The organism is Burkholderia sp. AU45274 (genome assembly GCF_030482505.1).
Taxonomy (GTDB): Bacteria; Pseudomonadota; Gammaproteobacteria; order Burkholderiales; family Burkholderiaceae; genus Burkholderia.
Genome location: NZ_JAUJQE010000016.1, coordinates 57672 through 103804, shown reverse-complemented (window position 1 = coordinate 103804; position 46133 = coordinate 57672). Strand labels below are relative to the sequence as shown.

General features: G+C 66.8%; 38 protein-coding genes and 1 pseudogene (1 of these 39 only partly in view). 21 read left to right on the top strand and 18 right to left on the bottom strand.

The window, feature by feature from the left end; all coding sequences use genetic code 11:
* Both QZM35_RS34790 and QZM35_RS34785 read right to left on the bottom strand, forming a co-directional pair.
* On the bottom strand, positions 1–623 hold a 623-nt coding region (locus tag QZM35_RS34790; protein WP_301777617.1), incomplete at its 3' end, for an ABC transporter ATP-binding protein.
* Between the two features lie 11 nt (positions 624–634).
* Positions 635–1759: a polyamine ABC transporter substrate-binding protein gene (locus QZM35_RS34785; protein WP_301777616.1), complete on the bottom strand. Its 1125-nt coding sequence runs from the start codon at positions 1757–1759 to the stop codon at positions 635–637.
* 242 nt (positions 1760–2001) lie between these two features.
* Here QZM35_RS34785 and QZM35_RS34780 point away from each other — a divergent pair, with 242 nt between their 5' ends.
* The 3 genes from QZM35_RS34780 (at position 2002) to QZM35_RS34770 (ending at position 4925) form a co-directional block, all read left to right on the top strand.
* Positions 2002–2835 (top strand): LuxR C-terminal-related transcriptional regulator, encoded by an 834-nt coding sequence (locus QZM35_RS34780; RefSeq protein WP_089429999.1) that lies wholly within the window; start codon positions 2002–2004, stop codon positions 2833–2835.
* Positions 2836–2987: 152 nt separating this feature from the next.
* Positions 2988–4160, top strand: a complete 1173-nt coding sequence (locus QZM35_RS34775; protein WP_301777615.1) for a porin — start codon at positions 2988–2990, stop codon at positions 4158–4160.
* Between the two features lie 120 nt (positions 4161–4280).
* A complete protein-coding gene (locus tag QZM35_RS34770) occupies positions 4281–4925 on the top strand; it encodes a glutathione S-transferase family protein (RefSeq protein ID WP_301777614.1) in 645 nt (214 codons plus the stop codon).
* Between the two features lie 39 nt (positions 4926–4964).
* Here the strand turns inward: QZM35_RS34770 and QZM35_RS34765 are convergent, their stop codons facing one another.
* The 4 genes from QZM35_RS34765 to QZM35_RS34750 form a co-directional block, all read right to left on the bottom strand.
* Entirely contained in the window at positions 4965–5477 is a 513-nt protein-coding gene (locus tag QZM35_RS34765; protein WP_301777613.1) for a hypothetical protein, read from the bottom strand.
* A 214-nt stretch (positions 5478–5691) separates the two neighbouring features.
* Positions 5692–6147, bottom strand: coding sequence for a sodium:proline symporter (locus QZM35_RS34760; protein WP_301777612.1), 456 nt, complete (start codon positions 6145–6147; stop codon positions 5692–5694).
* A gap of 118 nt (positions 6148–6265) precedes the next feature.
* Entirely contained in the window at positions 6266–6934 is a 669-nt protein-coding gene (locus QZM35_RS34755; protein WP_089430004.1) for a nitroreductase, read from the bottom strand.
* A 184-nt stretch (positions 6935–7118) separates the two neighbouring features.
* Positions 7119–8105: a LysR substrate-binding domain-containing protein gene (locus QZM35_RS34750; protein WP_301777611.1), complete on the bottom strand. Its 987-nt coding sequence runs from the start codon at positions 8103–8105 to the stop codon at positions 7119–7121.
* A 57-nt stretch (positions 8106–8162) separates the two neighbouring features.
* Between QZM35_RS34750 and QZM35_RS34745 the strand changes: the two genes are divergently transcribed.
* The 3 genes from QZM35_RS34745 to QZM35_RS34735 all read left to right on the top strand — a co-directional run bounded on the left by QZM35_RS34745 (position 8163) and on the right by QZM35_RS34735 (position 11247).
* Positions 8163–9062, top strand: coding sequence for a DMT family transporter (locus tag QZM35_RS34745; protein WP_089430006.1), 900 nt, complete (start codon positions 8163–8165; stop codon positions 9060–9062).
* Positions 9063–9702: 640 nt separating this feature from the next.
* A complete protein-coding gene (locus tag QZM35_RS34740; protein ID WP_301777610.1) occupies positions 9703–10857 on the top strand; it encodes a branched-chain amino acid ABC transporter substrate-binding protein in 1155 nt (384 codons plus the stop codon).
* An 87-nt stretch (positions 10858–10944) separates the two neighbouring features.
* Complete coding sequence (locus tag QZM35_RS34735; RefSeq protein WP_089430008.1) at positions 10945–11247, top strand: DNA-binding protein; 303 nt, start codon at positions 10945–10947, stop codon at positions 11245–11247.
* Between the two features lie 94 nt (positions 11248–11341).
* Here the strand turns inward: QZM35_RS34735 and QZM35_RS34730 are convergent, their stop codons facing one another.
* Positions 11342–14401 (bottom strand): FAD-binding and (Fe-S)-binding domain-containing protein, encoded by a 3060-nt coding sequence (locus QZM35_RS34730; RefSeq protein ID WP_301777609.1) that lies wholly within the window; start codon positions 14399–14401, stop codon positions 11342–11344.
* Positions 14402–14553: 152 nt separating this feature from the next.
* Between QZM35_RS34730 and QZM35_RS34725 the strand changes: the two genes are divergently transcribed.
* Complete coding sequence (locus tag QZM35_RS34725) at positions 14554–15450, top strand: LysR substrate-binding domain-containing protein (protein WP_089430010.1); 897 nt, start codon at positions 14554–14556, stop codon at positions 15448–15450.
* 22 nt (positions 15451–15472) lie between these two features.
* Here QZM35_RS34725 and QZM35_RS34720 read toward each other — a convergent pair whose 3' ends face one another.
* Complete coding sequence (locus QZM35_RS34720) at positions 15473–16324, bottom strand: LysR substrate-binding domain-containing protein (RefSeq protein WP_039364498.1); 852 nt, start codon at positions 16322–16324, stop codon at positions 15473–15475.
* Positions 16325–16434: 110 nt separating this feature from the next.
* On the opposite strand from QZM35_RS34720, the gene QZM35_RS34715 reads away from it, so the two are divergent.
* Positions 16435–17082 carry a LysE family translocator gene (locus QZM35_RS34715; protein WP_089430011.1) on the top strand — a complete coding sequence of 216 codons (648 nt, stop codon included), beginning with the start codon at positions 16435–16437 and terminating at the stop codon, positions 17080–17082.
* Positions 17083–17179: 97 nt separating this feature from the next.
* Here QZM35_RS34715 and QZM35_RS34710 read toward each other — a convergent pair whose 3' ends face one another.
* The 4 genes from QZM35_RS34710 to msuE all read right to left on the bottom strand — a co-directional run bounded on the left by QZM35_RS34710 (position 17180) and on the right by msuE (position 21856).
* Positions 17180–18628, bottom strand: a complete 1449-nt coding sequence (locus QZM35_RS34710; protein WP_301777608.1) for an APC family permease — start codon at positions 18626–18628, stop codon at positions 17180–17182.
* Positions 18629–18745: 117 nt separating this feature from the next.
* Positions 18746–19981, bottom strand: coding sequence for an SfnB family sulfur acquisition oxidoreductase (locus QZM35_RS34705; RefSeq protein ID WP_089430158.1), 1236 nt, complete (start codon positions 19979–19981; stop codon positions 18746–18748).
* Between the two features lie 174 nt (positions 19982–20155).
* Entirely contained in the window at positions 20156–21259 is a 1104-nt protein-coding gene (gene sfnG / locus QZM35_RS34700) for a dimethylsulfone monooxygenase SfnG (RefSeq protein ID WP_089430013.1), read from the bottom strand.
* Positions 21260–21295: 36 nt separating this feature from the next.
* Positions 21296–21856 (bottom strand): FMN reductase, encoded by a 561-nt coding sequence (gene msuE, locus QZM35_RS34695; RefSeq protein ID WP_069250299.1) that lies wholly within the window; start codon positions 21854–21856, stop codon positions 21296–21298.
* Between the two features lie 263 nt (positions 21857–22119).
* Between msuE and QZM35_RS34690 the strand changes: the two genes are divergently transcribed.
* The 5 genes and pseudogenes from QZM35_RS34690 to QZM35_RS34670 form a co-directional block, all read left to right on the top strand.
* A complete protein-coding gene (locus QZM35_RS34690; protein WP_301777607.1) occupies positions 22120–22431 on the top strand; it encodes a hypothetical protein in 312 nt (103 codons plus the stop codon).
* Positions 22432–22466: 35 nt separating this feature from the next.
* A complete protein-coding gene (locus tag QZM35_RS34685; protein WP_254600313.1) occupies positions 22467–23699 on the top strand; it encodes an acyl-CoA dehydrogenase family protein in 1233 nt (410 codons plus the stop codon).
* A complete protein-coding gene (locus QZM35_RS34680; RefSeq protein WP_301777606.1) occupies positions 23696–24796 on the top strand; it encodes a sigma-54-dependent Fis family transcriptional regulator in 1101 nt (366 codons plus the stop codon). Before QZM35_RS34685 ends, QZM35_RS34680 begins: the two co-directional genes overlap by 4 nt.
* Positions 24797–25391: 595 nt before the next feature.
* Positions 25392–29039, top strand: coding sequence for a DEAD/DEAH box helicase (locus QZM35_RS34675; protein WP_301777605.1), 3648 nt, complete (start codon positions 25392–25394; stop codon positions 29037–29039).
* A 108-nt stretch (positions 29040–29147) separates the two neighbouring features.
* A pseudogene (locus tag QZM35_RS34670) lies at positions 29148–29333 on the top strand (helix-turn-helix domain-containing protein); the annotation flags it as partial.
* Between the two features lie 250 nt (positions 29334–29583).
* On the opposite strand, the gene QZM35_RS34665 reads toward QZM35_RS34670, so the two are convergent.
* Together QZM35_RS34665 and QZM35_RS34660 are read right to left on the bottom strand one after the other, a co-directional pair.
* A complete protein-coding gene (locus tag QZM35_RS34665) occupies positions 29584–31830 on the bottom strand; it encodes a dockerin (protein ID WP_301777604.1) in 2247 nt (748 codons plus the stop codon).
* 146 nt (positions 31831–31976) lie between these two features.
* Positions 31977–34250 (bottom strand): LamG-like jellyroll fold domain-containing protein, encoded by a 2274-nt coding sequence (locus tag QZM35_RS34660; RefSeq protein WP_301777603.1) that lies wholly within the window; start codon positions 34248–34250, stop codon positions 31977–31979.
* Positions 34251–34872: 622 nt separating this feature from the next.
* On the opposite strand from QZM35_RS34660, the gene QZM35_RS34655 reads away from it, so the two are divergent.
* Positions 34873–36573 (top strand): dihydroxyacetone kinase family protein, encoded by a 1701-nt coding sequence (locus tag QZM35_RS34655; RefSeq protein WP_301777602.1) that lies wholly within the window; start codon positions 34873–34875, stop codon positions 36571–36573.
* Between the two features lie 133 nt (positions 36574–36706).
* On the opposite strand, the gene QZM35_RS34650 is transcribed toward QZM35_RS34655, so the two are convergent.
* The 3 genes from QZM35_RS34650 to QZM35_RS34640 all read right to left on the bottom strand — a co-directional run bounded on the left by QZM35_RS34650 (position 36707) and on the right by QZM35_RS34640 (position 38535).
* Complete coding sequence (locus tag QZM35_RS34650) at positions 36707–37168, bottom strand: hypothetical protein (RefSeq protein WP_143329944.1); 462 nt, start codon at positions 37166–37168, stop codon at positions 36707–36709.
* Positions 37169–37226: 58 nt separating this feature from the next.
* Positions 37227–37514, bottom strand: coding sequence for a DUF1330 domain-containing protein (locus tag QZM35_RS34645; RefSeq protein WP_039369252.1), 288 nt, complete (start codon positions 37512–37514; stop codon positions 37227–37229).
* Between the two features lie 211 nt (positions 37515–37725).
* Complete coding sequence (locus QZM35_RS34640) at positions 37726–38535, bottom strand: MaoC family dehydratase N-terminal domain-containing protein (protein WP_301777619.1); 810 nt, start codon at positions 38533–38535, stop codon at positions 37726–37728.
* Between the two features lie 364 nt (positions 38536–38899).
* Here QZM35_RS34640 and QZM35_RS34635 point away from each other — a divergent pair, with 364 nt between their 5' ends.
* The 7 genes from QZM35_RS34635 (at position 38900) to QZM35_RS34605 (ending at position 45517) form a co-directional block, all read left to right on the top strand.
* Complete coding sequence (locus tag QZM35_RS34635; RefSeq protein ID WP_089430021.1) at positions 38900–39379, top strand: MarR family winged helix-turn-helix transcriptional regulator; 480 nt, start codon at positions 38900–38902, stop codon at positions 39377–39379.
* Positions 39376–41508 carry an FUSC family protein gene (locus tag QZM35_RS34630; RefSeq protein ID WP_089430022.1) on the top strand — a complete coding sequence of 711 codons (2133 nt, stop codon included), beginning with the start codon at positions 39376–39378 and terminating at the stop codon, positions 41506–41508. Before QZM35_RS34635 ends, QZM35_RS34630 begins: the two co-directional genes overlap by 4 nt.
* A gap of 34 nt (positions 41509–41542) precedes the next feature.
* Positions 41543–41755 (top strand): DUF1656 domain-containing protein, encoded by a 213-nt coding sequence (locus QZM35_RS34625; protein ID WP_011350409.1) that lies wholly within the window; start codon positions 41543–41545, stop codon positions 41753–41755.
* A 1-nt stretch (position 41756) separates the two neighbouring features.
* Positions 41757–42731 (top strand): HlyD family secretion protein, encoded by a 975-nt coding sequence (locus QZM35_RS34620; RefSeq protein ID WP_089430023.1) that lies wholly within the window; start codon positions 41757–41759, stop codon positions 42729–42731.
* Complete coding sequence (locus tag QZM35_RS34615) at positions 42728–44227, top strand: efflux transporter outer membrane subunit (protein ID WP_089430024.1); 1500 nt, start codon at positions 42728–42730, stop codon at positions 44225–44227. Before QZM35_RS34620 ends, QZM35_RS34615 begins: the two co-directional genes overlap by 4 nt.
* Positions 44228–44416: 189 nt before the next feature.
* A complete protein-coding gene (locus QZM35_RS34610) occupies positions 44417–44842 on the top strand; it encodes a molybdopterin-binding protein (protein WP_089430025.1) in 426 nt (141 codons plus the stop codon).
* A gap of 84 nt (positions 44843–44926) precedes the next feature.
* Positions 44927–45517, top strand: a complete 591-nt coding sequence (locus QZM35_RS34605; protein WP_301777601.1) for a nitrogen fixation protein NifQ — start codon at positions 44927–44929, stop codon at positions 45515–45517.
* 108 nt (positions 45518–45625) lie between these two features.
* Here the strand turns inward: QZM35_RS34605 and QZM35_RS34600 are convergent, their stop codons facing one another.
* Positions 45626–46133, bottom strand: partial view of a DMT family transporter gene (locus QZM35_RS34600; protein WP_301777600.1) — the end only. Its footprint extends 554 nt past the window's final position; the window shows 508 of its 1062 coding nt (coding positions 555–1062); its start codon lies off the right edge, out of view; the stop codon is at positions 45626–45628.

Here is a 46133-nt window from a genome sequence, read left to right as displayed (position 1 = left end):
GCCTCTTCCTGGTCGTGCGTGACCATCACGCAGGTCACGTCGACCTTCTCGATGATGTTCACGAGTTCGAGCTGGGTTTTCTGGCGGATCTTCTTGTCGAGCGCGGACATCGGCTCGTCGAGCAGCAAGAGCTTCGGGCGCTTGACGAGCGAGCGGGCCAGCGCGACGCGCTGCTGCTGGCCGCCGGAGAGCTGGTGCGGCTTGCGCTGCGCGTACTTGCTCATCTGCACGAGCGCAAGCGCATCGGTCACGCGCGCCTTGATCTCGTGCTTCGGCGTGCCTTCCTGCTTCAGGCCGAACGCGACGTTCGATTCGACCGTCATGTGCGGGAACAGCGCGTACGACTGGAACATCATGTTCACCGGGCGGCGGTACGGCGGCAGCGACGCGAGGTCCTCGCCGTCGACGAAGATCTTGCCGGAGGTGGCCGTCTCGAGCCCGGCGAGCATGCGCAGCAACGTCGACTTGCCGCAGCCCGAGCTGCCGAGCAGCGCGAACAGCTCGTTCTTCGCGATCGTCAGGTTCACGTTGTCGACGGCGGTGCTGTCGCCGAACTTCTTCACGACGTTTTCGATGCGCACGAAGGCGTCCGCAACCGATGGGGCAGGGAACGTATGGATCATCGTCGTCTCCCTCAACCGCCCGACTTCAGCTGCAGCCACAGACGGTTCTGCATCCGCGCGATGTCGGCGCTGCGCGGCATCGCGAGCGACGCCTTCGCGATCGTCGCGTCGGACAGGTAAATGCCCGGGTCCTGCACGATCGCCGGTGTCACGAACGGGCGCGCGGCCTTGTTGGCGCTCGGGTAGTAGATCTCGTTCGTGATCGCCGCGTTGGTCTTCGGGTCCTCGATGTAGTTGATCCACTTCAGCGCGGCTTCCGGATGCGGCGCATCCTTCGGGATCGCCATCACGTCGAACCACAGCAGGCCGCCTTCTTTCGGATTCACATAGCGGATCTCGTACGAGCGCTTGGCGTCCAGCGTGCGCCGCCGCGCGATACCGACGTCGCCCGACCAGCCGAGCACGACGCACACGTCGTTGTTCGCGAGGTCGTCCGCATAGCCGGCCGAGCTGAACTGCGTGACGTACGGGCGGATCTTCTTCAGCACATCGTAGGCCGCCTGGTAGTCGGCCGGGTTCTTGCTCTCCGGGTCCTTTCCCATGTACTGCAGCGCCGCCGCGAACGCGGCGTCCGGCGCGTCGAGCAGCGAGATGCCGCAGCCCTTCAGCTTCGCCGCGTTCGCCGGGTCGAACAGCAGCGCCCAGCTGTCAGTCGGTGCGTTGTCGCCGAGCCGCTTCCTGACCGCCTCGACGTTGTAGCCGATCCCCGTCGTGCCCCATGCCCACGGCACGCCGTACTGGTTGCCCGGGTCGGCCTTCGCGACCATCTTCATCAGCAACGGGTCGAGGTTCGCGAGATTCGGCAGCTTCGACTTGTCGAGCTTCTGGTACACGCCGGCCTGGATCTGCTGCGCGAGATAGTTCGACGTCGGCACCACGATGTCGTAGCCCGAGCTGCCCGCAAGCAGCTTGGTCTGCAGCGTATCGTCGCTGTCGTAGCTGTCGTAGCGCACCTTGATGCCCGACTGCTTCTCGAAGACGGGGACCGTGTCCTTCGCGACGTACTCCGACCAGTTGTACACGTTCAGGTGGGTGTCGTCGGCATGGGCGCACAGGCTGGCCGCGACGGCCAGCGCCGCCGACGTGACGTGCGCGGCGCGCAACGTCGCCGGTTGACGACGGATACGGATACGCATGGGGATTCTCCTTGTGATGGGGATCGGCCGTTGCGCCCGGTCCGGGTCCGGACTCGCGTCAACGCCGTCGAGCGGTGTTCAGCACAAGGGTCAATGTAGAGATCACGGCCGGCAGCGTCAGTCCCGAAAACCGGGACAAACGGCGACGTCGATTTCCCCCGTTTGGGTAGATTCCCGCGTAGGCAGTCGAAAATATTCGTGATACCTGTAGCGCCACTTGAAAATCTTCGATACACGACGCCATGAGCGCTGCGCTGCCCGCCCCCGATCTCCCGCTGAGCCACGTCGCGTTCGTGACCGAAACGCTGGGCGACATCGCGCAAGCTGTCGGCACGCCGCAGTTCATGCGCGCCGTCTACGACACGCTCGTGCGCTACGTCGATTTCGACGCCGTGCATCTCGACTACGAGCGCAGTGCGTCTTCCGGCCGGCGCAGCGTCGGCTGGATCGGCAGCTTCGGCCGCGAGCCCGAGCTGGTCGCGCAGGTGATGCGCCACTACTACCGCAGCTACGCGAGCGACGATGCAACGTACGCGGCGATCGAAACCGAAAACGACGTGCAGTTGCTGCAGGTGTCCGCGCAGCGTGTGGCGAGCGAGCTGCGGCATCTGTTCTTCGATGCCGGCGACATTCACGACGAATGCGTGATCGCGGGCGTGACGGGCGGCACGCGCTACTCGATCTCGATCGCGCGATCGCGGCGGCTGCCGCCGTTTTTGCTGAAGGAGCTGAGCCTGCTGAAGCAGCTTTCGCAGGTCGTGCTGCCGCTGGCGTCCGCGCACAAGCGCCTGCTCGGCGCGATCTCCGCCGACGACGCACCGCGTGACGAACTCGATCTCGACCTCGTCGCGCAATGGCTGCCCGAATGGCAGGAACGGTTGACCGCGCGCGAGATGCACGTGTGCACGTCGTTCATCCAGGGCATGACGTCGGCGGCCATCGCGCAATCGATGGGGCTCAAGACCTCCACCGTCGACACCTACGCGAAGCGCGCCTTCGCGAAGCTCGGCGTCGATTCGCGCCGGCAACTGATGACGCTCGTTCTGAGAAACGCGTCGCGGCGGCACGACGCATAGCATCCCCGCGTGCCGGCCGCCGGCAGGTTGCGCGCGCACCCATCTCCGCGCCACCTCATAACGATCCGACAATTTATTGGTTCCCTCGACGATGCGCCGTCCGTATCGTTCACCGATTCGTCAGACCAATCGACCAACGGGGGAATCCAACAATGAAACAGATCCGTTCATTCGCACTGCTCGCACTGCCGGCCGCGCTCTTTGCCGCCGGCGCTCACGCGCAAAGCAGCGTCACGCTGTACGGTATCGCCGATGCGGGCATCGCGTACGTGCACAACGCGCAGAACGCGAACGGCAGCAACGCGTCGAGCCTCGTCAAGTTCAGCAGCGGCAACCTGTCGGGCAGCCGCTGGGGGCTGCGCGGCACCGAGGATCTCGGCGGCGGCCTGGCCGCGCTGTTCCAGCTCGAGAACGGCTTCAACATCGGCACGGGCGCGCTCGGCCAGGGCTCGCGCGAATTCGGCCGCAAGGCCGTCGTCGGCCTCGCGAGCAGCACGTACGGCACCGTCACGCTCGGCCGCCAGTACGATCCGGTCGTCGATCTCGTGCAGGGCCTCACGCAGGACAACTACTTCGGCGGCGTGTTCGCGACGCCGGGCGACCTCGACAACTACGACAACAGCCTGCGCGTCAGCAACTCGGTGAAATACACGAGCCCGCTGATCTCGGGCTTCCAGTTCGAAGGCCTGTACGGCTTCGGCGGCGTGGCGGGCGCCACCGGCAGCGGCCGCACGTACAGCTTCGGCGCAAGCTACGCGAACGGCCCGCTGTCGCTCGGCGCCGGCTTCTTCTATGCGAACGGCGGCTCCACCGTCGCGAACGGCGTGCGCACGTGGTCGAGCAGCTCGGACACGCTGTTCAACACCGTGATCAACCAGGGCTTCTCGAGCGCGAAGTCGATCCAGATCGTGCGCGTGGCCGGCCAGTACGTGGCCGGGCCCGCCACCTTCGGCCTCGCGTATTCGAACACGCAGTACGGCGCGGACACGCTGTCGGCGTTCACCCAGAACGCGAAGTTCAACAACGGCTCGGCGTTCTTCAACTGGCAGTTCTCGCCGGCGCTGCGCGCGGGCGTTGGCTACAACTACACGTCGCTGACGGGGCCGAGTTCCGCGCACTACAACCAGGTCAACCTCGGCGCGGACTACGCGCTGTCGAAACGCACCGACCTGTATGCACTGTTCGGCTACCAGAAGGCGAGCGGCAACACGCTCAACGCGAACGGCGCGGTCGTGAAGGCCGCCGCGTCGGTCGGCTCGTACGGCGTGAACTCCGGCACCGATACCCAGGAACTCGCGATCGTCGGGATTCGCCACAAGTTCTGATCGCGTCGCCGCACGGCAACGACGACGACCTCGACGACAGCCGGCAGGCGCGCACCGCGGTGCGCGCCTGTGGCGTTTACACTGTCGCGATCCCGTTCCGCACGACACAAGGAGGCCGGCATGCTGACCGTATGGGGACGCCGCAATGCATTCAACGTCCAGAAGGTGATGTGGCTCGTCGACGAGCTCGCGCTTGCGCATCGGCACGTGCCGGCCGGCGGGCAGTTCAGCGTACTCGACACGCCCGCGTTTCTCGCAATGAACCCGCACGGACGCATACCCGTGATCGACGATGGCGGCACGTTCGTCTGGGAATCGCACAGCATCCTGCGCTACCTCGCCGCGCGTTACGGACGCCCCGGCTTCTGGCACGACGACCCCGCCGAACAGTCGCGCGCCGACCGCTGGATGGACTGGTCGCAAACCACGTTGCAGCCGACGTTCCTGAACGGCGTGTTCCGGGGCTACTTCCGGACGCCGCCCGAACAGCGCGACACGGTGCGCGTCGAGCAAAGCATCGCGCAGTGCGCGCAGCACTTCCAGGCGCTCGACGCGGCGCTGGCCGCGCAGCCGTTTCTCGCGGGCGACACGCTCACGCTCGCCGACATCGCGGCCGGCACGCACCTGTATCGCTACTTCGAACTCGACATCGCACGACCGGACATCCCGCACGTGCAAGCGTGGTACGAGCGGCTGAAAGCGCGGCCCGCGTATCGCACGCACGTGATGATTCCGTTCGACGACCTGCGCGGGCGGCTCGATTAGCAGGGGTACGGCGGCAGCGAGTCCGGCCGCAAACACCGCCTAATGTCGCCGCATTCCACCGAATCCGCTCACCCCGCCGAACTGATGCATGCCGCCGAATCCGTGGCCGACGGTGCCGGCCGGAAACGCACCGTGGTGAAAACCGGCACCGATCGGCACGCCGACGCGGTGATGGTCCACCCCGTTGAAGTGGACGACGTGATCGAAGTGGTGGAAATGATGGAAGCGGTGGAAGCGATCGATGAACACGAAGCCCACACCTGCGCCGATGAAAAGCGGCGGCCCCCAGTACCCCAGGTCCGCATACGGATAGTCCGCTGCCGGATACCATAAAACACTACCATCGGCGCTCTGCACGAACTGCCATGTGCCATCGTCCTGCAGGCACGCACGCCCGACGATTTGCTGCTCGGTGCCGTCGATGTTCGCTCGCGCGACGACCGCCCGGCAGTTCGTCGTCTCGTCCGCCAGATCGTCGTACGTTTGCGCAAAGACCGCCGCGGAACAGCCGAGACAGACGATACCTATCCCGTATCGAAACCAGTTGCACATGATCGGCTCCTGCCTGATTGCCCCCGACCACTCGATCGCAGGGGCGGCTGACGGCGCCCGGCAGATCGGATTGCTCGCGCACGATTCATCATGCGGTGCTCACGCGCCGCCGCATCGTGCAGGGTCTCCTGCCGGCTAAACGATGCAGCGCGCGGGCTTATTCCAGGGGTCTGGTGCGAATGATCGACGCGGGAACCGTCGATTGGCGCCCGGCCTAGCGCCTGGCGCAGCGGTAGGCCGCCGCTGCCGTGATCCCGAATACCAGATGGGCCACGAGTGTGATCGCGCCACGAACCGGAATGAACCACGGGAAGATCGCGGTGAACGCGTACAGGTTGACGCCGTACAGAATGAGGCCGAACCCACCGCCCACGAAGAGCGAGGCCGCGAGCGACAGGTTGCGAATCGCCTTCGCCAGCACGGCCGCATAGACCAGCGACAGCACCATATGCACGAGGGTCGCCACCGCCATGACGAGCGGATCGAAGCCGGCGGACGCGCCGAGCACGCCGCGCCCCATCACGATGGCTGCCGTGAGGCGTGTGTCGCGCAGCAGGTTCCCGATCGCGTCGTCGCCGACGATCGGCCAGAGCAGCAGCTCGATGACGGTCGAACCGACCGCCGCACCGAACGCTGCCCAGAGAACCGGGACGACACTGGCTCGTTTCAATTGACGCTCCCGTCGCAACCGGCCGATGCATCGAAGCGACTTGCACCCCACCCGCTCCGGCGCCGGCCGCACAGCGCGTGCCGGTGAACCGGAACCCGAACCGGGCAGCCACGCAAAATTACGACGCTCCTTCGCAATCCGACCAGTAAGCGAAAGGATCGCGATGTTTCGGATAGTTCTCGTCCAGCCATTTCAGCAACGTCGCCCGCGCGTTGTCCATGTCGGCTTTCAGCGACGAGGTCGTCAGTTCGTGCACTTCGATGGACTTTTCGCGATCGATCACGAAGCAGTTCCAGTCGGGACCGTCGAGATCCGGATCGTCGGACGCCTTCGACGACTTGCCCCAGCCCAATCCCTTGCGTGCGTCGATGTAGTACCGCGGATGCACTTTCAGATACGACATTTCGCCGCCCTGCAGGCTGCTCTCCGCGCGCAGCACGTCGTGTCCGTCGACGATTTGCGTGACTTCCGGCAGCCGGCGCGCTCGCCAACCGACGGGCAGCGTCGCGATGGCCTTGACGCTGTCGTACATCCCCCACTCCAGCCCCCATGCTTCGGCCATGCGCTTCATGAACGCGTTCGCATTCGGATAGCCGCGCAACTGGATCCGGGTCGACAGCGTGACCTCGATACCGCCGCGGCCGCCCGTGCCGGCGGATGCATCGTCCGCGCTCGCCTCGAACGGATTGCCAGGACGCGACGCGCGCGTCGCATCCGTGGGCGCCATGCCCGAAAACAGCTGGTCGAGCGCGGCACGCGCTTTCGACGACTTGTCCGGCTTGTTCATTGTTGACCTCGCTTGCATCCGCACGGATGCATCCCTTTTCGAATCTCGTTCATCTCTCCACCTCATCGTTTTTCGCGGTCGCATTGTCGTCGATCCGGCGGCCCGAGCCTAGTGCCGCGTATCGCACAACGCTTTTTCGCTGCCACAGCTACCGTGGCGGGCCGACACGATACCCTAGCCAGGGCTAGCCGCCTGCCCCCACCGCCGCCCGCATCCGCTCCATCAACGCCAGCACCTCAGGCCGATTCTCCCCCTTCGCATGCACGAAGTAATACCTGAGCACCGAATCGACTTCGTGCGGGCTCACGCGCACGAGTTCGCTGCGCTTGAGATAGGCGTCGGCGAGCGGTACCCGCGCCAGCGCCACGCCGAGCCCGGCCTCGGCGGCGGCCAGCACGAGGTTGTAATCCTCGAAACGGCGATCCTGCGCGCGCGGCTTGAACGGCACGCCCAATGCATCGAACCACGTGCGCCAGCCGGTCACGTCGGAATCGTGCAGCAACGGCATGTCGAGCAACGCGGCATCGCCGCGCCGGCGGCGCGCCTTCGACAGTTGCGCGGCAAGCCGCGGATGCGCGACCGGATAGAGCCGTTCCGGCATGAACGCACGGGTGTCGAGCTGACGCCAGTTGCCGCGCCCGTACCGGATCGACAGGTCTGCTTCGCCGCCGGCGATATCCACGTTGCGCAGATCGATGCCGAGTTCGATCCGCAATGCGGGCGCCTCGCTCTCGAGTGCATGCTGGCGCTCGAGCAGCCAGAGCTGCGCGAAGGCCGGCACCACGCTCATCCTGACCAGCCGCGGCGTACGCGGCGAGCGCCACTGATCGGCCGCACTGTCGATGATCGCGAACGCCTGCTCGATCCGGCCGACGAAGCGCTGGCCGTCCGGCGTCAGGCGCACGCCGCGCGCATGACGTTCGAACAACCGCAGGCCGAGCCAGTTTTCGACAGCGGCCACCCGCCGGCTGATCGCGCCGTGCGTCACGCCGGAGACATCCGCCGCGGCCAGGAACGAACCCTCGCGCGCGACCGTGCACACCGTCTCGAGACTCGCGAGCGGCGGCCGCGAACCCGGCGCCGGCGCTGCGGCGGGCGACGACGCCGGCGCGCGCTTCGAGCGGGTTGAAGCGCCGGCCGGCCGCCGGCTCGAGCTGTGAATCATCGTCATATCTGCGTGCTGATCTGTGCGCTAGCTTAACATCTTGCCACGCCGCATCATGGTCGCATGAACACGCTCTCCACCCCGTCGTCGCGCACTGCGCGGCAGCCGCTGATCGCGGCCGGCGCGGTCGCCTTCACGATCGTCTCGTGGGCGTCCGCTTTCCCGTTCATCCGGATCGGCCTGCATGGCCTGACGCCGCTGCAGCTCGCGGCGGCGCGCTTCGCCACCGCAGCCGTGCTGATCGTCGCGTGGCTCGCGGTGCGGCGGCCGCGCGTGCCGACCCGCGGCGACGCGCTACGCTTCCTGTTGTGCGGCTTTCTCGGCATCGCGCTCTACAACGCGCTGCTCAATACCGGCGAGCAAACCGTCTCGGCCGGCGCGGCGAGCTTCATCGTGAACACGCTGCCGATCTTCACGGCGCTGCTGGCCGCCGTGTTTCTCGGCGAGCGCTTCAATCGCTGGGGCTGGCTCGGCTCGCTGGTCAGCCTCGCCGGTATCGCGGTGATCGCACGCGGGCAGCCGGGCGGCCTCGTCCTCGGTGCGGGCAGCACGCTGATTCTCGGCGCGGCCCTGTGTTCGGCCAGCTACTTCGTGCTGCAGCGGCGGCTGATTCCGGTGTACGGCGCGCTGGCCTGCACCGCGTACACGCTGCTGGCCGGCGCGCTGCTGCTCACGCCGTGGCTGCCGGGCGCGCTCGTGGCGCTGGGCAGCGGGTCGCGCGACACCGCGCTGGCCGTGCTGATGCTCGGCATCTTCCCCGCCGCGCTGGGTTACGCGACCTGGACCTTTGCACTCGGCTACTTCGGCGCGGCGCGCGCCGCCAACTTCCTCTACCTGACGCCGGCGGTCGCGACGGTCCTGTCGATGGCGCTGACCGGCGAGCGACCCGGCATCGAGACGGTGTGCGGCGGCTTGCTGGCGATTGCCGGCGTGATCTTCGTGGCGTTGCGCGGACGTTCGTAGGATCGCAGCCGAAGCGGGCCGGCTCGATCGGCCAGGCGATCCGCAAGCGAGCCGGTCGGGGCGAACCCCGGAATTTGCAAAGCTGAATGCGTGGTGCAGGCTGTCGCCCCGCGCCAGTTCACCGATGCTGCCGGGCTCGACCGTTAGTTGCATTAAAACGAGGGTATCGATCGCGATGAAGCATGGCCCCGCAACCGGATGCGCAATCGAAATCGTCCAAACTGTGCAGACAAATCGACCGAACAGTTCCGGATTGACCGTGCGTCAGTGTCCATGGCTTCGTCCCGGCCGCCGGCCGAATAATGGATGCGGCCGTAAGGCCGTCGACAGCGAATTGCAGCCCGTGGCCTGCCGCGGTGCACGATTTCCGGCATCCGGCGCCTTCGAATGTCGGGCGCCGGCCGTGCTGAGAACGCCCCGCTACGCGATTCGCTGCAGCGCGCAAAATCGGCTTCATATATATTCATACGAATTGCACCGTTTCAGGGCCCCGATTCGCCCGCTCACCCGGGCGGCACGTCGCGGGGAGGACGCGATGCAGTGAAGCCCATGATGGGTATGGAGACTCGTCCGATCGCCCCGACCTCGCCGTCGGCCGGTCGAGACGCCAATAGAAAGACATTCAATTCGGAGATGGCAGATGGAACGAAGCACTGTCGGCATGCGCTGCAAACCCCTGATCACCGTCGCACTGGCTGCCGCCGCATTCGCGGCCGCGTCGACCGCGATGGCCGACCAGGTCGTCAAGATCGGCAGCGTCGAACCGACGACGGGCGGCATCTCGCACCTCGGCAAGGACAACGAGAACGGTGCGCGCCTCGCGGTCGAGGAAATCAATGCGAAGGGCCTCACGATCGGCGGCAAGAAGATCACGCTGCAACTCGATGCACAGGATGACGCGGCCGACCCGCGCCAGGCCACCCAGGTCGCGCAGAAGCTCGTCGACGACAGGGTCGTCGCCGTCATCGGCCACCTGAACTCGGGCACGTCGATCCCGGCGTCGAAGATCTACAGCGACGCGGGCATCGTGCAGATCTCGCCGTCGGCCACGAACCCGACCTACACGCAGCAAGGCTTCAAGACGACCTACCGCGTCGTCGCGACCGACGCGCAGCAAGGCCCGGCGCTCGCGAGCTACGCGCAGTCGAAGGGCGTGAAGAGCGTCGCGGTGATCGACGATTCGACCGCGTACGGCCAGGGCCTCGCGAACGAGTTCGAGAAGAAGGCGAAGGCGCTCGGCCTGAAGGTGCTGTCGCACGACGCGACCAACGACAAGGCGGTCGACTTCCGCGCGATCCTGACGAAGGTCAAGGGCGAGAACCCGGACGCGATCATGTACGGCGGCATGGACGCCACCGGCGGCCCGCTCGCGAAGCAGGCGAAGCAGCTCGGCCTGCGCGCGAAGATCCTGTCCGGCGACGGCGTGTGCACCGACTCGCTGGCCGAGCTGGCCGGCCCGGCGGCCGACAACGTGCTGTGCTCGCAGGCCGGCGCTGCGCTCGAGAAGATGCCGGGCGGCGCGGACTTCCTCGCGAAGTACCAGAAGCGCTTCAACCAGGGCATCAAGTTCGATGCGCCGTTCGCGTATGACGCGGTCTACATCGCGGTCGACGCGATGAAGCGCGCGAACTCGACCGACCCGGCGAAGATCCTCGCGGCGATGCCGGCGACGAAGTACGAAGGCGTGATCGGCACGACGACGTTCGATTCGAAGGGCGACCTGACGCACGGGATCATCTCGATCTACGGCTACAAGAGCGGCAAGAAGACCTTCCTCGACCAGGTGAAGATGTAACCCGCCGCGGCGCCGGTGCGACGGGAACGCCACCCGTCGGCGCCGGCGCCGCGCGGGCCGAATTCTGATTCACGGAGACGAAGCATCATGTGCGCAATGGCGTATGCGGAATTTCAACAGGAGTTGAAGAAGGCACAGCTGACGGCGCGCGAGTTCGCCCGCCTGATCCGGATGAACGAAAGCTCGATCACGAACTATTCGAGCAAGGGCACGGTTCCTTCCCACCTCGCGGTCATCGCGAAACTGATCGGCACGATGGCGGCGCACGAGATCGATTTCCGGCGCGTGATCCGGCAGATGCGGATCGAGCCGAAACGGCCGCGCGGCGGCGGTGCGTTTCCTGCGGTGGAAAAACCACGTTCCAGAAAAACGGCGAAAGCCGACGCCTGAGCACAGGCATGCGTCGACGACGGCACGGGGCTTGCCGCTCGACGCTGAATCGAATGTCATCTCACGGGCAACGCGACACGCGACGCCCGCCCCATCACCCCACCGCCCGCATGTGATCGAGCAGCGCCTGCAACGGATGGCGCACCTGCTTCGACGACATCCGCTTCACCTGGCTGCGGCACGAATAGCCGGTCGCCAGCGCCTCGCCTTCGTCCTCCGGCCCGTCCACGTGTGACGCCCACGACTGCGCATAGATCGTCTTCGACGTCGCGAGATTGCGCGCCTCGTGCCCGTAGGTACCCGACATCCCGCAGCACCCGGTCGACTCGACCTTCAACCGCAGCCCGTACCGCGCGAATACCTGGGCCCATTGCTTGCCGCTGTCGGGCGCATTGGTCTTCTCGGTGCAGTGCGGCAGTAACCGGTACGACGTGGGCACGCCGCCGACACCGTCGCCAGTACCAGCCTCCGGCAACGCCTGCAGCAACCACTCCTGCGGTAGCGCAACTTTCGGCACATCGGTGAGCCCCGTCACCTTCAGGTACTCCTGCCGATACGTGAGCGTCATCGCCGGATCGAGGCCGACCAGCGCGACACCCGAGCGCGCCAGCGCGGCCAGCTGCGTCGCATTGCGAATCGCCGCCTGCTCGAACGCGCGCAGGAAGCCCTGCACGTGCAGCGCCTTGCCGTTCGGCGCGAGCGGCGCGAGCCACACCTGGAAGCCCATGCGCGCCGCCAGCTCGATCAGCGTCGCCAGTTGCTCGGTATCGAAATAGCGCGTGAAGGTGTCCTGCACGATGACGACGCTGCGTGCGCGCTGCGCATCGCTCAGTGCGGCAAGCGCCTGCGGATCGGCCGGCTTCACGCGCCATTGACGGATCACGGCCGCGAGATCGAAGCGGCTCAGCAGCGGGCTGTCGACCATGCCGACGTGCCGCTCCAGCACCGTGCGCACCCATCCCGAGCGCATCAGCCCGTTGTACAGCGCGGGCACCCGCGCCATCCACGGCATCGTGAATTCGAGCGAACCGATCAGGTAGTCGCGCAGCGGCCGCAGGTAGCGCTGGTGATACAGCTCGAGAAAACGCGAGCGAAACTCCGGCACGTTCACCTTCACCGGGCACTGCCCCGCGCACGACTTGCACGCGAGGCATCCGGCCATCGCGTCGTACACCTGGTGCGAGAAATCGGCTTCGCCGTTGCGCGCCGCGCGGCTGTTGCGCCAGCGCGTGGCAAGGCCGCCCAGGAACGGCTGCCGCGCACGCGCCGCCGCGACGACGTCGACGCCGGCCTGCCCTTGCAGGCGCAACCATTCGCGCATCAGCGACGCCCGCCCCTTCGGCGATTGCACGCGTTCGCGCGTCGCCTTCCACGACGGGCACATCGCGTCGTCCGGATCGAAGTTGTAGCACGCGCCATTGCCGTTGCAGTGCATCGCGGTGCCGTAGCTCTGCCACACGCGCTCGTCGATCTGCCGGTCGTGGTCGCCGCGCGTCGGCACTTCGTCGATCTTCAGCAGCCGCATCGTGTTTTCCGGCGGCGTCGCGATCTTGCCCGGGTTGAACTGGTTGTGCGGATCGAACGCGGCCTTCAGTTGCTGCAGCGACGGATACAGCTCGCCGAAGAATGCCGGCGCATATTCGGAGCGCACGCCCTTGCCGTGCTCGCCCCACAACAGGCCGCCGTGGCGCTGCGTGAGCTCGGCCACCGCATCCGATACGGGCCGTACCAGCGCCGCCTGCTTCGGGTCCTTCATGTCGAGCGCCGGCCGCACGTGCAGCACACCGGCATCGACGTGCCCGAACATCCCGTATTGCAGCCCGTGGCCGTCGAGCAGCGCGCGGAATTCGGCGATGTACGCGGCGAGGTTCTCGGGCGGCACCGCAGTGTCCTCGACGAACGGCTGCGGGCGCGCCTCGCCCTGCACGTTGCCGAGCAGGCCCACCGCGCGCTTGCGCATCGCATACACGCGCTTCACCGCGTCGTCGCCGGCCGCGAGCGTGTGCCCCAGGCGCTCCACGCTCGCATCGGTGCGCAGATGGTCGACGAACGCGCGCACGCGTGCATCGACGTCCTCCGCATCGTCGCCGCTGAATTCGATCAGGTTGATGCCGAGCGTCGGCCGGGCGTCGTCCTGCGGGAAATACTCGGCCACGCTGCTCCACACGAAGTCCTTCATCGCCAGCATCAGCACCTTCGAGTCGACCGTCTCGATCGACAGCGGCTGGTGCGCGAGCAGCGCACGGGCATCGCGCAACGCGTCCATGAAGCCCGCATAGCGCACGTTGACCAGCACCGAGTACTTCGGGATCGGCAGCACGTTGAGCTTCGCCTCGACGACGAAGCCGAGCGAGCCTTCCGCGCCGCACAGCACGCTGTTCAGGTTGAAGCGGCCGTCCGGTTCGCGCAGGTGCGCGAGGTCGTAGCCGGTCAGGCAGCGGTTGAGCTTCGGAAACTTCGCTTCGATCAGCGCCGCCTTGTCGTCGCTGATGCGCCGCGCGGTGCGGTAGACCTTGCCGATGCGGTCCTCGCGCGCGCAGCGGCGCTCGAGCTCGTCGTCCGCGAGTGCTTCGCTGTGCAGCTGCTCTCCGCCCATCAGCACGAAATCGAGCTCGAGCACGTGGTCGCGCGTCTTGCCGTACGTGCAGCTGCCCTGCCCGCTCGCGTCGGTGTTGATCATTCCGCCGACGGTCGCGCGGTTCGACGTCGACAGTTCCGGCGCGAAGAACAGCCCGTGCGGCTTCAGCGCCGCGTTGAGCTGATCCTTGACGACGCCCGCCTGCACGCGCACCCAGCGCTGCTCGACGTCGATTTCGAGGATCCGGTTCATGTTGCGCGACAGGTCGACGACCACGCCGTCGGTCAGCGACTGCCCGTTGGTGCCCGTGCCGCCGCCGCGCGCGGCCACCGCGACGTCGCGATGCGCGGGCTCGGCGAGCAGCCGTGCCAGCAGCCGGACGTCGTCCGCATGCGCGGGGCAGATCACCGCTTGCGGCAGGCGCTGGTAGATCGAGTTGTCGGTGGCCTGCACCGTCCGGTTCGCATGGTCCGCGCGGATTTCCCCGGCGAATCCGGCGGCCTGCAGCGCGGCGAGAAAATCACGGTACGCATGCGCGGGCGGGCTGGTGGGACGGGGCAACGAGGCGATCGACATGGGTAAAGGCGGCAGTGTGGGTGGAACCGGCCGGCTCGCGCGGCTGAAACATGATTTTTTAGCAAGTTTCCACGCGACCGGGAATTCCAGTATCTTTGGATACTTCGCGAGAAACAAACGAATTCTGCTCCGGCGAATATTGCATAAAACTCATGAATTACCGTCGCCTCACCCCGTCGATGTCGCTGCTGCTGGTATTCGAGGCCGCCGCGCGGCATGAAAGCTACACGCGCGCGGCCGAGGAGCTGTCGCTGAGCCAGAGCGCGATCAGCCGGCAGGTCCAGACGCTCGAGGATCAACTCGGCGTGCCGCTGTTCCGGCGCGAGGGCCGCTCGGTCAAGCTGACCGAAGTCGGGCGCCGCTACTTCACCGAGCTGAGCGGTGCGCTGGGGCGCATCCGCGGCGCGACGCTGCAGGCGATGTCCCACCAGGCGGGCGCCGGTACGCTGCGGCTCGCGACGCTGCCCACATTCGGCTCGAAATGGCTGCTGCCGCACCTGCACGATTTCTACGCCGCGCATCCGGGCGTGACCGTGCACCTCCATTCGCGGATCGGCGCCATCGATTTCCTCAACGACGACCTCGACGCGGCCATCACCGTCGGCGCGGGCGACTGGCCGGGCCTGCACGCGCACCGGCTGTACAACGAGTTCCTGATCGCGATCGCGCCGCCGGACACGGGCAGCGCGAGCCGCCGCAAGGCCGACGCACGCACGCCGGCGTGGGCCGCGAAGCAGACGCTGCTCGGCGTGACGAGCAACCAGCAGGCGTGGGCGGAATGGTTTTCGCACTATCGGCTCGACCATCGGCAGATGCGCGTCGGCCCGAGCTTCGAGCTCACGTCGCACCTGATCCAGGCGGTGCGGGCCGGGATGGGGATCGGGCTCGTGCCGAAAGTGCTGGTGGAAGACGAGCTGAGCCGCCACGAGCTCGTGTCGATCGGCGACGCGATCACCAGCCAGCGCAGCTACTACCTCGTCTACCCGCCGGGGAACGAGACGCTACCGTCACTCGTCGCGTTCCGCGAATGGCTGCTGAAGTCGTGCTGAAATGCGGCCGGCGTCGGGCCGCTCAGGTGCGCCATTCGCCGAGAATCTGCTCGGCCAGGTAGTCGCACGGCGGGCGCGCGGACTGTGCGCTGCGCGCGAGCACGACCTCCATTTCACCGAGCGGCGGCAGCCCGTGGCTTTCCGACAGCTGCACGAGATGATCGGGAATGCAGCAGCGCGCCAGCGGCGCGACCGCGAGCCCGGCCTCCACCATGCTGAGCAGGCCGAGGTGGCTCGGGCTCTCGTACGACATCCGGTACGGGATCTTCCGCCGGTTCAGCGCCTTGACCGCGTGATCGCGCGCCATGCTGCCGCCGTGCGTGAAAAAAGCCACCGGCAGCGGCCGCTCTTCCCACACATTGCGCTTCGGCGACCCGACCCAGACGAGCGGCTCGAGCCGGATCAGCTCGCCGGTCACCCCCTTGATCCGCGTGAGGCACGCGAGGTCGACCGTGTTGTCCTTCAGCATCGGCACGAGCGCGCTGCTCGGCTGGCCGATCACGCGTATTTCCACGCGCGGATGCATCGCGGCGAACTTGCCGAGCACCTGCGGCAGCAGCGACGAAATGTAATCGTCGGGCACGCCGATCGTCACGCGGCCGCGGACCTCCGGGCGCACGACCGACGCCCAGGCCTCGTCGCGCATCGCCAGCATCCGGCGGCCGTATTCGGCGAGCATCGTGCCGTCGTCGGTCGGCGTCACGTTGCGCGTGTCGCGGATGAAGAGCGGCTTGCCGAGCGCGTCTTCCAGCGCCTTGATCTGCATGCTCACCGCCGACGGCGACCGGTGCACGGCCTGCGCGCCCTGCGCGAACGATCCGGATTCCGCCACGGCCACCACCATCGCGAGCACATCGAGGTCGAGCTTTTTCATCATCTTCAGAAAAACTGATTAATCGATTCAGTTTATCCCGTTTTACTGTTCTCCTCCACGATCGGACAATGCATCCCGTCAGCCCTTACTCGTTGCAGGAATCATCAGACATGCATACGTCCGGATCGCTCTACGGATTTCTCGTCATCGGCGGCATGCTCGCGGTCACGCCCGGGCCGAACATGGTCTACGTGATGTCGCGCTCGATCGCGCAGGGACGCACCGCGGGGCTCATCTCGCTCGGCGGCGTGATGATCGGCTACCTGTTCTACATGTTCGGTGCGGCGTTCGGGATCACGACGCTGTTCATGAGCGTGCCCTACGCGGGCAGTGTTCTGGCCGTGGTCGGTGCGGCGTACCTGTTGTATCTCGCGTGGCAGGCCGTCAGGCCCGGCGGCCGCTCGCCGTTCGAGGTGCGTGCATTGCCGAGCGAGCGCCCGCTTCGTTTGCTGGCGATGGGCGCGACGACCAGCGTGCTGAACCCGAAGCTCGCGATGCTGTTCATTTCGCTGCTGCCGCAGTTCATCGACTACCGGAACGGCAGCGTGCTCGGGCAATCGCTGTTCCTCGGTTCGTTGCTGATCACCGCGTTCGCTTGCGCGAACGGGCTGGTGGCGATCTGTTCGAGCCGCATCGCGACGTTCCTGCACGGGCGCCCGACCCTGCTGCTCGCGCAGCGCTGGGCGATGGGGCTCATTCTCGGCGGGCTCGGCGTGCAGATGGTGGTCGATGCGTCAAGGATGGCGGGCATGGCGTGACGGCCGCGAGCGAACCGCTGAACTGAAACGGAAGGGGCCGGTGGGCAACATTGCCCACCGGCCGTCATGCAGGAAACCCTTCGTCGGCGCAACCCGGTCACTTCGTCAGCAGCTCCGCCTCCAGCTCGCGCAACCGTTCCGGAAACCGGACGCGCAGCACCAGGAACCACCCGAGCCCGATCGCCAGCAATGCGACGAACACATAAGGCAGCCACGCATAGACGCCCGCCGGCACCGGATACACGCTGCCGGCCAGCGGAATCGCGAGCAGCACGACCGCCACGACGCTGATCACCACATGCCGCGCACGCAGCCGGCGCTGCCGGCGCAGATAAAGCGGCGCGCCGATCGCCACCAGCACGTACGCAAGCAGCCAGCCGTACGTCGCGATCGAACTGAGATAGCCATACGAATCGAGCAGCGCGGTGCCGCGTGCGGTGAACACCAGCGCGGTCACCAGCGCCAGCACCGCGATCAGCGCCACCGCGACGTGCGGCGTCGCATTCCGCTCGTGCGCGTGGCCCGTCGATGCATGCAGCACGCCCTGCCGCCCGAACGTATAGACGATCCGCGCCGCCGCATTGATCGACGAGAAGAATGCCGCGAAGAAGCTCAACGCCACGCCCGCGTCGATCAGCACACCGACCCAGCCGGCCCCGAGCCGATGCGCGAGCACCGCGAGCGGGCCGTCGACCTGATCGAGCGGCGGCGTCTGCCCGTGGAACGCACTCACCATCCCGTATGCGCCGATCACGAACAGGATCGCCGGCCCGACGACGCTGATCAGCACCGCGCGCGGAATCGCGCGGAACGGGTCACGCGCTTCTGCGCCGAGCACGGTCGCGCTCTCGAACCCCGTGAAGCTGAAGAACGCGAGTACCATCCCGAGCTGCAACTGCGTCGGCTTCACGCCTTCCAGCGTCAGTTGCGCGCGATCGACCGGATGCCCGCCGAACGCGATCGTCCCGACCACGACGACGGCGATCAGCAGCAGCGTCGCGAGTTCGACGAACAGCGTGAAGCGCGTGGACAGCCGGATGTCGCGAAACGCGATGTACCACGCGGCGAACGCGGTGACGACCGTGAGCCCGAGCACCGCGCCGAGCGGCGTCGCACTGCCGAGCAGTCCCGTCTCGCGGCCCAGCACCAGAAACGTGTTGATCGTCCCCTGCAGGATGCCCGCGGCAGCCACCGCATAGGCGATCAGCAGCGACCAGCCGCAGATCGCGCCCCAGACCGGCCCGATGCCGGCCGACACGTACGCGTATAGCGCCCCCGGCGACGCCGAATCGCGCGCGAACACCGAGATGCTCCACGACGCGAACAGCAGCGCAACGATCGCGAACAGGTAGGCCAGCCACGTGCCGTTGCCGGCCGTCGCGAAGACGGCGGGGATCAGCACGCCGATCCCGCCCGACACGCCGACGAGGCCGATCGACTGCGCGATCAGCTCGGGCAGGCTCAGATAGTTGCGCCGCAGGCCGCCTGCCGGCGGCACGGTATTGTGCGCAGGCAATGCCTGTGCGGTGCTTGCTGGATGACTCATCGATTTACCTCGTCAGGAATGAAGCAAGGCCGCCTACGCGGCGGTGCTGGCTGCCAATGCGGCCACCGGGTTTCCTCGCCCATGTTTCGTCGCGGGAAATACGCCGGCACGACCCGGCTAGTTCCAGGAATGGCGCGCGGGCTTCACGCCGTTGAGGTAGTAGTTGCCGATCGCGTGATACTTCCAGCGCACCGGGTCGTGCAGCGTATGCACGCGCGCGTTGCGCCAGTGGCGGTCGAAGTTGTATTTCGCGAGCGTCGACTTGCTGCCGCCGAGTTCGAACAGCTTGCTCGCCGCGAGCAGCGACACCTCGGTCGTCGCGATCTTCGCCTCGCCCACCGCGATCGCGGCCTGCGCGACCGTTTCCTCGCTCGGCTCGCGTTTCGCCGCGTCGACGAAGCGCCCCGAGCGAGCGAGCAGCGCTTCGGCCGCGTGCACGCGGTACGCGATGTCGCCGATCTGCGCGACCGTCAGCGGATCCTCGCTCGCGCGTTCGACGCCGCTGTCGATCCACGGGCGCGCATGCTGCTGCACAAACGCGATCGTGTCCTGCAGCGCGGCGCGCGCAATGCCGAGGTCGATCGCGGCGGTCGTGATCTGCGCGAACGGGCCCGCGAAGGTCGGGCGGTCGTACGAACGCTGCGTGTGGAAAATTTCGAACGGGCTCACGCGCACGTTCTCGACGATCACCGTGCCGCTCGCGGTCGTGCGCTGCCCGAAGCCGCTCCAGTCGTCCACGACGGTCAGCCCGGGCGCACCCTGCTTCACGAACGCGAGCACGGCCTGCTCCGACTCGTCGAGCGCGAGCACCGGAATCCAGTGCGCGAATAGCGTGCCGGTCGAATAGAACTTGCGGCCGTTCAGCACGAACGCGTCGCCGTCGCGGCGCACACGCGTCTGGATGTCGAGCACGTTCTTGCCGCCCGCTTCCGAGAACGCGTTCCCATAGCGCGTGCCCTTCAGCACGAGATCGAAGAAGAAGCGCTTCTGCGCATCGCTGCCTTCGAGGCGGATGTCCTCGATCAGGCAATAGTGGTTCTGCGGGATCTGGCCGAGCGACGGGTCGGCCTGCGAAACGATCGCGATCACTTCCGCGAGCGTCACGTTCGACACCTCCGCGCCACCGTATTCGCGCGGCACGGTGATGCCCCACAAACCACTCGACGAGAACAGCTCGATCTCGTCGAACGGCAGCTTGCGCTCGCGGTCGCGCAACGCGGCGTGCTCGGCCAGCCGTGCCGCGACCCGGTGCGCGACGTCGAGTGCCTCGGCATCCGAGCCGATGACGGGAACGGGAGCGTGTGGGGTGCCCGCTTGCGGTTGCACGTTTTCTTCGATGAATTCCGTAGACATGTAGATTCCGGTAAAGCGCATGAACCGGCCGGCGGTGCCGCGAAGCCTCCGCCAGCCTCCTGTTTCGATATCCGAAACGTTGAACCTGGATGACCCGCAAGAGCGGCCGACGTCACCCGTTCGATCGGCCCGCGCACGGCATGCGTGAACGCGCGCCGCGCACCGGCCTCCGCGTCACGCGGCAACCGCCTGCTGCTGCGCCTCGAGTTCGCGCACGAGCGGCAGCACGCGTTGGCCGAAGTACTCGACTTCCTCGATGAAATGCAGGAACCCCGCGAGCACCAGATCGACGCCGATCGCCTTCAGCGCGACGATGCGTTCGGCGATCTGCCGCGGCGTGCCGATCAGGTTCGTCCGGAAGCCGTCGTTGTACTGCACGAGATCCTCGAACGTCGACTTCGCCCAGTTGCCCTCGCCTTCGGGCGATGCCTTGCCGGCCTGCTTCACCGCATCGCCGAACGCATGCACGGCCTCGACGTGCGCGTGCCGGATGATGTCGTCGAGCACGGCCTTCGCCTCTTCCTCGGTATCGCGCGCGATCACGAACGCGTTGACGCCGATCCGCACGCGATGATTGTTCGCGGCCGCCTTCGCGCGGATATCGTCGATCTGCGTCTTCAGGTTCTCCGGCGTATTGCCGTTCGTGAAGTACCAGTCCGACACGCTCGCCGCGTTGTCGCGCGCCGCCCGCGAGCTGCCGCCCTGGAAAATCTCCGGGTGCGGCTTCTGCACCGGCTTCGGGCTCAGCGTGTAGTCGTTGAAGCGGTAGAAGTCGCCCTTGAACGTGAAGTTGTCCTGCGTCCAGATGCCCTTCAGCGCCTGGATGAATTCCTTCGAGCGCCGATAGCGTTCGTCGTGCTCGAGCCACGGCTCGCCGATCGCGGTGAATTCGCCCTTGAACCAGCCGCTCACGACGTTGATCGCGATGCGCCCGTTCGAGATGTGGTCGATCGTCGCGAGCTGCTTCGCGACCACGGCCGGATGCCACGGCCCCGGCAGGATCGCGGCGAGCACCTTGAGCTTCGTCGTCGCATGCAGCAGCGCCTGGCTGAACGACACCGACTCGTGCTGGTATTCGGCGCCGTAGCCGGCCGTGAAGCGGATCTGGCTCAGCGCGTAGTCGAAGCCGGCCGCCTCGGCCGTGCGCGCGAGCTGCTGGTTGTATTCGAGGCTCCAGTCGGTGCGCTGCTCGATCGTGCTGACGACGAGGCCGCCGCTGACGTTCGGCACCCAGTAGGCGAACTTGACGCCGTCGGCGGAAGGGTCGGGATGGCTCATGAGTGTGTCCTGGTCGGAAGGGAAAACGCAGGCGGCCTACGCGGCCGCAACGGAAAGCGCATGCGGGCGCAATTGCGGCACCGCGCGATCGACGGCGAGCGCGATACGCGCGCGCAGCGCCGGGTTCGTGATCTGGTACTGGTCGAAATCGCTTTCGGACGCATACACGCCGATCGGCAGCGTGCGGGCCTGGAAGAAGCTGAACAGCGGACGGAGCTGATGGTCGATCACGAGCGCATGACGCTCGCTGCCGCCGGTGGCCGCGAGCAGCACGGGCACGTCGATCAGCGCTTCGTGATGCACGAGGTCGAACAGGTGCTTGAAGAGGCCCGTGTACGACGCGCGATACACGGGGCTCGCGACGACGAGCGCATCGGCCGTCTCGATCGCGCGGATCTGCGCGTCGAGGTCGGCCGGCACCTGCGCGCGCGTCAGCGCGCCGGCCAGCCGGCCACCGATCTCGCCGAGTTCGATCAGCCGTGTTTCGATCGGCAGCGCGGCGCCGAGCGCCGCGACGATCGCGTCGGTCAGCGCCAGCGTGCGCGACGGCCGCTGCAGGCCGCCCGATATCGCGACCACGTTGATTGCATTGCTCATCGGTTGCATTCCCATTGTCGAGTCGGGTGCCGACGCACCCGTCACGTCTTGGGTCAGCAAGGAGCGTGCCATTTCGATGATCGAGCGGGAAAACGATCGTCTGCATGACGAAATGCATCGCGATCGACCGCCAGTCGCGGCGCCACCGTTGTTCGCGCACGTCGATAAGCGTGCCAGCCATGGCGTCACAACCATATTCCGCAGTGCGATGAACTCGGGGAAACAACGTTGCTGATGTACTGCTGCGTGATCAGCAGCGCGGCGTGCGGCAGGCAGGTTTTTCCGCTTCGACACGGATTCCGGCAGGCGCACGGCATCCATCGGCCGGCATGGGCGCCCGCTTTCCGCGTTCACGCGCCGGCGCGACGCCTCGCATGCAGCAGCGCCGGCATGGCTGCTGCATCGTCGCTTTGCGTGCCGCCGATCGCCGTGCGGCGCGACCTTGCCGCGCGCGACTGCGTCCAGCGCAGCAATCCCGCATTGGTTATCAGAAATCGATGTTTCCCGCGTTGCGCGAAACGTTGAACACTCTGCTGATCACGCAGCACCCGGCCAGCAACGCCCGCGCGGCCTGACCGCTTTCGTGCGGCAACCCGACACATTCATCGCCATGACACCCATTTCCGTATCGCCCCGCGCGGAAGGCCTGCGCGTCGTCGCGCCGCCCCGCGACGAACCGACGCCCCCTGACGCGCTGCAAATCGCCGAGCGCCTGGCAGCCGGCTTTGCACGCACCGCGGCCGAGCGCGACCTCCAGGGCGGCACGCCAAAGGCCGAGCGCGATCAGTTGCGCGACAGCGGCCTGCTCGCGCTGAGCATCCCGTCCGCCTATGGCGGCCTCGGCGCGAGCTGGCGCACGACGCTCGACGTCGTCCGCGTGCTCGCGGCCGCCGACAGTTCGCTCGCGCACGTGTTCGGCTTCCACCACTTGATGCTCGCGACCGTGCGGCTGTTCGGCGCACCCGCGCAGTGGGAATCGTGGTTCGAGCGCACCGCGCGCCAGCAGTGGTTCTGGGGCAATGCGCTGAATCCGCTCGACGCGCGCACGGTCAGCCGCTCGCGCGGCGCATGGCATGAATTCAGCGGCCAGAAGAGTTTTTGCTCGGGAGCGCTCGATTCACAGATGCTGATCGCGTCCGCGCACGATGCGCAGACGCGCGCATTCCTGATCGCGGCCGTGCCGACGCAGCGCAGCGGCATCTCGATCGCCGACGACTGGAACAACATCGGCCAGCGCCAGACCGACAGCGGCACGGTCACGTTCGAGAAGGTGCGCGTCGAGGATCACGAACTGCTGACGGACCCCGGCCCGCTGTCGACGCCGTTCGCGTGCCTGCGCCCGCTCGTCGCGCAGCTCGTGCTGACGAACGTGTATCTCGGCATCGCCGAAGCCGCGTTCAACGACGCGCGGCACTACACGCTGCACGAGGCGCGGCCGTGGCCCGGCGCGCAGGTCGCGAGCACCGGCGACGATCCGTACATCCTCGGCCAGTACGGCGAATTCTGGGTCGGGCTCGAAGCCGCGCGCGTACTCGCCGACCGCGCGGCGGACCGGCTCGACGCCGCATGGTCGCGCGATGCGGCGCTCACCCAGGCGGAGCGCGGCCAGGTCGCGCTCGCCACGGCCGCCGCGAAGGTGTCGGCCGCGCGCACCGGGCTCGATCTCTGTACGCGGATGTTCGACGTCGCCGGCGCCCGCGCGACGCACGGCGCGCTGCGGCTCGACCGGCACTGGCGCAACCTGCGCACCCACACGCTCCACGACCCGCTCGCGTACAAGATTCGCGAGATCGGCGAATGGGCGCTCAAGCGAACCTATCCGACGCCGGGCTTCTACTCGTGAACCACACCCCTACCGATGCGTGGCCCGACGCCGCGCCCGTCCTCACGCTGCCCGACCGCCCCGCGCTCGCGACATCCATTCGTGCCCGCGCGCAGGTGTTCGTCGATCCGCGCTCGGTCGCGCTGCTCGACCGGATTCGCCTGGTCGCGCCGAGCGATGCGAACGTGCTGATCGTCGGCGAGACCGGCACCGGCAAGGAACTGATCGCGCGCCACGTGCATGGCCTCAGCCGCCGCTGCAGCGGGCCGTTCATCGCGGTGAACTGCGGCGCATTCTCCGAGACGCTCGTCGAGAGCGAACTGTTCGGTCACGAGAAAGGCGCGTTTACCGGCGCGTTCAGCGCGAAGCCCGGCTGGTTCGAAGCCGCGAACGGCGGCACGCTGTTTCTCGACGAGATAGGCGACCTGCCGCTGTCGATGCAGGTCAAGCTGCTGCGCGTGCTGCAGGAGCGCGAGGTCGTGCGGCTCGGTTCGCGCACCGGCGTGCCGATCAACGTGCGCGTGGTCGCCGCGACCAATGTGGATCTGCAGCAGGCCGTCGCGAACGGGCAGTTTCGCGGCGACCTGTTCTACCGGCTCAACGTCGTGCAACTCGCGGTGCCGACGCTGCGCGAGCGTCCGGGCGACATCCTGCCGCTCGCGCGCCACTTCTTCGACGACTACCGCAGCCGCCTCGGCTACGGGCCGCGCAGCATCGACCCGCGCGCGGAGCGCCGGCTCGAGGCACACAGCTGGCCGGGCAACATCCGCGAACTCGAGAACGTGATCCATCACGCGTTGCTCGTGAGTCGGAACGACTCGCTGCAGGAGGCCGACCTGCATATCGCGTCGCCGGGTGTGTCGCAGGCCGCCTCGAGTACGTCAGCGCCGGAATCCGACCCGGCCGCCGGTGCACAAGCCGCACTCGAACGCGCGCTGCGCGAGCTGTTCGACGAGGATCACGGCAACCTGTTCGAACGCATCGAGGACACCGTGATGCGCGTCGCGTTCGAATTCAGTCACCGCAACCAGATCCAGGCCGCACGGCTGCTCGGCATCAGCCGCAACGTGCTGCGAGCGCGGCTGATTCGCGCGAAGGAAATTGCGGCGGTGAAGTAGCCGCGTATGGGGGCGCGCTGCCGCATTCCAGCATCGCGACGAGCAACCGGGCGCGCTGCGCAGTTGCTCCGTTACTGGGCATTCGGTCGCGAATCGCGCCGAGCAGCATTTCTGGATTCTTTTGTGACCGCCTTTCCATGCGCCACCGTCTCGACGTCATTTGCATGGAAGCGATGATCACTCATAGTGCCCTAACCATTGCTACGCAAATCCGTTCGACGGCAAGACAATAATCTCCGGCGGAAAAATGAGCCCGCCGACAGGTTAATTTCCACCGCCCACTTTCGATGGCATCTGCGCAAAAGACGAGCCCCCAGGTCAGTCCATCGGCCTGCGAACCGCGCCGGCCGTGGCTCACCGCTCGCTGTCGCACGCCTGGCATATCGAGCCGCGAAACGCGACAACAATAGGCCGCAGCATTTACTTTATTTCCACGCCATACCGGATTTAGACGGCGCTGAAACAAGCGCAAGTAGTCCCTGTAAGGGTAATCGAATTACGTCGCCTTGCAATTCGGGCAATATCTCCGGCTTCTCGTTGCAATTCAATCGCCATGTTGTAGCCTTCTGGTTCTGCCCAGCTTTCGGTGACCCCCATGATCGACGTGCTTCGCTTCTGGCGAGATGTAGAAGTCTTCAACATCCCGGATGCCCCGAAAAACAAAGGAACCGGCGATGCCTCGCCTGCCGACGACGATTTGGACGAAATTGCCGACGACGCTTTACCGATTCCCGGCCTGGTAGAGCATCCCGAGGAATCGGTCATACAGCGATTTCCCACTTCCGCTCACCGAGCGACTCAACAGGGCAAGCAATTTCGTTCGCCCCTTCCATGGGAGCAGGCACGCTTCCAGGTTCCGCCTCCCCCTGAAGGTCAGAAGCCGGAACCGGGGCGGCTGATGACCTACGCCCACGCGGTCTATCTCGGGGTCGGGTCAAAGCACCCTTTCGTGGAATCCATCCTCTCGACCCTCAACCTGGCGTTCGAGGAGCACGAACTGGTTCAGCCCATTTCGGGCAATGGCTGGATGGCTGCGTTCATGGTGGGTGGCTCGGGTATGCCGCTATCCAGAACCTACACCGCGGCCAGCTTTACCGTCGGCGTGGAACTGCTGCGAGCAGCGCGCTCGCTGAACGACACCTCCGCCGCGCTGGCGAACCGTTCCAAGCGGTTTGACGATCGCATGGAAGAACGTGAAACGCAATCAACCCTCACGTGGGACGACCTGCTGCAGGAATGGTCGCATGTCCATGAACTGTTCATCGGGAAGCCGCCGTCCCCGACCGACCAGGAGGCTCCCGGAAACCTGATCGTGATCGAGAGCATCCCGATCTTCCAGCGCAAGGATGGAACACTCTACCCGTCGCCCGAGCAGGCCGCAGCCTTTCTGAACTCGTTCTATCTGGATGACCTGACGACGTTGGCCAACAGCGCCCCGTCGGCATTCAGTTCACCTCTTGCGCAGTACCTTGGGCCGGAAACATCAACGGAAGAGCGAATCGACCTGCTCGCCGATCCGGGCGCACTGGCCCGATGTGTGAGTCCAGACCTCCTGCCTGCCGGCCGATGGCCCGCGCCTCCGCACGAACACCTCGCACTTGCCCAGCAAGCCGCTGTCTACCAGATCCGGCACCGCATTGGCCAGGAAACAGGCGATCGATCCCACGGTCTCATGGCCGTGAACGGTCCGCCCGGCACCGGCAAGACCACGCTTCTGAAGGACGTGATTGCCGACGTCGTGGTCGAAAGAGCCAGGAGATTAAGCGCGCTCAAGGATCCCAAGGACTTGTTCGGGACGAAAATCCTCAAGGTCAGCGGCAAGGAAAAGACGTACGATCTGCCCGCCTTGAACGACGACATCGTGGCCGGTACCGAGATCGTCGTGACCAGCAGCAACAATGCAGCCGTCCAGAACATCAGCTTCGAGTTGCCATTTTCTTACGATCACGCCGCTTTCCCGGACGCGTCGTACCTGCCCGCTGTTGCCGTCAACGTCACCAAGGCCTTTGAGTTGAACGGCGCCCCATGGGGTCTGCTGGCCGGTGCGATGGGATCGAAGACGAACAGGGACAAACTCCTGAACGCGGTTTTCGGTTACGAGCCCGCCTACGATCCCGACGATCCCAAAACCCATCCGGATCCTGCCAAACCGGCTTCGTTGAAACCGTGGCTGGATCTCGCAAAAAGCAACCCCGCAGCCGCGGCGGAGAACTGGAGCGGCTCATCCGCCGGCCTTCCCAGGCATGCCGCATCGGGATCTCCGGCCACCAGATCAGTTTCCTGGCGCGATAGATGGAACGAGGCCAAACGAGCATTCGACCTGCGCTTCGCCACCGTCGAGGCCCTGAAAAACGACCTTCTCGCCATTCACGAAGCACTGGAAGAGCTGCCGGCGCTCCCGGCCAAACGGCAGCCGCTGCAGGATCAGCTGGCCAGTCAGCAGCGCGAATTCGCGGAATTACAGGCTGCCGAATCCGCTCGGGTTACCACGCGTGCGTCCGACGATGCGCAAGACCAGGCGACCTTGCAAGCGATGGAGGTCCGGCATGGTCGGCAAGTCGCCCGGTGTGAGCGCTTGCGCGAAAAACTCCGCGACGTTCGAACGGATGAAGATCCGGGTTGGGTCGCCCGCATGCTTAATAAAATGCTGGGCGTGAAAACGAAGGGATATCGGGACTGGCAGAACCTGGTTCGCGACGCACGCAGCGAGCTCGACACCGCCCAGCAGGGTCTGCAGTCTATCGAGGACGGCAGGGAAAATATCCAGCAGCAGCTGGCCGATCGTGAAGTGGACGCCGATGCCGAGAAGCAGGCATTCGACACACGCGCGGCCAATATGAGCCAACGCATCCAGGCATCGACTCGCGACATTCAGGACCTGGACGCCCGTGAATCCATGTTGCGTGCTCGATTGCGTGTCTTGCGTGACGGAGATGGCTCGACGTCAGCGCTCGAGACGCGTGAACCGATCTTGCCGGACCCGGATTTTCTGGCTCAGCCGGTACATGTACAGCACACGAGCAGCCTGTGGGTCTCCCGGAAATTGGATCGTGCACGCTCTGAACTGTTTCTTGCCGCGCTGGCCTTGCATGAAGCGGCGTTGATGGTCAACGCCGCCACTTGGTTCAGAACCTTCCTGTCGGTGCGGAGTGTACTGACGGGTCAATCCAGCGTCAGGACTTCGGACGATCTTCTGACCATCTGGCGTTCACTCTTTTTCGTCGTACCGGTGATCTCGACCACCCTCGCCTCCTTCGGTCGACTTTTCCGGAACCTGGGAGCCAACAGCTTCGGATGGTTGCTGATAGACGAAGCCGGACAAGCCACACCCGCATCGGTCGCCGGGGCCATGTGGAGAGCGCGTCGCACGGTGGTGGTCGGAGATCCGTTGCAAATCGAGCCGGTCATGACGGTACCCAAGGCGCTCGTGGAGCGGCTCGGCCGCAACAACCAACTGGACGATGCGACCGTCGACCATTGGTCACCGTCCCTGCATTCGGTGCAAACGCTCGCCGACCGCACCATGCGGCTTGGCGCGAAGATCGGCGACACGTGGACCGGGATGCCGCTTCGCACGCATCGGCGATGCATGAATCCGATGTTCGACATCGCGAACCTGATCGCCTACGACGGCCAGATGGTCCAGGCGACGGGGAGCAAGAGCATCGATCCAGACCTGTTCGAAAGCTGCTGGATCGATGTTCAGGGGCCAGCGAACGACAAGGTCGTCGCAGCGGAAATCAAAGCGCTGGAGAAGATTCTCAATCATTTCCTGAGCAAGTGGCCACAAGTCGTCAGCAAGGGCGGCGACCGCCAACCCGCCTCCGTTTACATCATTTCCCCGTTTCGCAACGTTGCCAAAGCATGTAAAAAACTCATCTCCAGCGGGAGTCTGGAATCCCGTCTGAAGAAACTGAAAGTAAAGATCGACGCAGGCACGGTGCATACGTTTCAGGGCAAGGAAGCCTCCATCGTGTTCTTCGTGCTGGGCTCATCGCCGGGCGAGGCCGGCAATGGAAGCCGAGGTTGGGCCGCGAGCAAGCCGAACCTGCTCAACGTCGCCGCCACACGCGCGCAACAACGGTTCTATGTTATCGGGAACTACGTGGACTGGTCGTCGCTGCCCAATTTCAAAGCGATGCACGAGTCGCAGAAGCGCATGAAGCGAACCAGGCTGGTCCTCGAATCGGCCGCACAAGTCCGTCTGGAACCTGTATCCGAAGAAATGTCACCGGCGAAGTAAGCCGCCGAGGCGAGCCGTGCTGCGATTGATCGCCCCGGCAGGCACGCGTGCAGCCGGATGCGCGCCGCGATCCGCACGAGCACCGGCTTGGACGGTGTGCTACCGGGCGCGCTGCGCGAGCTGTTCGACGAGGATCACGGCAACCTGTTCGAGCGCATCGAGGACACCGTGATGCGCGTCGCGTTCGAATTCAGTCACCGCAACCAGATCCAGGCCGCACGGCTGCTCGGCATCAGCCGCAACGTGCTGCGCGCACGGCTGATTCGCGCGAAGGAAATTGCGGCGATGAAGTAGCCGCGTATGGGGGCGCACCGCTGCCCGGCTCCGGCGCGATCGCGCAGCGTTCTGTGCATCAACGTTCAAACCTGATGTATCGCGGCGCGAGCCGGAGCTTGAGCAGGCGATCGTACCGTAGCGGTAAACGATCAACTCAGCGTCTTTGTCGGCCATAGGTGCCCACCTCCCCAATCGGTGGACACCCATGCTCGTTGGTCAGCGCACCGTGACATAGACGTCGAGAATGGCCCCTTACGGTCGATCAACCTCAATTGCTATAGATCAGACCGCGAGCGGCGCCGTTGACGTAAATCCTGCCATACGTGTTCCAGTCGCCGGCCATCACGCCGGAGTCGCCGAATTGGTGCGCGTCATCGTTGAAGCGCGCCCACGTTGCACCCCCGTCGTCGGAATGGTAAATGCCCCAGACGCCGTTCAATGTGCCTTCCACATAGACCGCGGCCGAGTACGACGAACCGGTCGGTGCCCTGCCCAACGCGATCACGGTGGCGCCCGGGGTGTCATTGGTCGACGCAAAGACGCCGAGCTTCGTCCAGGTCGCCCCCGAGTCCACCGAGTGGTACACGGCCGTGCCGTCGGCCAGCCAGAGGTCACCCTCGGCGTTCGGATTGACCACCATCGACGTGTCCCGCCACGCATTCCACGCCAGGTTCGCGTTCACCGAGCCCTGGCTCAGCGCGAACGTGTGGCCGCCGTCGTTCGAGACGTAGATCTTGCCGCGCTGCCAGCTCCACGGTGCGCCGCCGGAGTCGTAGGCATAGACCTTGTTCGGGTTCTTGCGGTCCGCGGCCAGACGGTAGGCACGCGGGAAGCCGTTCCATGTGGCACTGAACGCCGGCAGGTTGGTCGCCGTCCAGCTGGCGCCATTGTTCGTCGTGTACGACGGCACCGAGTCCGGCGGTGCCCAGGTCACGTGGTTGCGGGACGGGACGACCAGGTTGCCCACGTTGCTCTGGCTTGCCGCGGCGCCGTTGGGCAGCGTCGCGAACGTCGCCCAGCTATTGCCGCTGTCGCCGGACCAGAAGCCCTTGGTCGCATGGCCGTTGGCGTTGTCGACGCCTGCGGCGGCGATGTACGTCGGATCGGACCACGACATGTCGGCCGAATTGCCGCTGCTCCACGTGTTCAACGGGCCTTTCGTCGGCCTCGTCGAGAGGTCCGTATTGACCCACGTGCCGATGTCGCCGGCGCTGTTGATGAAGTTGTACGACGCGCCGGGCGGCGCCGTGACGAGCGCCAGCGTCACGGTTTCCTCGAGGTTGTCGACCTTGGCGCGCCAGGTTGGCGTGGGCGACGAGGCGTTCATGGTTTCGCAGATGCCGCCGCCGTGGACGTGCATGACGTGATCGCGATTGGCCGGGTCGATGGCGACGCTCTCGACCCAGCCGGCGCAGCCACCCGAGGCAGTGCCGGTATGCGGCATGCCGGCCTCGATTTCGCGCCACGTGCTGCCGCCGTCGTCGGATAGCTGGATGGTCTTGCTGGTGTCGCTCCAGCCGGTCATGCCCAGTGCGATGCGGGCGGACGCGCCCAGACCGGAGACGGACAGGCCGCCAAAGCCGTTGCTGCTGGAGCGGTTGAGCAGCGTCCAGTTGCTGTCGTTGCTTCCGCCGAACTTGTAGAGAGAGCTCGGCCCGCCGATGCCCTGGCCGACGCCCGCGTTGAACACCACGTAGAAGTTGCCGTCGGACGTGCGCACGACGTGCGGGATGTAGTAGCCGGACACCGTCGGCGGGACGGGCACCGGCGTCCACGAGAAGCCGCCGTTGGTGGACTTGTACAGGGTCGACGTCAGGCCCGCCGCGTTGGCGTAATCCGGGGCGACGGTGGCCCACATGATCCAGGTCGGCTGGCCGCTACCCTCGCCCGACGTATCGAAGATCACCTGTTCGACGCCGATCGGGGAACTGCCGCCGCTGATCGTGGTGGAGGACAGACCCGTGACCTGCGTCCAGGTCCGGCCCGAATCGGCACTCTTCCACAGGCCGGCCGTGCGCGATCCGTAGAACAGCGTCGACGGATTGTTCGGGTCGACTTGCAGGCGCTCGCCCGTGGCGCGGCCGTTGTCGTTGCCGCCCACCGGGAACGGCAGGTCGTAGTGCGTCCAGGTATCGCCGCGGTTGCTCGAGATGTAGATGCGGCCGTTGTGACCCTGCGTCACGGTAATGCCGGTCACCATGTAGACGAGCTGATCGTTGTTCGGGTCGAGCGCGAGGCTTTCGACGCCGTGGAAATCGCCCTCGCCCGAGCCGAAACCGACGCCGTCGGTGATGGGCGTCCACGTCGAGTTGGTCGCGTTCCAGCGGTACGCGCCGCCAACGTCGGTACGTGCGTACAGCAGGCTCGCGTTGGCGGGATGGTAGATCAGGCCGGTGACGTAGCCGCCGCCGCCCCACTTGACGCTGGTCCAGCTGGCCGCCGGCTGGTTGCTGCCGCTGCCATTTCCGCCGATCTGACTGCGATTGGCAGCTGAATTGGCGCCCGCATGGATCACACCTGTCGCGCTATCGGATCCGTCACCACAGCCCCATAACGCACACGCCATCGCCGCAACGGCGATCCATCGTTGAGAAAACACGGTCATCAGAAGTCCTTATAGAAATAGGTCCATCGCAGGGCCCGCCATCGGGCCCTGCGTGATCAACTCGTCATGAGCGACGCAATCTGCGCAGCGCTGAGCGCACCGCGATAGAGGCGGAAATCGTCGATCAGGCCGTGGAACGTGGTGTCGGCACCGTATTGCGATTTGCCCAGCCAGTTCTGCGTGGTACTGCCCAAGCGGAACGGCGCCTGGAACATCGCCGTGTTGGTGCCGACGGGCGTGCCGTCCACGTAGATCGTGCCGGTCGAACCCGATAGCGTGATGGCCACATGCACCCATCGCTTGCTCGGCAGCTCGGTGGGGGCGTCGATGATCTGTTCCGGCGGGCCGTCACCGGGGCCGTTGGCCGTCATGGCGAAGCGCATGCCGGCCCAGCCGTTGCGCAACTGCCCGCGCGGCGTGAACATCATGTAGCGGTGGAAGCCCGTGCCGAAGTCGAACAGGCGTGCCCACGTTTGCGCGCCGTTCCAGAACACCCAGCTGGCGAGGGTGAAGTCCGACACGTCGACCAGCAGATCGTCGGGCAACGCGACATACGCGCCCGAGCCGTTGAGCGAGACCGCGTTACCGTTGTGCCCGGCCGCCCACGTTGCGCCGTTGAGCGTGCCATTGCGCCTGTTGCCCGAGCTATCGGCGGCCGTGATGCCGCTGCCTTCATCAAACGTGAGGTGCGCGAGCAGCTGCTGCGCCGTGATCACTTTCACTTCGTTGGAGAACGCCGATTCGCCCGCAATCGTTTGCGCTGTCTCGACATAAAAATACGTGCCGGCAGCGGCTGGCAGATCGGTATAGGTCAGCAGATCGGTGATCCCGCTCTGGATGGTTTTGTACGGCCCGCCGGCAATGGTGGCGCGCTTCACGTTGTAGCTGACGGCGTTGCTGCTGCCCCACCACGACAGCACCGCCTTGCCCGCGCTCGCGTAGCCGGTCAGGCCGGTCGGCGTTGCGGCGGAGGTGCCGGGGTCGAGCGTGCAAGTGAGCGTGCCGTAGCCAAGCTGATCGAAGCCGCCACTGTTGGGGCCGTAGTTGCCGCCGCCGCCTTCCGGTGCCACCAGTTCGGCAGCGCGCTTGGTGTAAGGCGCCGCCAGACCTTTGCGGTTGATGTAATGGTTGGCCACCAATGCCCAGCAGGGCCGCCCCAGGGCGTCGCCTCGCCCGCCGGTGGAGAACTGCGTCTGGGTGACGCCGGCGCTGTTCTGGTACGTGACGAAAGGCACCGTGTAGAACGCGCCGTCCGCCTGCTTCAGGTTGGCCTTGGCCACGTATTCCGCGCCCGCCAGAAAGCGATTGTTGTCATGGCCGTACAGGTCGATGCCCTGATTCCACGCCATCTCGCAAATGGCGCCCGTCAATGCAATGCCGAGCGTGCTGTGGCCCTGGTCCCGGCCGGCTTCCTGCCATTGCCCGAGGTTGCCGGGATGCAGGTAGTACACGGCTTGCCGGATGCAGCCGTTGCTGCCGCCGGTCTTGAAATGGGTGACGGCCTCGTTGACGAGCTCGGCATCGTCGCACAGCACGCCGATGGCCAGGATGCACGCGATGTTGGCCAGGCCCCAGTTGGCCCAGTAGTGCGTGTCCATCGCGGTGTCGATACGGGTCAGGAAAGCATGGCTGACCGGGTAGAAGACCTTGCGCATCATGGCCTGAAACGCGGCAAGCCCGGCCGGACTCCAGCCGCTGTAGCCGCGCATGATTTCGGCTGCGTTAGCGAATTCGTAGCCGTAGATGCCGGCGGCGAGCGCCACGTCGCTGCCGCCAAGCGTCGTCAGCGTCGACGCCCACTGGTCCAGATACTCCACGGCTTTGTCGGCATAGCGTTTGTCGTCCGATACCTTCCAGCGCAGCGCGTCGCCATAGGCGGCGGCGATGTCGTTGTAGAGCGCACCGTAGTTCTGACCATGCGTGGGATCATTGCCGCGATAGATGCCGACCTGCGGGTTCGGTTGGTTCGTCAGGCGCGTGTGACCGTTGGCGACGAGCACGTTCCAGCTGTCGATCCACGGGGAAGCGTGGGCCCCGACTTTAGCGCGCATGCGTTCGAAATCCGCCTCGGTATGCAGCAACCCGGGATGCGTGAAGGCGCGGGTCTGGGCAGTGCCTGCCGACGTCGCCCCTGCGCCGATACCGTCCGAAGCTGGAACAACGCCGGACGCCTGGCTGATGCCGTTTGCCGAAGTACGCTCACCGCCTGTCACCGCGTTGCTTCCGTCGCCGCCGCATCCCGCCAGAAGCGTTGCACCGAGCCCCATCACGAAATGGCGTCGTGCAATATTTTCGATGTCGCCGAGTGGGACGATTTCCTCGGATGGCATCGTCGGTGCTCCGTTGTCTCGCATGTTGGGATCTCCAGTTTTTTAGCTATGGTCGAAGCGAAAAAAAATGTACGAACCGTTCCGTATTCATCAGGAACGCGTAGCATTCTATCCAGCACGATAGGGAGGCAATCAAGCGAAAAAAAACATATTCACTCATGACACGCACTTGTCACATCTGTGATGGATGGATTGAGGGATGCGCGAAGCGGCTGGGCACCGCCGTAGAACAAAACAAAGTCGAGCCTGGGCATGATCTGTTGTCCGTAGCGCGCTTACGGCGGAGCACGCCATCTCGAATCCGACGACCCCCCTGCCAATAGAAGTTCGGCGTTGACGGCTGCGGCCGAACTTGCATCTCTTGTCTCGCTCGGAATACGCGGCCAAAGGCCGCGCATCTCACAACATGCATGGGCGTGCGCCGCACGCCGTGCAGCAACGTCCGAACCTGATGTATCGTGGCGCGAAGCGTGCGCGTCGCTTCGCCCCTGTGGAAGGTCATCCATTCCATGACCGCCTGCCCCCGGCGACAGCGCCCGCACGATCCTGCGCAACACGAAAGGCCGTCCGGCGCCCGTGCGGGCCCGGCCGAGCCTCGTTCACTTGTCCGGAACCCGTCGCCATGAAAAAGCTTGTCAACCGCCCGTCCGATGTCGTGCGAGAAATGCTGGAAGGCATCGCGCGGCAGTCGCCGCATGTCGCGATCCTCGGCGACGAGCACGTGCTCGTCCGCCAGCCGCTGCCCGAGCCCGCGCAGCGCCCCGTCGCCGTCCTCTCCGGCGGCGGCAGCGGCCACGAGCCCGCACACGGCGGCTATGTCGGCGAAGGGATGCTGAGCGCGGCCGTCTGCGGCGAAGTGTTCACGTCGCCGTCCACCGACGCCGTGCTCGCCGCGATCCGCGCCAGCGCCGGCCCGAACGGCGCACTACTGATCGTGAAGAACTACACCGGAGACCGGCTCAACTTCGGGCTGGCCGCCGAACTCGCGCGCGCCGAAGGCATTCCCGTCGAGACGGTCATCGTCGCCGACGACGTGTCGCTGCGCGGCCGCGTCGAGCGTGGCCAGCGACGCGGGATCGCCGGCACCGTGCTGATCCACAAGCTCGCCGGCGCGGCCGCCGCGCGCGGGCTGCCGCTCGCCCGCGTCGCGGCGATCGCGCGCGACGCGGCGGCCGAACTCGGCACGATGGGCGTCGCGCTCGACGGCTGCACGATCCCGGGCGCCGACAAGTCGGGCTTCAGCCTCGGCGATCACGAGATCGAGCTCGGCCTCGGCATCCATGGCGAGAAAGGCGTCGAACGTCGCGCACCGTTGCCTGCCGATGCGCTGGCCGACACGCTGCTGTCGAGCATCGTCGCCGATCTCGTGCTCGACCGCGGCGAACGCGTCGCGCTGTTCGTCAACGGCCTCGGCGCGACGCCGGACATGGAGCTCGCGATCGTGCTGCGCGCCGCGCACGACAACCTGCACCGGCGCGGCCTCGTCGTCGCACGCGCGTGGGCCGGCACGTTCCTCTCGGCGCTGAACATGCCCGGCTGCTCGATCTCGGTGCTGCGGCTGAACGACGAACGCGCGGTGCTGCTCGACGCGCCGACGCAGGCGCGCGCATGGCCGGGCGGCGGCGCGGTGAATACGCAGATCCGCGCGGCCTCGGCCGCCGTGCAGGAAGCGCCGTTGCCGCCGCTCGATGCGGCCGGCCGCGCGTGGGCCGCGCGCCTGCAACCGGCGCTGCACGCGGTCGCGCAGACGCTGATCGATCACGAGCAGACGCTGACCGACCTCGACGCGGCGGCCGGCGACGGCGATCTCGGCGCGAGCATGCTGCGCGCGGCGGAAGCGATCCTCGCACTGCCGGAAGGCGCGTACGGCACGCCGGCCGGCGCACTCTCGGCGCTCGGCGCCGCGTTGCGCCGCGCGATCGCCGGCAGTTCGGGGCCGTTCTATGCAACCGCACTGCTGCGCGCGTCGCGCCGGCTGGCCGAGATCGCCGAGCCGTCGGCGCGTGACTGGGCCGCGGCGTTCCGCGGCGCGGTGGATTCGATCAGCGAACTGGGCGGCGCGCATGCCGGCGACCGGACGATGCTCGATGCGCTGGTCCCGGCCGTCGCGGCATTCGAGCGTGCGCTCGACAACGATCGCGATCCCGCCAGCGCGTGGGCCGCGGCAGTCGAAGCCGCCGAGCACGGCGCGCAGGAAACCGCACGCATGACGCCGCGCGCCGGGCGCGCCAGCTATCTCGGCGAACGCGCGATCGGCATGCCGGACGGCGGCGCGGTGGCGGTGTCGTATTGGCTGCGTGCGTTGCAGGCGCACATCGGGTGAGGGTCGCGAAGGCGCGCCATCGGCGGCGCGCCTTCAATGCATCGGCATGCAAGACGCCATATCGCGTCACGTGCCGATGCTGCGGATCGTTGCGGCACCAGGTGGCGTCACCTGTGTGGCCATCCGCAATCAATCAGTGCATCTTCGTCCGCCCGGGCAACAACGCCGCACCAACCGCCGCCACGGCGAAACTCGCAAGCCAGCACCAATAGCCGATCGCGTCGAGATGCACGGGCTCGACGTTCCCGGCTTCGTCGACGGCAATCTGGTGCTGCGACAGGAAGCTCATCCCGAACAGCAACGCCAGACCGGCCAGCATGACCGCCTGCGCGCGGTAGCGCTTCGCGGTCAGCAGCCAGGCGGCGAACACGAGCGGATTTGCGAGCCATGCATAGATACCGACGAGCACGCCCATCCAGCCCGTCAACAGTACCTGCCAGCCGTCGGCCCATGGATGCGGAGCGGGCGCGCCGGTGCGGAACGGCGCGGTGAACATGGCGACCAGATAGAGCAGCACGCTGATCGCGAGCAACACGGTCGTGGCGCGGCCCATCGGCGGGCGAACGGGCGCGGTGGCGGACGTCGATGGTTTCATCGTCGGGCCGGGCGGCCGGCGTCGCGGCGCGCCGCCGGACACACCGTATGCACGTCGCTCAGACGCCTTCGACCAGCACGGCGCGATAGCGCGCGCCCTTGAAGCGGTGCTGGGCGACGGCCTGATATTCCGGGCCGTGATACCACGCGTGCGCCGCTTCCTTCGACGGGAACTCGACGATCACGACGCCTTCCGGTCCTTCGCCCTCGAGCGTTTCCTGCGGCCCGTAGGCTGCGAGCACCTTCACCGGATGCCCGGCGAGCGTTGCGCCAACCTTGCTCTGGTAGAGGTCGAATTCCTGCTGGTCCTGCATGCTTTCACGTGTAAACACGATGTAGGTGGCCAAGATGCGTGCTCCTGATGCGCTGCGTGGAAAGGGGATGGGACGGCCGCGCATCGCCTGGTCCGGCGAACGGCACGCGACCTGCCAGCAGCTTACAGGGGTTTGCCGACGAACGTCGGGGCTGGCCGGGTGCGCATCCGGCCGGCTTGCCGCGTGCGACAACGGTCACCCGCGTACGGATCCTGCCGCGCGCGGATGACCGGAACGGAGGCCGTCACGCAAGCGTCGCGGTGGCCTGCATCGTCAGCCAACCGTCGCGATCCTTCGCCCACAGCTCGATCGTCCGGCCGTCATCCGACGGCTTGCCGCACAGCGTGAACGGCTCCCCGTCGAACGTCGGGCGCACCGCGCGAAACGCGAAGCTCGCGAGCGTCGCGTCGGGCCGTTCGCGGTGCACGAGATCGACGAGCAGCGTCGCGATCAGCGGGCCGTGCACGACGAGCCCCGGATAGCCTTCCTCCTGCGTCACGTAGCTGCGGTCGTAATGGATGCGGTGACCGTTGAAGGTCAGCGCCGAATAGCGGAACAGCATCACGGCGTCGGCCGTGACCGTGCGCGACCACGTCTCGCCTGCCGGCGCCGCGACCGGCTTCGGCGCCGGCGCGCCCGGCTGCGGCGCATCGCGATAGACGATGTCGTGCTCTTCCTCGACGCACAACGCGCCGTCACACTCGATCCGGTGCTGCACCGTCACGAAGACGAGCCGGCCGCTGCGGCCCGTCTTGTCCTCGATGTTCTCGATCGTCGATTCGCGCGTCGCGCGCCGGCCTGTACGTAGCGGCGCATGGAACGTCAGGCGGCCGCCGGCCCACATGCGGCGCGGCAGCGGCACGGGCGGCAGGAAGCCGCCGCGCTTCGGATGGCCATCGGGGCCGACTTCGGCCAGCGGCGCGACGGGCAGGAAATAGAGCCAGTGCCACATCGGCGGCACGACGTCGCCGGGCGGCGGGCGGTCAAGCGTGGCGGCTAGCGCGTTCAGCGGGAACGCGGCGATGTCGTCGCCGAGCGTTTCGGTCTTGCCCAGCTATGCGTCGAGCGACGCCTGGCCAGGGGGCTGCGAGGATGAAAGGGACACGTGCGGAATCTCCGGGTGGCTTGCAACGGCCTCAATATGCACGCCGCGCGCCGTTTCGCGAAACCGGATTTCCCGAACCCCGGCTTCGAACCTGCCTGACCTGCCGAGCGGCCCGGCCGGACGACTTTCGTCTGACCATTCGATCGCAGCCGCCAAACGCACCACCCGTGCCGGCAAAACCTTACAGCTTGACCATCCCCGGCACGCCGCCTAAATTGCTTCAAACGGGCTGGCCGAACCGCGTGCGACGTGTCATCCGGGTGACAAAAACGATAGTTTGCTATCGAATTAATTTGCCCCTATCATCTCGCCCATGACCAATCTGCACGACCTCCGCCTCGCCGTCAGCAGCCTTCTCGTGCTGTCCGCGCGCAAGTGGCGCCGCACCAGTGACGGCGTGCTGACCGCGTACAACGTGTCCGAGGCGTGCGCGACGCCGCTGCTGATCGCCGGACGCCTCGGCGAAGGCGTGCGCCAGGGCACGCTCGCCGAATACGTCGGCATCGAGGGGCCATCGCTCGTGCGCCTGCTCGACCAGCTGTGCGCGGCCGGCCTCGCGCGTCGCGACGAGGATCCGCACGACCGCCGCGCGAAAACGATCTCGCTGACGGCCGCCGGCCGCGCCGTCACCGCGAAGATGGAGGAAGACCTCCGCGTGCTGCGCGCGCAGGTGCTCAAGGGCGTCACGCGCGCCGATCTCGAAGCGACGCTGCGCGTGCTCGACGCGTTCAATGCGTCCGAGTCGCACACGCCCGCCGCACGCGCCTCCCACACCGGTGACGCCACGTCATGACCTACCCGAGCCTTCGCGACTGGCTGTTCTCGGGCAAGACGTTTGCCGCGTCGATGCTGGCGCTGTATCTCGGCCTGTATTTCCAGTTGCCGCGCCCGTACTGGGCGATGGCGAGCGTCTACATCGTGTCGAACCCGTTCGTCGGCGCGACGCGCTCGAAGGCGCTGTATCGCGCGCTCGGCACCGCGCTCGGCGCGGCCGCCGCGATCTTCTTCGTGCCGCCGTTCGTCGAGACGCCGCTGCTGTTCGCGATCATCGTCGCCACCTGGTGCGGCACGCTGCTCTACCTCGCGATCTCCGATCGCACCGCGCGCAGCTATGTGTTCATGCTCGCCGGCTACACGATGCCGCTGGTCGCGCTGCCGACCGTGACCGATCCGTCCACCGTGTTCGACGTCGCGATCGCACGTACCGAGGAGATCGTGCTCGGCATCGTGTGCGCGAGCGTGGTCGGCAGCGCGATCTTCCCGAACCGGCTCGCGCCGACGCTGATCGAGCGCACCGACGCGTGGTTCAAGGATGCCGCGTTCTATGGCCGCGAGACGCTGTCCGGACACATCGCCGGCAAGGCGCTGTCCGCATGCCGGCAACGCCTCGCGGCGACCATCACGGGCCTCGAATTCCTGCTGAGCCAGCTGAGCTACGACCATGCGCACCCGCGCATCCTCGCGCGGGCACAGGCGCTCGCGGGCCGGATGCAGCTGTTCCTGCCGCTGATGTCGTCGCTCGCCGATCCGTTGATCGCCCTGATGCGCGACCTGCACATCCGGCCGGCCGGGCTCGACGAGTTGCTCGCCGATGCCGCGACGTGGTTCGACGCGCCGCTGCCGGCCGTCCGGGCCGGCACCGACGGCGACATGACCGACGACCCGGTCGCGCAACGCCTGCGCGAACGCATCGCCGCGCTGCAGCCGGCCGACGACGCGCTCGCGAGCTGGGACGGTGCGCTGCTGTCGAACGCGCTATGGCGGCTGCGCCAGGTCATCGACATCTGGCAGGACTGCCGCTCGCTGCGCGCGCTGATCGGCAACGAAGCGGGCGTCTGGCAGCCGCGCTACCGGCACTGGCGGCTCGGCGGCACCGAGCGCTTCTTCGATCGCGGGATGATGCTGTTTTCGACGCTGACCGTGGTCGCCGCGATCGTGTTCGCGAGCTGGCTGTGGATCGCGTCTGGCTGGCACGACGGCGCCGCCGCCGTCACGCTCGTGGCCGTGTCGTGCAGCTTCTTCGCTGCGCTCGACGAGCCGGCGCCGCTGGTGTTCAAGTTCTTCCTCGCGACGACCGCGAGCGTCGTGTTCGCGGGCCTGTACCTGTTCGTCGTGCTGCCGCACGTGCACGATTTCGCGATGCTCGTCGTGATGTTCGCGGGCCCGTTCATCCTGATCGGCACGCTGCTGCCGCGCCCGCAGTTCAACATGGTGACGATGCTCGTCGCCGTGAACACGGCCACCTTCATCAGCATCCAGGGTGCGTACGACGCGGATTTCTTCGTGTTCCTGAACAGCAACCTCGCGGGCGTCGCCGGGCTGTTGTTCGCCTATGTATGGACGCGTGCGACGCGGCCGTTCGGCGCGGAACTCGCGGTGCGGCGCCTGCTGCGCTCGGGCTGGGAAGACGTCGCACGCTCCGCGTCGACACAACCGCTCGACGACCAGCGCAACCACGCGTCGCGAATGCTCGACCGCGTCACGCAGCTGCTGCCGCGCCTCGGTGCGTCCGACGATCATCGCCACCCGTCGATCGAAAGCTTCCGCGACCTGCGCATCGCGCTCAATGCGCTCGACCTGCGCCGCTCGCGCCGCCGGCTGTCCGGCGACGTGCCCGACGCGATCGACCGCGTGCTGGCCGGCGTCACCGACCACTACGAACGCTGCGCCGCCGCGAACGCGCGCCAGCCGGCGCCGCCCGCGCTGCTCGCGACGATCGACGACGCACTGCAACGCGTCGCGGGCCGCAACCTGCCGGGTGCCGCACCGGCAGAAGACGGCGCTGCGCCCGCCGCACCGGCCACGCCTGCCACGCATCGCCGGCTGCGCGACACGCTGCACGCGCTCGTCGGCCTGCGCCTGTCGCTGTATCCGGCCGCGGCCGGGCAGCCGCCGCAGGCGCCGGACGGAGCACGCGCATGATCCCGCTTTCCCATCCGTCCTTCCGACCGCGACCATGATCGGCGAAATCGACATCTTCGGCGTATTCGTGCCGGCCCCGCTCGTGCTGATGCTGATCGCCTACCTGATCAACATCGTCGTGCGCGCCGTGCTCGAGCGCGTCGGCTTCTACCGCCTCGTCTGGCACCGTTCGATCTTCGACCTCGGCATCTACGTATTCGTGTTTGCCGCCGTCGTGATCGTTTCCCACCATCTCGTGGCTACCTAACGTGAAAAAAACCTGGCTCTCGGCAGGGCAAATCCTGCTCACCCTGATCGTCGTCGTCGTGGCTGCCGTCGTGCTGTGGCGCATCGTCAACTACTACATGTTCTCGCCGTGGACCCGCGACGGTCACGTGCGCGCCGACGTGATCCAGGTCGCGCCGGACGTGGCGGGCCTCATCACGTCGGTGCAGGTCGCCGACAACCAGGAGGTCAAGCGCGGCCAGGTGCTGTTCGTGATCGACCAGGCGCGCTACACGCTCGCGGAGCGGCTCGCCGAAGCCACGCTCGCGCAGCGCCGCGCGACGCTCGCGCAGGCGAAGCGCGAGTACGCCCGCAACCTGCAGCTCGGCAACCTGGTCGCGAGCGAGCAGGTCGAGGAAAGCCGCACGCGCGTCGAACAGGGCGAAGCCGCCGTCGCCGATGCGCAGGTGTCGCTCGACACCGCGAAGCTGAACCTGCAGCGCACGACGATCGTCAGTCCCGTAGACGGCTACCTGAACGACCGCGCGCCGCGCGTCGGCGAATACGTGCCGGCCGGCCGCGCGGTGCTGTCGGTCGTCGACCGCAATTCGTTCCGCGTCGACGGCTACTTCGAGGAAACCAAGCTGCGCGGCATCCACATCGGCCAGCCGGTCGACATCATCGTGATGGGCGAGCCGCGTGCGCTGCGCGGCCACGTGCAGAGCATCGTCGCGGCGATCGAGGATCGCGACCGCACGCAGGGCGCGAACCTGCTGCCGAACGTGAACCCCGCATTCAGCTGGGTGCGGCTCGCGCAGCGTGTACCGGTGCGCGTCGTGCTCGACGAGGTGCCCGACGATTTCCGGATGATCGCGGGCCGTACCGCGACCGTCTCGATGCGCGAAGCCGACACGCGCCGCAACGACCAGGCGAAGCCGGCGGCCGGCGCGTCGGCGGTCGCCGCACCGGTATCGACGGCTTCCGGCGCGGCCGCCAGCGCGGCAGGAGCATCGCAATGAAGCGGCACGGTCTGCGTCTCGCCGCGACGCTCGCGCCGCTTGCGCTCGCACTCGGCGCGTGCAAGTCGGTCGGCCCCGATTACACGCTGCCGCAGCAGGCGTACGTGAATGCGCCGCTCGCGAACCATGCGCTCGACGATGCGAACGGCACGCTCGTGTCGCGCGACGCCGTGCCCGGCAACTGGTGGCAGCTCTACGACGATCCCGTGCTCAACGGGCTCGTGCGCGATGCACTGAAGTCGAACACCGACCTGCGCGTCGCCGCGGCCAACCTCGCGCGCTCGCGCGCGGCGCTGGAAGTCGCAAGCCAGCAGGGTGGCTTCTCGGGCGGCGCGGAGGCCGCCGTGCAGCGCGCCCAGGAATCGGCCGAGCAATACCTGCTCGAGAACAAGCTGCCGGTCGTCAACGAAGGCACGGTCGGCATCAACGTGTCGTACGAGATCGACCTGTTCGGCAAGCTGCGGCGCGGCGTCGAAGCCGCGCGCGCGGACAGCGAAGCCGTCAGGGCCGCCGGCGACCTGGCACGCATCACGGTCGTCGCCGACGTCGTGCGGGCGTACGTCGAGTCGTGCTCGGCCGGCGACGAGCTGGCCGTCGCGAAGCAGTCGCTCGCGCTGCAGAAGCAGCGCGTCGCGCTATCGCAGCGGCTGCGCGATGCCGGGCGCGGCAACCAGACCGACGTGACGCGCGGCGTGACGCAGGTGCGCACCCTCGCCGCCGATATCCCGCGCTTCGAAGGCCGCCGCAAGGTCGCGCAATACCAGCTTGCCGCGCTGCTCGCGCGCTCGCCGGCCGACCTGCCGAAGGCCGTTGCCGAATGCGAGCGCCTGCCGAAGCTGCGCCAGCCGATCCCGATCGGCGACGGCGCCGCGCTGCTGCGCCGCCGCCCCGACGTGCGCGCAGCCGAGCGGCAACTCGCGGCCGCGACCGCGCGGATCGGCGTGGCGACCGCCGCGCTGTACCCGTCGATCAGCATCGGTGCGTCGGCCGGCTCGGTCGGTGTCGCCGCCGACCTGTTCTCGTCCACGACGAATCGCTGGTCGTTTGGCCCGCTGATCAGCTGGTCGTTCCCCGTCAACGGCCAGCGTGCGCGCGTACGCGAGGCCGAAGCGGCGACGGGTGGCGCGCTCGCGCACTTCGACGGCGTCGTGCTGAACGCGCTGCGCGAAACGCAGTCGAGCCTCGCGACCTATGCCGCCGACGTGCAGCGCACGGAAGCGCTGCGCACGGCGTATGAATCGGCACGCAATTCCGCCGACGAAACGCATCGCCTCTATCTGGCCGGCCGCGAGTCGTTCATCTCCGATCTCGACGCGACGCGCACGCTGACGAGCGCGCAGGCGCAGGTGGCGGCAGCCGAAGGCCAGGTCGCGACCGACCAGGTGCGGCTCTTCCTCGCGCTCGGCGGGGGGTGGGAATCCGACGGTACGACGGCCGCAGCGGACGCCCGTCCCGCCGCGACACGCACCGCCGCGACACCCGCGACCAGCGAGTAATCACGGCAGCGCTGTCATCTTCAGTACATCACGCGCACCTGGCGAAGCGCTCGGTGGCGGCGGGCTTTCCTGATTCGCGCCATAGCGCCGGAAGGACGACGAACACCCACGTTGACGGTAAACTGGCAAATGCATTTCCATTCATCTTTCGCCGCTGAACCCCCAGCGGCATCCACCCGGAGATCCATCATGCGAACCAGCGCCCGCAACCATTTCGCCGGCCAGGTCAGCGCCGTCAAGACCGGTGCCGTCAACGACGAAATCACGCTCCGCACGCAGGACGGTCTCGACATCGTCGCCGTGATCACCCACGGCAGCGCGGCGTCGCTGGGCCTCGCGGCCGGCTCGAAGGCATTCGCACTCGTGAAGGCGTCGTCGGTGATCGTGATGGTCGACGTCGACAGCAGCAAGGTGTCGGCCCGCAACTGCGTCGCGGGCACCGTATCGTCGGTTGCGAAAGGCGCGGTCAATTCGGAAGTCGTGATCAAGGCCTCGGGCGGCGCCGAAATCGTCGCGATCATCACCAACGACAGCGTCGATCGCCTCGGCCTCGCGAGCGGCACGGCTGCGTCCGCGATCTTCAAGGCATCGAGCGTGATCGTCGGCGTCGAGTGAACGCGTGAGGATCGCGATGGCGAGCCGTTTGGCACGGCGCATTCACACGAATCGCGCCGTGCGGCTGCCGGTCGGATGCATGCGATGACAACCGCGTTCGATCACGTTCGGCAACGGGCGCTGCAGTCGTTGCTGTCCGCGGCGGCCAGTGCCGACACACCCGATGCACGCCTGTTCGGCGCACTCGTTGCGGCACGCGCGCGCCGCAATGAACTCGGGCTGCTCGGCCTGTCTCGTCGCCAACTGGCCGGCCTGCTGACGCGGCAGTTTCCGCACCTGCCTGCGGCCGAGGTCGCAGCGCTCGCGCCAACGGCCGCGACGGCCGTGCTGCCATCCACTCACGCGGCGTTCGTCATCACGCTGCACACGCGGCTGATGAACGACGCGAATCCCGCCGCCGACCGCGACGACGCCGGCTGTCTCGCGTCGATCATCGCGCACGCCTGCCTTCGCCCCGATCATCTGTGGCGCGATCTCGGGCTCGACGGGCGCGACGCGGTATCCGCGATGCTCGATCGCTATTTCCCCGCGCTTGCCGCGCGCAACGTCGCTCACCTGCGCTGGAAGAAATTCCTCGCACAGGAAGTGGCCGCCTCGCTCGATGTGCCGCCCGGCCCCGCCCCCGGGTGCCCGGGCTGCGAGGATTTCGGCTTCTGCTTTCCTCACGCGCGATAACCACCACGGCTGCGTGGCCGCCCATTCGAGTCGTCGCATCGCCATCCGGAGAAACCGCCCCATAAACGGTTACCTTGCACACCGTATCGCCTGCTGTTCATGACGCGGTCAATGCCGGTGCCGGTGATGAATGTCCGGAAAATGCGCATGGCTGTGCGTGATCGGCAGATGCACATGCGGATGCGTGTGCGGCTCGTTGCCGTCGTACGCAAAATCGTGCGCGTGCTGGTGATGTTCGTCGTGCCGATGCCGATGCGTGTGCTCGAGTGGCTCGTGCGTGTGCGTGTGTTCATGCCGTTCGCGAACGTGCAGCCAGATCCCGAGCGCCATCAGCACGGCCGCGATCCAGAACGTCGCGGGCGGCGGCGCGGGCCAGATCAGCAGCGACAGCACGACGCCGAACAGCGGCGCGATCGAGAAATATGCGCCCGTGCGCGCGCTGCCGAGATGACGCAGTGCGACGACGAACAGCACGAGGCTGATCCCGTAGCCGCCGAGCCCCGTCAGCATCGCGGCAGCCGTGACCGGGACAGCCGGCAGCGTCGTGCCGGTCGCCAGCGCGATGCCGATGTTCACGGGGCCGGCGATCAGCCCCTTCGCGCACGCGATGACCATC

Bases quoted from the DNA above. Each gene is read 5' to 3' on its own strand.
- msuE (WP_069250299.1), bottom strand. From the start codon at position 21,856: ATGAGCAATGCAATCAACGTGGTCGCGATATCGGGCGGCCTGCAGCGG.
- QZM35_RS34685 (WP_254600313.1), top strand. From the start codon at position 22,467: ATGACACCCATTTCCGTATCGCCCCGCGCGGAAGGCCTGCGCGTCGTC.
- QZM35_RS34765 (WP_301777613.1), bottom strand. From the start codon at position 5,477: ATGTGCAACTGGTTTCGATACGGGATAGGTATCGTCTGTCTCGGCTGT.
- QZM35_RS34775 (WP_301777615.1), top strand. From the start codon at position 2,988: ATGAAACAGATCCGTTCATTCGCACTGCTCGCACTGCCGGCCGCGCTC.
- QZM35_RS34635 (WP_089430021.1), top strand. From the start codon at position 38,900: ATGACCAATCTGCACGACCTCCGCCTCGCCGTCAGCAGCCTTCTCGTG.
- QZM35_RS34730 (WP_301777609.1), bottom strand. From the start codon at position 14,401: ATGTCGATCGCCTCGTTGCCCCGTCCCACCAGCCCGCCCGCGCATGCG.
- QZM35_RS34735 (WP_089430008.1), top strand. From the start codon at position 10,945: ATGTGCGCAATGGCGTATGCGGAATTTCAACAGGAGTTGAAGAAGGCA.
- QZM35_RS34655 (WP_301777602.1), top strand. From the start codon at position 34,873: ATGAAAAAGCTTGTCAACCGCCCGTCCGATGTCGTGCGAGAAATGCTG.
- QZM35_RS34720 (WP_039364498.1), bottom strand. From the start codon at position 16,324: ATGAAAAAGCTCGACCTCGATGTGCTCGCGATGGTGGTGGCCGTGGCG.
- QZM35_RS34660 (WP_301777603.1), bottom strand. From the start codon at position 34,250: ATGCCATCCGAGGAAATCGTCCCACTCGGCGACATCGAAAATATTGCA.
- QZM35_RS34785 (WP_301777616.1), bottom strand. From the start codon at position 1,759: ATGCGTATCCGTATCCGTCGTCAACCGGCGACGTTGCGCGCCGCGCAC.
- QZM35_RS34725 (WP_089430010.1), top strand. From the start codon at position 14,554: ATGAATTACCGTCGCCTCACCCCGTCGATGTCGCTGCTGCTGGTATTC.
- QZM35_RS34740 (WP_301777610.1), top strand. From the start codon at position 9,703: ATGGAACGAAGCACTGTCGGCATGCGCTGCAAACCCCTGATCACCGTC.
- sfnG (WP_089430013.1), bottom strand. From the start codon at position 21,259: ATGAGCCATCCCGACCCTTCCGCCGACGGCGTCAAGTTCGCCTACTGG.
- QZM35_RS34780 (WP_089429999.1), top strand. From the start codon at position 2,002: ATGAGCGCTGCGCTGCCCGCCCCCGATCTCCCGCTGAGCCACGTCGCG.
- QZM35_RS34715 (WP_089430011.1), top strand. From the start codon at position 16,435: ATGCATACGTCCGGATCGCTCTACGGATTTCTCGTCATCGGCGGCATG.
- QZM35_RS34605 (WP_301777601.1), top strand. From the start codon at position 44,927: ATGACAACCGCGTTCGATCACGTTCGGCAACGGGCGCTGCAGTCGTTG.
- QZM35_RS34750 (WP_301777611.1), bottom strand. From the start codon at position 8,105: ATGACGATGATTCACAGCTCGAGCCGGCGGCCGGCCGGCGCTTCAACC.
- QZM35_RS34650 (WP_143329944.1), bottom strand. From the start codon at position 37,168: ATGAAACCATCGACGTCCGCCACCGCGCCCGTTCGCCCGCCGATGGGC.
- QZM35_RS34675 (WP_301777605.1), top strand. From the start codon at position 25,392: ATGATCGACGTGCTTCGCTTCTGGCGAGATGTAGAAGTCTTCAACATC.
- QZM35_RS34615 (WP_089430024.1), top strand. From the start codon at position 42,728: ATGAAGCGGCACGGTCTGCGTCTCGCCGCGACGCTCGCGCCGCTTGCG.
- QZM35_RS34610 (WP_089430025.1), top strand. From the start codon at position 44,417: ATGCGAACCAGCGCCCGCAACCATTTCGCCGGCCAGGTCAGCGCCGTC.
- QZM35_RS34770 (WP_301777614.1), top strand. From the start codon at position 4,281: ATGCTGACCGTATGGGGACGCCGCAATGCATTCAACGTCCAGAAGGTG.
- QZM35_RS34630 (WP_089430022.1), top strand. From the start codon at position 39,376: ATGACCTACCCGAGCCTTCGCGACTGGCTGTTCTCGGGCAAGACGTTT.
- QZM35_RS34710 (WP_301777608.1), bottom strand. From the start codon at position 18,628: ATGAGTCATCCAGCAAGCACCGCACAGGCATTGCCTGCGCACAATACC.
- QZM35_RS34755 (WP_089430004.1), bottom strand. From the start codon at position 6,934: ATGAACAAGCCGGACAAGTCGTCGAAAGCGCGTGCCGCGCTCGACCAG.
- QZM35_RS34705 (WP_089430158.1), bottom strand. From the start codon at position 19,981: ATGTCTACGGAATTCATCGAAGAAAACGTGCAACCGCAAGCGGGCACC.
- QZM35_RS34625 (WP_011350409.1), top strand. From the start codon at position 41,543: ATGATCGGCGAAATCGACATCTTCGGCGTATTCGTGCCGGCCCCGCTC.
- QZM35_RS34745 (WP_089430006.1), top strand. From the start codon at position 8,163: ATGAACACGCTCTCCACCCCGTCGTCGCGCACTGCGCGGCAGCCGCTG.